We start from the raw sequence: 57,671 nt of genomic DNA on the forward strand, positions 1-57,671 counted from the left end.
AATTAATATGCAAATAAAGTGAGTGAATATTCTCTGGAGGGTGTTTTGATTAAGTCAGCGCTATTGGTTCTGGAAGACGGAACCCAGTTTATCGGTCGGGCCATAGGGGCAACGGGTTCGGCGGTTGGGGAAGTCGTTTTCAATACTTCAATGACCGGTTATCAAGAAATCCTCACTGATCCTTCCTATTCTCGCCAAATCGTTACTCTTACTTATCCTCATATCGGCAATGTCGGCACCAATGCTGCTGACGAAGAATCTTCTCAGGTACATGCGCAAGGCCTGGTCATTCGCGACCTGCCGCTGATTGCCAGCAACTTCCGCAATACCGAAGACCTCTCTTCTTACCTGAAGCGCCATAACATCGTGGCGATTGCCGATATCGATACCCGTAAGTTAACGCGTCTGCTGCGCGAGAAGGGTGCACAGAACGGCTGCATTATCGCGGGTGATAACCTCGATGCGACGCTGGCGCTGGAAAAAGCGAAAGCCTTCCCGGGCCTGAACGGCATGGACCTGGCGAAAGAAGTGACTACCGCTGAAGCCTACAGCTGGACTCAGGGGAGCTGGACGCTTTCAGGCGACCTGCCGGAAGCGAAAAAAGAGAGCGAGCTGCCGTTCCACGTGGTGGCCTACGATTTCGGCGCCAAGCGCAACATCCTGCGCATGCTGGTTGACCGCGGCTGCCGCCTGACGGTGGTGCCGGCACAAACGTCTGCCGAAGACGTGCTGAAGATGAATCCGGACGGTATTTTCCTGTCCAACGGCCCTGGCGACCCGGCGCCGTGCGATTACGCTATCGCCGCCATTAAGTCCTTCCTGGAAACCGACATCCCGGTATTCGGCATCTGTCTCGGCCATCAGCTGCTGGCCCTGGCGAGCGGTGCGAACACCGTTAAGATGAAGTTCGGCCACCACGGTGGTAACCACCCGGTGAAAGACATCGATAACAACACGGTGATGATCACCGCGCAGAACCACGGCTTTGCCGTCGATGAAGCCTCAATGCCGGCTAACCTGCGCGTGACCCACAAGTCGCTGTTCGATGGCACCCTGCAGGGCATCCACCGTACCGATAAGCCAGCGTTCAGCTTCCAGGGCCACCCGGAAGCCAGCCCGGGCCCACACGACGCCGCGCCGCTGTTCGATCACTTCATCGAACTTATCGAGCAATACCGTAAGACCGCTAAATAATCAGGAGCCGAGAAGACAATGCCAAAACGTACAGACATAAAAAGCATCCTGATCCTTGGCGCTGGCCCGATCGTCATCGGCCAGGCCTGCGAATTCGACTACTCCGGCGCGCAGGCGTGTAAAGCCCTGCGTGAAGAGGGTTACCGCGTCATCCTGGTTAACTCTAACCCGGCTACCATCATGACCGACCCGGAAATGGCAGATGCGACCTACATCGAGCCGATTCACTGGGAAGTGGTGCGTAAAATCATCGAGAAAGAGCGTCCGGACGCGGTGCTGCCAACCATGGGCGGCCAGACGGCGCTGAACTGCGCGCTCGAGCTGGAGCGTCAGGGCGTGCTGGCCGAATTCGGCGTCACCATGATTGGTGCGACCGCCGACGCGATTGATAAAGCCGAAGACCGTCGCCGCTTCGACGTGGCGATGAAGAAAATCGGCCTCGACACCGCGCGCTCCGGTATCGCACACAACATGGAAGAAGCGCTGGCCGTTGCGGCTGACGTGGGCTATCCGTGCATCATCCGTCCATCGTTCACCATGGGCGGCACCGGCGGCGGTATCGCTTACAACCGTGAAGAGTTCGAAGAGATTTGCGAACGCGGTCTGGATCTCTCTCCAACCAAAGAGCTGCTGATTGATGAATCGCTGATTGGCTGGAAAGAGTACGAGATGGAAGTGGTGCGTGATAAAAACGACAACTGCATCATCGTCTGCTCCATCGAAAACTTCGATGCGATGGGTATCCACACCGGCGACTCCATCACCGTTGCGCCAGCCCAGACGCTGACCGACAAAGAGTACCAAATCATGCGTAACGCCTCGATGGCGGTACTGCGTGAAATCGGCGTGGAAACAGGTGGTTCAAACGTGCAGTTCTCCGTGAACCCGAAAACCGGCCGCCTGATTGTTATCGAAATGAACCCGCGCGTGTCCCGCTCCTCCGCGCTGGCCTCTAAAGCGACCGGCTTCCCGATTGCGAAAGTGGCGGCGAAACTGGCGGTGGGTTATACCCTCGACGAGCTGATGAACGACATCACCGGTGGCCGCACCCCTGCGTCCTTCGAGCCGTCCATCGACTACGTTGTGACTAAAATTCCACGCTTTAACTTCGAGAAATTTGCAGGCGCGAATGACCGTCTGACCACCCAGATGAAATCTGTCGGGGAAGTGATGGCGATTGGCCGTACGCAGCAGGAATCCCTGCAAAAAGCATTGCGCGGTCTGGAAGTGGGCGCGACCGGTTTCGACCCGAAAGTGAGCCTGGACGACCCGGAAGCGCTGACCAAAATCCGCCGCGAGCTGAAAGACGCGGGTGCAGAGCGTATCTGGTACATCGCCGATGCCTTCCGTGCCGGTCTGTCCGTCGACGGCGTGTTCAACCTGACTAACATCGACCGCTGGTTCCTGGTGCAGATTGAAGAGCTGGTGCGTCTGGAAGAGCAGGTGGCTGAGCTGGGCATCACCGGCCTGGACGCCGACTTCCTGCGCGTGCTGAAGCGTAAAGGCTTCGCCGATGCGCGTCTGGCTAAGCTGGCGGGCGTGCGCGAAGCGGAAATCCGCAAGCTGCGTGACCAGTATGACCTGCACCCGGTCTACAAGCGCGTGGACACCTGTGCGGCTGAATTCTCGACCGACACCGCGTACATGTACTCCACCTATGAAGAGGAGTGCGAAGCGAACCCGTCCGTCGACCGCGACAAGATTATGGTGCTGGGCGGTGGTCCAAACCGTATCGGCCAGGGCATCGAGTTCGACTACTGCTGCGTACACGCCTCGCTGGCGCTGCGCGAAGACGGTTACGAGACCATCATGGTCAACTGTAACCCGGAAACCGTCTCCACCGACTACGACACCTCCGACCGCCTCTACTTCGAGCCGGTTACCCTGGAAGACGTGCTGGAAATCGTGCGCATCGAGAAGCCAAAAGGCGTTATCGTGCAGTACGGTGGTCAGACTCCGCTGAAGCTGGCGCGCGCGCTGGAAGCGGCAGGCGTACCGGTTATCGGGACCAGCCCGGATGCGATTGACCGCGCGGAAGACCGCGAGCGTTTCCAGCAGGCGGTTGACCGTCTGAAGCTGAAACAGCCAGCGAACGCCACGGTGACGGCCATCGAACAGGCTGTAGAGAAGGCGAAAGAGATTGGCTACCCGCTGGTGGTGCGTCCTTCCTACGTGCTGGGCGGCCGCGCGATGGAAATCGTCTACGACGAAGCCGACCTGCGTCGCTACTTCCAGACGGCGGTGAGCGTCTCCAACGATGCGCCAGTGCTGCTCGACCGCTTCCTCGACGATGCGGTAGAAGTGGACGTTGACGCCATCTGCGACGGCGAAATGGTGCTGATTGGCGGCATCATGGAGCATATCGAGCAGGCGGGCGTGCACTCCGGTGACTCTGCCTGTTCTCTGCCAGCGTACACCCTGAGCCAGGAAATTCAGGATGTGATGCGCCAGCAGGTGCAGAAGCTGGCCTTCGAGTTGCAGGTTCGCGGCCTGATGAACGTCCAGTTCGCGGTGAAAGATAACGAAGTCTACCTGATTGAAGTCAACCCGCGTGCGGCACGTACCGTACCGTTCGTCTCCAAAGCCACCGGTATTCCGCTGGCGAAAGTAGCTGCGCGCGTGATGGCAGGCCAGACGCTGGCACAGCAGGGCGTGACCAAAGAGATCATTCCACCGTACTACTCGGTGAAAGAAGTGGTGCTGCCGTTCAACAAATTCCCGGGCGTTGACCCACTGTTAGGGCCAGAAATGCGCTCAACCGGGGAAGTGATGGGCGTAGGCCGCACCTTCGCAGAAGCGTTCGCGAAGGCGCAGCTGGGCAGTAGCTCAACCATGAGAAAATCGGGCCGTGCGCTGCTTTCCGTTCGCGAAGGCGATAAAGAGCGCGTGGTTGACCTGGCCGCCAAGCTGCTGAAGCAGGGCTTTGAGCTGGACGCGACCCACGGTACGGCGATTGTGCTGGGTGAAGCGGGCATCAACCCGCGTCTGGTGAACAAGGTGCATGAAGGTCGTCCGCACATTCAGGATCGTATCAAGAATGGCGAATACACCTACATCATCAACACCACCGCAGGCCGCCAGGCGATTGAAGACTCTAAGCTGATTCGCCGCAGCGCGCTGCAGTACAAAGTGCACTACGACACCACCCTGAACGGCGGTTTCGCAACGGCCATGGCGCTGAACGCGGATGCTACCGAGAAGGTGATTTCAGTGCAGGAAATGCACGCGCAGATTAGCAAGTAAGTAAAAATGCCCGGTGCCGTTCGGCTGCCGGGCATTCTCCCCATCTTCAGAACCTTCTGGTTTTTCATCCGCTTTCAGTCAGTTAGCCTAAAATCATTAGGTCGATAACGAAATTCAACTGAGAGCAGGGGAAAACACCATGCCAAATAAATTACTGATCGCTTCCGTTCTGGCTGCCACGACAATGTTTACCGTTGCGGGCTGTTCGTCCAATCAGGCCGTAAAAACCACCGATGGCAAAACCATTGTTACCGACGGAAAACCGCAGGTAGATGACGATACCGGTCTGGTGTCGTACAAAAACGCCGAAACCGGTCAAACCGAGCAGATCAACCGTGACCAGGTGAAATCGATGGGCGAGCTGGATAACTAATTCAGAATTCTGACGTAAGCCCGTCAATAATATTCACTATTAGCCTGTTGAATTACTGACTACACTCTTTTGTTAAAAGAAAGCAGTAACAACAGGCTAATCAATGATTCTGATAATTTATGCCCATCCTTATCCGCAGCACTCGCATGCGAATAAGCGGATGCTTGAGCAGGTAAGGACGCTTGATAACGTAGAGATACGTTCCCTCTATCAACTCTATCCCGATTTTAATATCGATATCGCCGCCGAACAGGAGGCGCTTTCCCGTGCCGATCTGATTATCTGGCAGCATCCCATGCAGTGGTACAGCACGCCCCCGCTCCTGAAACTGTGGATTGATAAAGTCTTCTCCCACGGCTGGGCGTATGGCCACAATGGCAATGCGCTAAAAGGGAAAAGCCTGATGTGGGCGGTCACCACCGGCGGCGGGGAAAGCCACTTTGATATCGGTTCCTTCCCGGGCTTTGACGTCCTGGCACAGCCGCTGCAGGCGACCGCGCTCTATTGCGGCCTGAACTGGCTCCCGCCGTTCGCGATGCACTGCACGTTTGTTTGCGACGATGAAACGCTGCAGGCGCAGGCTCGCCATTATAAACAACGCTTACTTGAGTGGCAGGAGGCGCACCATGGATAGCCATACGCTGATACAGGCGCTGATTTACCTCGGCGCGGCGGCGCTGATTGTACCCGTGGCGGTACGCCTGGGGTTGGGCTCTGTCCTCGGCTATCTGATTGCGGGCTGCGTCATTGGGCCGTGGGGTTTTCGACTGGTGACGGATGCAGAGGCGATTCTCCATTTCGCTGAAATCGGCGTTGTGCTGATGCTCTTTGTGATTGGCCTGGAGCTCGACCCGCAGCGGTTGTGGAAGCTTCGCGCATCGGTATTTGGCGGTGGGGCACTGCAGATGGTGGCCTGCGGCCTGCTGTTGGGCGGGTTCTGCATCCTGCTGGGCATGGACTGGAAAGTGGCAGAGCTCATCGGCATGACCCTGGCGCTCTCCTCAACGGCCATTGCCATGCAGGCGATGAACGAACGAAATCTGACGGTATCCCAGATGGGACGTAGCGCGTTCTCGGTGCTGCTGTTCCAGGATATTGCCGCTATCCCGCTGGTGGCGATGATCCCGCTGCTGGCGGCCAGCGGTTCCTCTACCACGCTGGGCGCTTTCGCGCTGTCGGCGCTGAAGGTGGCGGGCGCGCTGGCGCTGGTGGTGCTGCTTGGTCGCTACGTCACCCGTCCGCTGCTGCGGTTTGTTGCCCGCTCGGGCCTTCGCGAAGTGTTCAGCGCCGTGGCGCTGTTCCTGGTGTTTGGCTTCGGTCTGCTGCTGGAAGAGGCCGGGCTGTCGATGGCGATGGGGGCGTTCCTCGCAGGCGTTCTGCTGGCGAGTTCTGAATACCGTCACGCGCTGGAAAGCGATATCGAGCCGTTCAAAGGGTTGCTGCTGGGGCTGTTTTTCATTGGTGTGGGGATGTCCGTCGACTTCGGCACGCTGGTGACGCACCCGCTGCGGATCGTCATCCTGCTCGTCGGCTTCCTGATCATTAAAATGGTGATGCTGTGGCTGATTGCGCGTCCATTAAACGTGCCGACCAGGCAGCGCCGCTGGTTTGCCGTGCTGCTGGGGCAGGGGAGTGAATTTGCGTTCGTGGTCTTTGGCGCCGCGCAGATGGCAAACGTGCTCGATCCCGAGTGGGCGAAAGCGCTGACGCTGGCGGTCGCACTGTCGATGGCGGCGACGCCTGTGCTGCTGGTGGTGCTGACGCGTCTGGAAAAATCGGACAGCGAGCAGGAGCGCGAAGCCGATGAGATTGACGAGGAGCAGCCGCGCGTCATCATCGCCGGATTTGGTCGCTACGGGCAGATCGTCGGGCGTTTATTACTCTCCAGCGGCGTGAAGATGGTCATTCTCGATCACGATCCCGACCATGTCGATACCCTGCGTAAATTTGATATGAAGGTGTTTTACGGGGATGCCACCCGCGTCGATCTGCTGGAATCCGCCGGGGCGGCAAAAGCCGAGGTATTGATTAACGCCATTGACGATCCGGAGACCAGCATGCAGATGGTGGAACTGGTTAAAGAGCATTTCCCGGAACTGACCATTATCTCCCGCGCGCGCGATGTGGATCACTACATCAGGCTGCGACAGGCGGGCGTAGACGCACCGGAGCGTGAAACGTTCGAAGGTGCGCTGAAGTCTGGCCGTATGGCGCTGGAAAACCTGGGGCTTGGCGCGTACGAAGCGCGCGAACGGGCGGACCTGTTCCGTCGCTTTAATACCGAGATGGTTGAAGAGATGGCGGCGATGGCGGGCAGTACGGCCACCGAGCGCGCGGCGGTGTTTAAACGCACCAGCGCGATGCTGACGGAAATCATTAACGAGGACCGTAACCACCTGTCGCTGATCCAGCGCCATGGCTGGCAGGGCACGGAAGAGGGCAAGCATACCGGCGATCCGGCTGACGAGCCCGAGAGTAAACCTTCCGCGTGAAGTGGAGTTGCCAGCAATATTAAAAAATTTCTTTATCTTTACCCTGCCGCCAGTCGACGAAAGATTAAGCTTTCCGTATAGTGGCGGCAATTTTTTGCATCCGGGAAATTTTCAATGATCAGTCTGATTGCAGCGCTGGCGGTGGACCGCGTTATCGGTATGGAAAATGCCATGCCGTGGAACCTGCCTGCCGATCTCGCATGGTTTAAACGTACTACGTTAAACAAGCCGGTAGTGATGGGCCGCCTGACCTGGGAGTCGATTGGTCGTCCATTGCCGGGCCGTAAGAATATCGTTATCAGCAGCCAGCCAGGCACTGACGATCGCGTCGAATGGGTAAAATCAGTAGACGAGGCGATTGCTGCATGCGGCAATGCCGAAGAGATTATGGTGATTGGCGGTGGGCGTGTGTACGAGCAGTTCCTGCCAAAAGCGCAGAAGCTGTATCTGACCCACATTGATGCAGAAGTGGAAGGGGATACCCATTTCCCGGACTACGATCCGGACGAGTGGGAATCGGTATTCAGCGAATTCCACGACGCGGATGCACAGAACTCCCACAGCTACTGCTTCGAGATTCTGGAACGTCGTTAAGTAATTTTCCTACCCCTCACCCTAACCCTCTCCCCAAAGGGGAGAGGGGACTGTTCGGTGCGGCCTTTTGGGGAGGGGGGCACTAGTCAGGAGGCAACGGCCTCACTTTCTCCTAAGTCCAGCTGTCGGTTGGACGGCTGCACAAAGTAAGCTTTATCTTCCCAGCGTAAGCAGGTTAACTCCCCACCCCAGCAGCATCCGGTATCCAGACCGTAAATCCCTTCCGGCGTTCCTTTTCCTTCCAGTGCTGCCCAGTGACCAAATACCACGCTGTACTCGCTGGTCACCGGTCCCGGAATGGCAAACCACGGTTTCAGCGGGGCGGGCGCGCTTTCCGGCGTCTCTTTGGAATACATATCCAGCTGCCCGTTCGGGAAGCAGAAACGCATGCGGGTGAACGCGTTGGTGATAAAGCGCAGGCGGGCCAGACCGCTGAGATCCTCGCTCCAGTGGTTCGGCATATCGCCATACATGGCATCGAGGAAGAAAGGATACGAGTCGCTCGCCAGCACCGCCTCAACGTCACGCGCGCAGGTTTTCGCCGTCTCAAGATCCCATTGTGGCGTGATCCCGGCATGCGCCATGACCAGCTTTTTCTCTTCGTCGATCTGCAGCAGGGGCTGACGGCGCAGCCAGTTAATCAGATCGTCCGCGTCCGGCGCATCCAGCAGTGGTGTGAGGCGATCTTTAGGCTTGTTGCGGCTGATCCCGGCGAAAACCGCCAGCAGATGCAGATCGTGATTACCCAGCACCATGCGCACGCTGTCGCCCAGCGATTTGACGAAACGTAATACTTCAAGGGAGCCGGGGCCACGCGCAACTAAATCGCCCGTCAGCCAGAGCGTGTCCTGTCCTGGCGTAAAGTCGACCTGTTTTAACAATGCGATCAGTTCATCGTAGCAACCGTGAACGTCGCCAATCAGATATGTAGACATTAGATTAATGAATGAGTGTAGTAACGGCGAGACGGAACACAGGAATGGCAACGCGGAATCCGTTGCCATCGACGTCGACCATTTCATAATGGCCTTGCATGGTACCCATCGGCGTTTCAATTACCGCGCCGCTGGTGTACTGGTACTCTTCGCCAGGGGCGATGTGGGGCTGTTCACCGACCACACCTTCGCCCTGAACTTCAATTTCGCGGCCATTGCCGTTAGTGATAAGCCAGTAGCGCCCGCGCAGCTGCACGGGCATCCGCCCCAGATTGCGAATGGTCACGGTATAAGCGAAAACAAAACGATCTTCGTCCGGAGAGGACTGTGATTCAACATAGACGCTTTGTACATGGACACATACGCGGGGCGAATCAATCATGGCTTAACTCTCCTTCGGCGGCGCATTATCGCTGATGTAATTAGCCAGCTTGCAGTACTGCTCTACGGAAATATTCTCCGCACGCATTGCCGGGTCGATCCCCAGCTCGGCTAACACCTCTACGGTAAACGAATTGCTCAGGCTGTTACGGATCGTTTTACGGCGCTGGTTAAAGGCTTCTGTGGTAATGCGGCTCAGTACGCGCAGATCTTTAACCGGATACGGTTTCGTCTTGTGCGGCACAAGGCGCACAACCGCTGAATCCACTTTCGGTGGTGGTGTGAACGCTGACGGCGGTACTTCGAGTACCGGGATCACGTTGCAGTAATATTGTGCCATCACGCTTAAACGACCATACGCTTTACTGTTCGGGCCTGCAACCAGACGGTTAACAACCTCTTTTTGCAACATGAAGTGCATGTCGGCAATGGCATCAGTATAGCTAAAGAGGTGGAACATGAGCGGCGTAGAGATGTTGTACGGCAGGTTGCCGAAAACGCGCAGCGGCTGGCCCATTTTTTCCGACAGTTCGCCAAAGTTCATGGTCATGGCATCTTGCTGATAGATGGTCAGCTTCGGCCCGAGGAACGGGTGCGTTTGCAGGCGTGCGGCCAGGTCGCGGTCCAGTTCGATGACGGTCAGTTCGTCGAGGCGTTCGCCTACCGGTTCGGTCAGTGCAGCAAGGCCTGGGCCGATTTCGACCATCGCCTGGCCTTTTTGCGGATTAATAGCCGAGACAATGCTTTCGATCACGAACTGATCGTTAAGGAAGTTTTGCCCGAAACGTTTACGGGCTAAGTGGCCCTGATGGACTCGATTAGTCATTGAGTATTAACAATCATTTTGATGGCGAGATTAAGCGCCGTAATAAAACTGCCGACATCCGCCTTCCCCTGGCCTGCCAGATCAAGCGCAGTACCGTGGTCAACGGACGTTCGAATAAAGGGTAAACCGAGGGTGATATTCACCCCGCGGCCAAAGCCCTGGTATTTTAGCACGGGCAGGCCCTGATCGTGGTACATCGCGAGCACGGCGTCGGCATTATCCAGGTATTTTGGCTGGAAAAGGGTATCTGCAGGCAGCGGCCCGCTGAGGTTCATCCCCTTCGCCCGCATTTCGTTGAGCACCGGAATAATGGTGTCGATCTCTTCGGTGCCCATGTGCCCGCCTTCACCGGCGTGTGGATTCAGGCCGCAAACCAACACATGCGGCTGCGGGATCCCAAATTTTGTCTGCAGATCGTGATGCAAAATCCCGATGATCTCGCGCAGGAGATCGGGGGTGATCGCATCCGGAATCGCTTTGATCGGCAGATGGGTAGTCACCAGGGCAACGCGCATCGCTTCGGTCGCCAGCATCATCACCACTTTCGGACTGTGCGAGCGCTCTTCGAAGAACTCCGTATGCCCGGTAAATGGTATGCCCGCTTCGTTGATCACGCCTTTGTGAACGGGGCCGGTAATCAGAGCGGCAAATTCGCCCTTCAGGCAACCGTCGCAGGCGCGCGCAAGGGTTTCAACGACATAGTGGCCGTTTTCCGTGCTGAGCTGACCCGGAATGACCGGCGTTCGAAGGGGAACAGAGAGAAGGGTAAGCGTACCGGCTTGCTGTGGTGCAGGCTGTTGGCCTTCAACGTAAGGGATGAGCGTTAAAGGCAGACCGAGCAGTGTTGCCCGGTCTTGTAACAGTGTTGCATCGGCGCAGACAACCAGTTCTACCGGCCAGCTGAGCTGGGCGAGCTGGACAACGAGGTCAGGCCCAATCCCGGCGGGTTCGCCGGGCGTGATAACAACACGATGCTGTTTCATTAGTTGCTCAGCACTTTCACGTAAGCACTGGCGCGTTGTTCCTGCATCCAGGTGGCTGCTTCTTCAGAGAACTTACGGTTAAACAGCATACGGTAGGCTCTGTCTTTCTGTGCCGCATCCGTTTTATCAACGTTACGGGTGTCCATCAGCTCGATCAGATGCCAGCCAAACGAAGAGTGGACCGGCGTGCTCATCTGGCCTTTGTTCAGCTTCATCAACGCGTCACGGAAGGCAGGATCGTAAATATCCGCAGCCGCCCAGCCCAGATCGCCGCCCTGGTTAGCAGAGCCTGGATCCTGAGAGAACTCTTTTGCGGCCTTCGCAAACGAGGTTTTACCGCTCTTAATGTCTGCTGCGATCTGTTCCAGCTTCGCACGCGCCTGATCGTCAGTCATGACCGGTGACGGTTTCAGCAGAATGTGGCGAGCGTGAACTTCGGTGACGGAGATATTTTGGCTCTGGCCGCGCAGATCGTTCACCTTCAGAATGTGGAAGCCCACGCCTGAACGGATAGGACCGACGATATCCCCTTTCTTCGCCGTGCTCAGCGCCTGGGCAAAGATGGATGGCAGCTCCTGAATACGTCCCCAGCCCATCTGGCCGCCTTTCAGCGCCTGTTGGTCAGCGGAGTAGGTGATGGCCAGCTTGCCAAAGTCGCCGCCGTTACGCGCCTGTTCAACAATAGAACGCGCCTGGCTTTCTGCTTCCGCAGCCTGATCGGACGTTGGGTTCTCTGGCAGTGGAATCAAAATGTGGCTCAGATTCAGCTCTGTGCTCGCATCGTTCTGGTTACCCACCTGTTTTGCCAGCGCCTCCACTTCCTGAGGCAGGATAGTGACGCGGCGACGCACTTCGTTGTTACGTACTTCCGAAATCAGCATCTCTTTACGGATCTGATTACGGTAGGTGGCGTAGCTGATGCCGTCATAGGCCAGACGGCTGCGCATCTGATCTAAAGACATATTGTTTTGCTTCGCGATGTTAGCGATCGCCTGATCGAGCTGCTCGTCAGTGACCTTCACACCCATTTTCTGCCCCATCTGCAGAACGATCTGATCCATGATCAGACGCTCCAGGATCTGGTGGCGCAGCGTGGCGTCATCCGGAAGCTGTTGACCGGCTTCGCCCGAATTGAGCTTCACCGATTTCATCAGACCGTCAACGTCACTTTCAAGCACGACGCCGTTGTTAACCACAGCAGCGACTTTATCAACAACCTGGGGGGCCGCGAAGCTGGTATTCGCAACCATAGCGACACCGAGCAGCAGCGTTTTCCAGTTCTTCATACTTTTTCCATTTCAATTAACCGCAAAGCGGATTACGTTGCAAATCAAGCACATTACAAGGAAGTACGGTATGGCAGAATATTCGAGCGCAGCATTTTCTGCGTACCCAGACCGTAGTTGGAACTCAGGCCGCGTAGCTCGAAGTTAAAGCCAATCACGTTATCGTATTTGCTCTGATTGTTGTTAGTATCCCAGCCGTTAAGCTTACGTTCGTAACCGACACGCAGCGCGTAGCAGCAGGAGTTATATTGCAGACCCACCATCTGGTCAGCTGCTTTATGAGTGTTGGTGTCAAAGTAGTAAGCGCCAACGACTGACCAGCGATCGGCGATTGGCCAGCTTGCTGCACCACCGACCTGCGAAATACCGTCTTTATACTGTTCCCCATTGCCGTAGTTTGGCAATGTGGCCTGAATATATTCCGGGCTGGCATAACGATAGGTCAACTGCACCATACGATCTTCATCCCGGCGATACTCAATGGCCGCTGTACTGTTGGCGATATTGTCGAGACGGGTGTCATATTGCACGCCACCGCGCAGACCCCAACGGTCGGTCATACGCCAGTAGGTGTCACCAGCCCAAATCAGCGAACCTGTCTTGTTATCTTTCTCCCACTTAATATTGTCATCGCCCGTGCGAGACTCGGTGAAATAGTAGATTTGACCAACAGAAACGTTAAAACGTTCAACGGCAGCATCATCATAAACGCGCGATGTGACCCCGGTCGTTACCTGGTTTGCCGAGGCGATGCGGTCAAGGCCACCGTAGGTACGGTCGCGGAACAGGCCGCTATAGTCAGACTGCAGTAATGAGGAGTCGTAGTTATTAATATTGCTCTGATCGCGATAAGGCACGTACAAATACTGCATACGTGGCTCCAGCGTCTGGGTATAGCCATCCGCCAGTAGACCCATATTGCGTTCGAAGATCAGCTTGCCGTCCATTTTGAACTGCGGAAGCGTACGGTTTACGGATTCTTCCAGGTGACCGGTATTGTTTGGATTCGCGTTGTAATCATCGATATTTTTCTGCTGATAGTGTGTCGCCATCAGCTTAGCTTCCGTGTTCAGACTTGCCCAGTCATTTGACCATGGCAGGTTGATTACGGGCTCCAGGTGAACGCGGGTGGCTTCCGGCATATTGGAATTTGTATTTACAAAATGCACCGCCTGACCATAAATACGGGTGTCGAATGGGCCCACGTCATTCTGGTACCAGTTAACGTCCAGTTGTGGCTCAGCGCCATAGGTACTCGCCGTTTGGCTATCAAATACCTGGAACTGCTTGCTTGTTACGGTCGCATCAAAGTTCTGCACCGCATAGCCTGCGCTGAAGATCTGCGTGGCATAACCGTCAGTACTCGAACCGTATTTTGACGAGAAATCGTTGAAGTAGTTCGGATCACTCACCTTGGTGTAGTTGACGTTGAAACGCCAGACCTGATCCATCACACCGGAATGTTGCCAGAAATACATCCAGCGGTGTTTATTACCTTCGGTCGGATGCTCATCCTGGAAGACTTTATCCGACGGCAGGTAATCCAGCTCCATCAGACCCGCACCGGCGTGAGTCAGATAGCGGAACTCGTTCTCCCACATGATGTTGCCGCGCTTGTGGATATAGTGCGGCGTGATCGTCGCATCCATGTTTGGCGCGATGTTCCAGTAATACGGCAGGTAGAACTCAAAGTAGTTCGTGGTGCTGTATTTGGCATTTGGGATCAGGAAACCGGAGCGACGTTTGTCACCCACGGGAAGCTGCAGATAAGGGCTGTAGAATATAGGCACTGGACCCAGTTTGAAGCGGGCGTTCCAGATCTCTGCGACCTGTTCTTCGCGGTCATGGATAACCTCGCTTCCGACCACGCTCCAGGTATTTGACCCCGGCAGACATGACGTAAATGTACCATTTTCCAGGATCGTATAGCGGTTTTCGCCGCGCTGTTTCATCAGGTCTGCGTCACCGCGCCCCTGGCGACCCACCATCTGGTAATCACCTTCCCAGACGTTAGTATCTTTAGTATTCAGGTTTGACCAGGCTTTCGGACCTTTCAGGATGACCTGATTGTCGTCATAGTGCACATTACCCAGCGCATCCACCGTTCGTACCGGCTCGGCCGCACCTTCCGGCTGCTTCTGGTGCAATTGCACTTCATCTGCCTGCAGGCGGCTATTACCCTGGTTAATATCCACATTGCCCGTAAACGTGGCATTGTCAGGGTAAGTCCCTTTCGAACTGTCGGCAGTAATGGTTACCGGCAAGCTATTTGTATCGCCACTCACCAGTGGGCGATTATAACTTGGGACGCCAAGCATACACTGCGAGGCGAGATCGGCCGCCAGCCCCTGTTGACTATACAGGGCGGAGCCAATCATTGTGGCCAGAAGGGTGGGGATACGTTTTTTCATACGTTGTATTTTATTGTTCCGTCATCAGTGGCTACGGCTTACAAACGCTCAGAGACTATCTTACTCATCTGCGCAGTACCAGCGTTAATCCTGCCCGTTTGCGTGCCAGAGTGTTAGGCTCGCTATCGAATGACGAGTATGATAAAGCAAATTATAGGCGATGTCCTTCAATTGACCGTGACTTGAACACAGTGATGATGACGTTGCGTCGGCCAGGAATATGACTATCCGGGGAGTATATGCAGTATTGGGGTAAAATAATCGGCGTTGCGTTCGCCATCATCATGGGTGCCGGGTTCTGGGGGATTGTGCTTGGACTTATTATCGGCCATATGTTTGATAAGGCGCGCAGCCGCAAAATGGCCTGGTTTGCCAATCAGCGCGAGCGTCAGTCACTCTTTTTCTCCACCACCTTTGAGGTGATGGGGCACTTAACCAAATCCAAAGGGCGTGTCACAGAAGCCGATATTCAGATTGCCAGCGTTTTTATGGATCGTATGAACCTGCATGGCGATTCCCGTCTGGAAGCGCAAAATGCGTTTCGCATCGGTAAATCGGATAACTATCCGCTTCGCGAAAAAATGCGTCAGTTCCGCAGCATCTGCTTCGGACGTTTTGATTTAATTCGGATGTTTCTGGAAATTCAAATCCAGGCGGCCTTCGCCGACGGTTCACTTCACCCTAATGAACGTGATGTGCTGTACGTCATTGCGGAAGAGCTGGGCATCTCCCGTATGCAGTTCGACCAGTTCCTGCGCATGATGCAGGGCGGGGCGCAGTTTGGCGGCGGCTATCACCAGCAGTCGTCCGGCGGTGCCTGGCAGCAGGCGCAGCGTGGACCGACGCTGGAAGATGCCTGCAACGTGCTTGGCGTAAAGCCCTCTGACGATCAGACCACGATTAAACGTGCCTATCGTAAGCTCATGAGCGAGCATCATCCGGACAAGCTGGTCGCGAAAGGCCTGCCGCCAGAAATGATGGAGATGGCGAAGCAAAAAGCGCAGGAAATCCAGAAGGCGTACGAGCTCATTAAAGAGAAGAAAGGTTTCAAATAAGAAAAAGCCCGACGGTGTCGGGCTTTTTTTTAGAAGTCCACCGGGGCTTTAAACGTCATCGCGTTACCGAAGGCCGGATGGGTGATGGTGAGCGTCTGCGCGTGCAGCTGCAGACGTGGCGCTAAGGCCAGCGCTTCAGGCGGCGCGTAGAAGCGGTCGCCCAGAATCGGATGACCCAGAGCAAGCATATGCACGCGCAGCTGGTGTGAACGTCCGGTAATCGGTTTAAGCAGGACGCGCGCGGTATTATCCGGCGCATACTCCAGCACTTCATACTCGGTCTGCGCGGCCTTGCCGGTTTCGTAGCACACCTTCTGCTTTGGCCGGTTCGGCCAGTCGCAGATCAGCGGTAAATCCACCAGCCCTTCCGCCTGCGCGGGGTGGCCCCAGACGCGGGCGACATACTGCTTTTTCGGCTCGCGCTCGCGGAACTGGCGTTTTAACTCGCGTTCCGCCGCTTTATTCAGCGCCACCACAATCACGCCGCTGGTGGCCATATCCAGGCGATGGACGGACTCCGCCTGCGGATAATCGCGCTGAATGCGCGTCATCACGCTGTCTTTGTGCTCATCCAGACGCCCCGGCACGGACAACAGGCCGCTGGGCTTGTTGACCACCATAATGTGTTCATCCTGATACAGAATGACCAGCCAGGGATCCTGCGGTGGATTGTAAGGCTCCATCACCATCTTGCGCTCCGTTTACTGATGCGTCACAACGATAAGACGCAGGGCATCCAGACGCCAGCTCGCCTGATTCAGGCTTTCCAGCACCTGCTGACGGTTACTTTCAATCGCCGCCAGCTCGTCGTCACGAATGTTCGGGTTGACGGCTTTTAACGCTTCCAGACGGGACAGCTCCGCGGACAGTTTCTCGTCGGCTTCACTGCGCGCAGCGTCAATCAGCGCTCTGGCCGCTTTCTCAATCTGGGTTTCGCCCAGTTGCAGAATAGCGTGCACGTCCTGCTGGACCGCGTTAACCAGCTTGCTGCCGGTATGGCGGTTCACCGCGCTCAGCTGTCGGTTGAAGCTTTCGAACTCGACCTGTCCGGCCAGGTTCGTGCCGTTTTTGTCCAGCAGCAGGCGGACCGGCGTTGGCGGCAGGAAGCGGGTGAGCTGTAGCTGTTTAGGCGCCTGCGCTTCCACAACGTAGATCAGCTCTACCAGCAGGGTGCCCACCGGCAGCGCCTTGTTTTTCAACAGGGAGATGGTGCTGCTGCCGGTATCGCCGGAGAGGATCAGGTCCAGACCGTTACGGATCAGCGGGTGTTCCCAGGTGATAAACTGGGCATCTTCGCGGGACAGCGCCACGTCACGCTCGAAGGTGATGGTACAGCCATCTTCCGGCAGGCCCGGGAAATCCGGAACCAGCATGTGATCGGACGGGGTCAGGACAATCAGGTTCTCGCCACGGTCGTCCTGGTTGATGCCGACAATGTCGAACAGGTTCATGGAGAAGCTAATCAGGCTGGTATCGTCATCCTGCTCTTCGATGCTCTCTGTCAGCGCCTGCGCTTTTTCACCGCCGTTGGAATGGATCTCCAGCAGGCGATCGCGACCCTGTTCCAGCTGCGCTTTCAGCGCGTCGTGCTTCTCGCGGCAGGACTTAATCAGATCGTCAAAGCCGTCGGTGTTTTCCGGCGCGGCCAGGTAGTCGATCAGATCGCCATGCACCTGATCGTAAATGGTGCGGCCCGTCGGGCAGGTATGTTCAAACGCGTCCAGACCTTCGTGGAACCAGCGTACCAGCACGGACTGCGCGGTTTTTTCCAGATACGGCACGTGGATCTGAATATCATGCGCCTGACCAATACGGTCCAGACGGCCGATACGCTGCTCCAGCAGATCGGGGTTAAACGGCAGATCGAACATCACCAGGTTGCTGGCGAACTGGAAGTTACGGCCTTCAGAGCCGATTTCCGAGCACAGCAGAACCTGCGCGCCGCTGTCCTCTTCCCCGAACCACGCCGCGGCGCGGTCGCGCTCGACGATGGACATGCCTTCGTGGAACACGGCGGCACGAATACCTTCGCGCTCGCGCAGGACCTGCTCCAGCTGCAGCGCGGTGGCCGCTTTGGCGCAGATCACCAGCACTTTCTGGGAGCGGTGCGCGGTCAGGTAACCCATCAGCCACTCCACGCGCGGATCGAAGTTCCACCAGGTGCCGGTATCGCCTTCAAATTCCTGGTAGATTTGTTCCGGATAAAGCATGTCGCGGGCGCGCTCTTCCTGGGTTTTGCGCGCGCCCATAATGCCGGAGACTTTAATCGCCGTCTGATACTGCGTCGGCAGCGGAAGCTTGATGGTGTGCAGCTCGCGTTTCGGGAAGCCTTTGACGCCGTTACGGGTATTTCGGAACAGCACGCGGCTGGTGCCGTGGCGGTCCATCAGCATGTCGATCAGCTCTTTACGCGCGGATTCCGCATTGTCGCTCTCGCTGTTCGCGGCCTGCAGAAGCGGCTCGATATCCTGCTCGCCAATCAGATCGCTCAGGGTGTTGAGTTCGTCATTAGAGAGACGCTTGCCCGCCAGCAGCATGGCGACGGCATCCGCCACCGGACGGTAGTTATTCTGTTCTTCCACGAACTGCGCAAAGTCGTGGAAACGGTTTGGATCGAGCAGGCGCAGACGGGCAAAGTGGCTTTCCAGCCCCAGTTGCTCCGGCGTTGCGGTCAGCAGCAGGACACCTGGCACGCGTTCGGCAAGCTGCTCGATAGCCATATATTCGCGGCTCGGCGCATCTTCGCTCCAGACCAGGTGGTGAGCTTCGTCGACCACCATCAGGTCCCATTCAGCATCGCACAGATGCTCAAGGCGCTGCTTGCTGCGGCGCACGAAGTCCAGGGAGCAAATCACCAGCTGTTCGGTTTCAAACGGGTTGTCCGCATCGTGCTGCGCTTCGGCATAGCGCTCATCGTCAAACAGGGAGAAGCGCAGGTTAAAACGACGCAGCATTTCGACCAGCCACTGGTGCTGCAGGGTTTCAGGAACCACAATCAGCACGCGCTCGGCAGCGCCGGAAAGCAGCTGTTGATGCAGGATCATGCCCGCTTCGATGGTTTTACCCAGACCCACTTCATCTGCCAGCAGCACGCGCGGCGCGTGGCGACGGCCCACGTCATGGGCGATGTTCAGCTGGTGGGGGATCAGGCTGGTGCGCTGGCCGCGCAGGCCGCTCCACGGCATGCGGTACTGTTCACTCTGGAACTTACGCGCGCGATAGCGCAGCGAGAAGCGATCCATACGGTCGATTTGCCCGGCAAACAGGCGGTCCTGCGGCTTGCTGAACACCAGCTTGCTGTCGAGCAGCACTTCACGCAGGATGACATTGGCCTCGTCGGTGTCCAGACGAGTCCCGATGTAGGCGAGCAGTCCATTCTCTTCTTTTACGTCTTCAATCTTGAGCTGCCAGCCGTCATGGCTGGTCACGGTGTCACCCGGATTAAACATCACGCGGGTAACAGGGGAGTCATTGCGAGCGTACAGACGGTTTTCACCGGTGGCTGGGAAGAGGAGGGTAACCATACGCGTATCGATTGCTACGACGGTTCCTAATCCAAGTTCGCTTTCTGTATCGCTGATCCAGCGTTGACCAAGTGTAAAAGGCATAGTTGTTCGGCTCTAATCTTTAATTGCAGGCAATAGTTCGACCCCCGTCAAAAAAGACGGTCATCGAAAAATGGGTCCGGGAATGGAAAGGGCGCTATGGTACTGGATGGCAGCCATTTCGTCACGCGTCAAAATAGGCCAAGTTGCCCTGTCACTAGTGTAGCAAAATCATCGTCGATGAAGGGCAAAATTCCGTCGGCAACCGGCTGAAGCTGACGCGTCAGATAGTGTTCGTAATCCAGCGGAGAACGCTGATAATCCACGGGTTCCGGGCCGCTAATGGTCCAGACGTATTTGATGGTCCCTCGGTTTTGATACTGCGGCGCGCGGCCGCGGCGTACGTTTTCTTCATCCGCGAGACGCGCGGCGCGTACGTGCGGAGGAACGTTACGCTGGTACTCCGCCAGCGGGCGGCGCAGGCGCTTGCGGTACACCAGCTGCGCGTCAAGTTCGCCCGCCATCAGGCTGGCTATCGTCTCGCGCACATAGTCCTGATAGGGCTCATTGCGGAACACCCGAAGATAGAGCGTCTGTTGGAACTGCTGCGCCAGCGGCGTCCAGTCGGTACGCACTGTCTCGAGCCCTTTAAATACCATCCGCTGCGCGTCGCCTTCCTGAATCAGCCCGGCGTAGCGCTTCTTGCTGCCCTGATCGGTACCGCGAATGGTGGGCATTAAAAAGCGGGCGAAATGGGTTTCAAATTCCAGCTCCAGCGCGCTGGTTAACCGCGCTTTCTGCAGATGTTCCTGCCACCAGTCGTTCACGAAGGCGACCAGCGCTTTACCTATTTGCGCGGCGTCTTCTTCTGAATGCGCGCCCTTAAGCCACACAAAGGTGGAGTCGGTGTCGCCGTAGATGACGTCATAGCCCCGGGATTCAATCAGCGCTTTGGTCTGGCGCATGATCTCGTGCCCGCGCATGGTGATCGAGGAGGCCAGGCGCGGGTCAAAGAAGCGGCAGGCGCTGGTGCCCAGCACGCCGTAAAAGGCGTTCATGATGATTTTCAGCGCCTGTGATAGCGGCTTGTTACCGTGGCGCTTGGCCTCGTCGCGGCCGTGCCAGATGTTTCCCACAATGTCAGGCAGACAGTGTTTTTCCCGCGAGAAGCGTGCGCCGAGGAAGCCTTCGGTGCTGTGCTCTTCATCCGGCTGGGCCATGCCCTCAACCAGCCCGACGGGATCGATCAGGAAGGTGCGGATGATCGACGGGTACAGGCTTTTGTAGTCCAGGACCAGAACGGAGTCATACAATCCTGGCCGGGAATCCATGACGTAGCCGCCGGGGCTGGCCTGCGGCGGCACCTCCCCGAGGTTAGGGGCGACATAACCTGCCCGGTGCATTCGGGGAAAGTAGAGATGGCTAAAGGCGGCAACCGAACCACCATGCCTGTCGACCGCCAGGCCGTTAACCGTCGCGCGCTCCAGCAGGAAGGGCATAATCTCGGTTTTGTGGAATATCTGCGTGACCAGCTCGCAGTCTTTCAGGTTATAGGTGGCGAGCGCGGGCTTGTCTTCGTTAAAGCGCCGGTCGATCTCGTCCATCCTGTCCCAGGGGTTATCGATGGATTTACCTTCGCCAAGCAGCTCCTGCGCCACTGCTTCAAGGGAGAAGGAAGAGAAGCTCCAGAAGGCGGATTTGAGCGCCTCGATGCCGTCAATAATCAGGCGGCCGTTAGCCTGTGCGAAGAAAACGCCGTTCTTAAAACCGTGTTCGCGCCATTCCAGCTCGCTGTTGCCGCGCCCGAGCGTCAGCGGGATGCGGTAGCGCTCGGCGTGTTTTTGCAGCACGCGCAGGTCAAACTGCACCACGTTCCAGCCGATCAGAACATCGGGATCGTAGTCGGCAAACCACTGGTTAAGCTTCTCCAGCAGCTGCGGGCGGCTGTTGACGTACTCAAGCCGGAAATCCAGCGCGGACGCATCGCCATTCGGCGGCCCGAGCATATAGACAACCCGATCGCCGCAGCCTTCTAGGCCAATGCAGTACAGTTCGCCGTGACGGGTGGTTTCGATATCCAGGGAGACCCACTTCAGCGGTGGGCGGTAGTGCGGGTTCGGCTTCAGGCGCGCATTAACGAGGCTGCCGCTATGCGCGGTGCCGTCGACCCAGACGGGGGCGGTAATGAACCGCTCCATCAGAAAGCGTTCCGGTGGGCGGATATCGGCTTCGTAGAGCGTCACGCCCGCCTCGCGGAGCAGTTTTTCATAGCGCATCAGCTGGCGATGGGCGCGACAGTAGAGGCCGTAAACCGGCTGGCGGTGGAAATCCTTCAGTTCAAGCGGGGTAATGCGCCAGCCGTTTTCGCCGCGCAGCAGCTGTTTCACTTTTTCGACGTGGGCTTCAGGAATAAAGGCCACGGATTCCTGCGGGGGCAGCGTAACGTGCAGCGGACCGTTGTCCGTCGCCAGCCAGAACGCGACCTCGGTGCCCTGAGGGGTATCCCGCCAGTGTCGGGTCAGTAAAAAACCTTCTTGCGCCTGCGCCACGCCGTTATCCCAGAAAACAAAACCAGGCCTGATTATAGCCTGGTTAAGGTGGGTTTGCTGGGGTTTTATACAGTATCTGTTTTGCCGGATGACGCTGCGCTTATCCGGCCGACAAACTACTGCCCGTAATACGCTTTCGCACCGTGCTTGCGCAGGTAATGCTTATCCAGCAGGGTTTGCTGCATATCCGGCAGCTGCGGTGCCAGCTGGCGACAGAAGATCCCCATATAGGCGATCTCTTCGAGCACGATGGCGTTATGCACCGCGTCCTCCGCGTTTTTCCCCCAGGCAAACGGGCCGTGGGAGTGCACCAGCACGCCGGGCATCTGCGCCGCGTCGATCCCCTGTTTTTCGAAGGTTTCGACAATCACGTTGCCGGTTTCCCACTCATACTCACCGTTGATTTCTGCATCGGTCATCAGACGCGTGCAGGGAATGGTGCCGTAAAAGTAGTCCGCGTGTGTGGTACCGGTCGCCGGGATGGACTGGCCCGCCTGCGCCCAGATGGTGGCATGGCGCGAATGGGTATGCACGATGCCGCCGATGGTCGGGAATGACCGATAGAGCAGGCGGTGAGTGGGCGTATCGGAGGACGGTTTTTTGTTGCCTTCCACCACTTCGCCGGTCTCGAGGCTGACAACCACCATATCGTCTGCGGTCATCACCGTGTAATCCACGCCGGAAGGCTTAATCACGAACACGCCTTTTTCCCGATCAACGGCGCTGACGTTGCCCCAGGTCAGGGTCACCAGATTATGTTTCGGCAGCGCCAGGTTGGCTTCGAGCACCTGACGTTTGAGATCGTCTAACATAGTTGTCTCCTGCCGGATGGCGCTTCGCTTATCCGGCCTACGAAACCGTAGGCCCGGTAAACGCAGTGCCACCGGGCATTCAGGGCTTAGCGTTTTGAACCGTAATAGACTTCATTCCAGCGCAGCGCGTCTTTGAAGGCGGGCAGGCGGGTATCGTTATCAATCACGGTAAGCTCGATGTCGTGCAGCTCGGCGAACTGACGCATATCGTTCAGATCCAGCGCGTGGCTGAACACCGTATGGTGCGCGCCGCCGGCCAGGATCCAGGCCTCTGAGGCGGTTGGCAGGTCAGGCTGCGCTTTCCACAGGGCGTTGGCGACCGGCAGTTTCGGCAGAGAATGTGGGGTTTCAACCGCATCGACGCAGTTCACCAGCAGGCGGAAACGATCGCCGAGGTCGATCAGGCTGGCGTTGATGGCCGGGCCCGTGCGGGTGTTGAAGATCAGACGCGCCGGATCGGCTTTACCGCCGATGCCGAGGTACTGCACGTCGAGGATCGGTTTTTCCTCTACCGCGATGGAAGGACACACTTCCAGCATGTGCGAGCCGAGCACCAGGTCATTGCCGTTTTCGAAGTGGTAGGTGTAGTCCTCCATAAAGGAGGTGCCGCCCTGCAGACCGGTCGACATCACCTTCATGATGCGAAGCAGAGCGGCAGTTTTCCAGTCGCCTTCGCCCGCAAAGCCGTAGCCCTGCTGCATCAGACGCTGTACCGCCAGACCCGGCAGCTGTTTCAGGCCGTGGAGATCTTCAAAGGTGGTGGTAAAAGCGTGGAAGCCGCCCTGTTCCAGGAAGCGCTTCATGCCCAGCTCGATGCGCGCCGCGTCCAGCACGTTCTGGCGCTTGTCGCCGTTAATTTGTGCCGCAGGCGTCAGGCGGTAGCTGCTTTCGTACTCGTCCACCAGCGCGCTCACGTCGCCGTCGCTGATTTCATTCACCACCTGCACCAGGTCACCCACGGCCCAGGTATTCACGGAGAAGCCGAACTTGATCTGTGCGGCCACTTTGTCGCCGTCGGTGACCGCCACTTCACGCATGTTGTCCCCGAAACGTACCACTTTCAGGTGGCGGGTGTCCTGTTTAGAGACCGCCTGACGCATCCAGGAGCCGATACGCTGTTGCGCCTTGCCGTCCTGCCAGTGGCCGGTGACTACTGCGTGCTGCTGACGCATACGCGCGCCGATGAAGCCGAACTCGCGGCCGCCGTGCGCGGTCTGGTTCAGGTTCATAAAGTCCATGTCGATGCTGTCCCACGGCAGGGAGGCGTTGAACTGGGTATGGAACTGCAGCAGCGGTTTGTTGAGGATAGACAGGCCGTTGATCCACATTTTGGCGGGTGAGAAGGTGTGCAGCCACACCACCAGGCCGGCGCATTTATCGTCGTAGTTGGCGTCGCGGCAGATGTGGGTAATTTCATCCGGCGTGGTGCCCAGCGGTTTCAGCACCAGCTTGCACGGCAGTTTGGCTTCCGCGTTCAGCGCGTTAACGACGTGCTCCGCGTGTTTCGTTACCTGCTGCAGTGCTTCCGGTCCGTACAGATGCTGGCTGCCAATCACAAACCACACTTCATAATTATTAAAAATGGTCATCATCGTGTCCTTAATGGGTCAGGGTTGCCGTAGTGTCCGCGGTGCTTTTGGCCGGGGCGGCGACAGGGAGATAGTGAAGTTCGGCGCTTTTTGCCCACTGCTGGTAGCGCTGATAAAGCTGTTCAAAGCGTTGTGCCTGCTGGGCTCGCGGCTGAAGGGTGTTTTCGACGGCGCTCGCCATATGCTGCTGCGCGGTCGGAATGTCGGCGTGGACACCAGCGGCTACGGCGGCGAAAATCGCCGCGCCCAGCGCGCAGCACTGATCGGAGGCCACAATCTGCAGCGGACGGTTCAGCACGTCGCAGCAGGCCTGCATGATCACCGGGTTTTTACGGGCGATGCCGCCCAGCGCCATCACGTTGTTCACGTCGATGCCCTGCTCGGTGAAGCACTCCATAATGGCGCGGGCACCAAAGGCAGTGGCGGCAATCAGTCCGCCGAACAGCGCAGGCGCGTCGGTCGCCAGATTGAGATCCGCGATCACCCCTTTCAGGCGCTGGTTGGCAAACGGCGTGCGGCGACCGTTAAACCAGTCCAGCACCACCGGCAGGTGTTCGAGAGACGGATTTTTTGCCCAGGCTTCGGTGAGCTGCGGCAGAAGCTGCTTTTTGCTCTCTGCTATCTGGGTTTTCAGTTCAGGATGCGCCGCCGCCAGCCGATCCAGCGGCCAGCCCAGCACGCGGCCAAACCAGGCGTAGATATCGCCAAACGCGGACTGACCGGCTTCGAGGCCAATAAAGTCCGGCACCACGCTGCCGTCCACCTGGCCGCAGATGCCTTTTACCGCGCGGTCGCCGACGGTGGCTTTATCCGCCGTCAGGATGTCGCAGGTGGAGGTCCCGATGACTTTGACCAGCGTGTTTGGCTGCGCGCCCGCGCCCACGGCGCCCATATGGCAATCAAACGCGCCGCCGGAGATCGCCACGTTCTGCGGCAGACCGAGACGCGTCGCCCACTCCTCACAGAGGGTGCCAACGGGAATATCGGCGGTAAAGGTGTCGGTAAACAGCGGGTATGTCAGGCTCTTGTTGATGATCGGGTCGAGCTCATCAAAGAACGCGACCGGAGGCAGGCCGCCCCAGCTTTCATGCCACAGGGATTTATGCCCGGCACTGCAGCGACCGCGGCGGATATCCTGTGGACGCGTGGTGCCGGAGAGCAGGGCAGGCACCCAGTCGCATAGCTCAACCCATGACGCCGCAGCCTGAGCAACGGTTGCGTCGGCACGGGTGACGTGGAGGATCTTGGCCCAGAACCATTCGCTGGAATAAATTCCGCCGATGTAGCGCGAGTAGTCCGTTTTGCCCGGCTGATGGCACAGGCGGGTGATGGCTTCGGCCTCTTCCACGGCGGTATGGTCTTTCCACAGCACGAACATGGCGTTCGGGTTGTCGGCAAACTCAGGACGCAGCGCCAGCACGCGGCCTTCGGCATCCACAGGGGCTGGCGTGGAGCCGGTGCTGTCGACGCCAATGCCGACAATCTCAGCCCGCTGGGCGTCGGTTAGTTCAGCCAGGACGGTTTTGATCGCCGCTTCCATCGACTCAATGTAGTCACGCGGGTGGTGGCGGAACTGGTTGTTTGGCGCATCGCAGTAGCGCCCCTCTTGCCAGCGCGGGTACCACTCAACGCTGGTTGCTATCTCCTGGCCGGACGTACAGTCCACTGCCAGCGCGCGAACCGAGTCGCTGCCAAAATCGAGGCCAATCGCAATTGCCATGGTGTTGCTCCATCGAAAAAAGAGGTATGGAAGAACATTAGAGACTGGGGACAAAAGTCGTCAGGCAGGATCCGCTAATCTTATGGACTAAATTGCTGTTGCAACGGAAAGTGTGACGCCGTGCAAATATTCAATGTGGACATTTCTGCCGCACTTATAGACACTTTTGTTACTGCTTGTCTGCCTGCTCAGGCGGAGAAATCAGGGGGAAAGGCTGAAACATGGCGGACGTAAAAGCGGCGTGATGCTTTTTGGATCTTTTCGCGGGCCATTTTTAAGCTGCTTTTAATGATATGGACAATTGGTTTCCTTCAAGACCCTTGGGAGAACTGAATCTATGGCCGAAACGCAAAACGATCCCCTGCTGCCGGGATACTCGTTTAACGCGCACCTTGTGGCGGGACTGACCCCTATCGAGGCTGAGGGATATCTCGACTTTTACGTCGACCGACCGCTTGGGATGAAAGGATATATCCTCAACCTGACCGTGCGAGGGGAAGGGATCATCAAGAACGGTGACCAGCAGTTTGTCTGCCGCCCCGGCGATATCCTGCTGTTCCCGCCGGGGGAGATCCACCACTATGGCCGTCATCCGGATGCCAAAGAGTGGTATCACCAGTGGGTCTACTTCCGTCCGCGCGCCTACTGGCAGGAGTGGCTTTCCTGGCCGGCTATTTTTGCGCACACCGGTTTTTATCGCCCGGATGAGGTTCATCTGGCGCAGTTTCGCGAGCTTTTTGCGCAGATTATCGAGGCGGGACAGGCCGGTGGTCGTTACGCTGAACTGCTGGCGATTAACCTGCTCGAACAGCTGCTGCTGCGACGGATGGAGGCAATTAACGAGTCGCTTAACCCGCCGCTGGATAACCGCGTGCGCGACGCCTGCCAGTACATCAGCGACCACCTTGCTGACAGCCAGTTTGATATCGCCAGCGTTGCCCAGCACGTCTGCCTTTCGCCGTCGCGTCTGTCGCATCTGTTTCGCCAGCAGCTGGGCGTTAGCGTGTTGAGCTGGCGCGAGGACCAGCGGATCAGCCAGGCGAAGCTGCTGCTCAGCACCACCCGGATGCCCATCGCCACCGTGGGGCGCAACGTGGGCTTTGAGGATCAGCTCTATTTCTCCCGGGTATTTAAAAAATGTACCGGTGCCAGCCCGAGTGAATTCCGCGCGGGATGTGAATAAACGGTAAAAAAAGATAAACAAACAGGTGAATGCGGGAAGCAACCTGTAAACTATTCAGACAATTGTTGCCTTGACGCGGTGCGGGGCGCTAAGCAGAATCGCTGATTCGTTTTCTGACCGGAATAGTTATGCAGGCATTGCTGGAACATTTTATTACCCAGTCCGTTATGTACTCACTCATCGCCGTGGCGCTGGTGGCGTTTCTGGAGTCGCTGGCGCTGGTTGGGCTGATCCTGCCCGGCACCGTGATGATGGCGGGGCTTGGCGCGCTGATCGGCAGCGGCGAGGTCAATTTCTGGCAGGCGTGGCTGGCCGGGATTATCGGCTGCCTGCTGGGTGACTGGATCTCCTTCTGGCTGGGCTGGCGCTTTAAGAAGCCGCTGCACCGCTGGTCGTTTATGAAAAAGAACAAAGCCTTGCTGGATAAGACCGAGCATGCGCTGCACCAGCACAGTATGTTTACCATCCTCGTCGGCCGCTTCGTTGGGCCAACGCGTCCGCTGGTGCCGATGGTGGCGGGGATGCTGGATCTGCCCGTCGCGAAATTCGTGGTGCCGAACATTATCGGCTGCGTCTTCTGGCCGCCGTTCTACTTCCTGCCGGGGATCCTCGCAGGTGCTGCCATTGATATTCCTGACGGTATGCAAAGCGGTGAGTTTAAGTGGCTGCTGCTGGGCACGGCTGTGCTACTGTGGCTGGCGGCATGGCTCTGCTGGCGGCTGTGGCGCAGCGGGAAAGCGAATATCGATCGCCTGACGCGCTACCTCCCGCGTACTCGCCTGCTCTGGCTTGCCCCACTGACGCTGGGCGTGGCGGCGGTGGCGCTGGTGGCGCTGATTCGTCACCCGCTGATGCCGGTGTACGGTGAGATTTTATTGAAAGTGGTCAGTCGTTAAGGACTATTTCCCTCTCCATGTGGGAGAGGGCATCAGACCGCGCGAATGCCCAACAGTGAAGACGCCCCCGCTTGACCACTGAGCAGCTCTTCCGTCTTCCCATCCCACGCAATTCGCCCTTCAGCAACGACCACCGATCGCGGCGCAATCCGTGCGGCATCCTCAATACTGTGCGAAACCATCAGCATCGTCAGCTGCTGGCGCTGACAGACCTCCTGCACCAGGGCCAGCATCTCCTGACGCAGCGCGGGATCGAGCGCCGAGAACGGCTCATCCAGCAGCAGTATCGGCTGTTCGCGCACCAGACAACGTGCCAGCGCCACGCGCTGACGCTGGCCGCCGGAGAGCTCGCCCGGCAGCCTGTCGATAAACCCGGTGATCCCCATCTGTGCGGCAATGATCTCCAGCTTATCGCGCTGGTCATCGTTCAGCCTGAGTCCCGGGTGCATTCCCAGCGCGATGTTTTGCCGCACCGTCAGGTGGGTAAAAAGGTTGTTTTCCTGAAACAGCATTGAGACAGGACGTTTTGCGGGCGGCGTGTGGGTATGATCCCGGTTATCTATGACGATCGAGCCACTTGCCGGCTGCAGAAAACCTGCAACGAGATTAAGCAGCGTGCTTTTTCCTGCGCCGCTTGGGCCAAGCACGGCGATCATCTCTCCCTGGCGCACGGAGAGCGTGAAGCGCATCGGCAGATGCTGGTAAAGCCAGGTTACATCAGTCAGTTTTAACATCACGCCCCGGAAGTTTCTCGATAACGGTAAATAAGGCAAAGCACAGCAGCAGCAGTAACAGCGCGGTGACCGCGCCGTCCTGACTGCGGTAAGAGCCGATTTGCTGATAGAGCCAGTAGGGCAGCGTGCGGAAATCGTCATTGCCGAACAGCGCCACGACCCCAAAGTCTCCAATAGAGAGCACGCAGGCAAACGCCAGCGCCTGTGCCAGCGGACGTTTTAGCGCGCGCAGTTCGACCACCTTCAGCCGCTGCCAGCCCTGCATGCCCAGCGACTGGCACAGCAAACCGTAGCGGCTGTTGACGTCGCGCATCGGGTTTTCCAGCACCTTGAGCGCATAAGGGATGGCCATTAAGGCGTTGGTAAAGATCACGATGCCGTCGGCGCTTTCCGGCAGGCCGATGGTGCTGTTGAACAGCAAAAAGAAGCCTGTCGCCAGCACGATCCCCGGCATCGCCAGAATCAGCATGCCCGTCAGCTCCAGCATTTGTCCGGCTTTTTGCGCCTGGCGGGCGTAAAGCTCACGGCTGCTCCACAGCAGCATCATGGTCAGGATGACGCACAGTAATCCGGCAGCCAGCGCGATACGCAGCGAGGTCCAGGTGGCTTGCCAGAGGACGGGCTGTTGCAGGACAGACAGGAGATTGAGGTTCAGTCCGTCAACGATAACGGCCAGCAGCGGCGGCAACAGAAGCAGGAGTGCCAGCCCGATCAGGACAAAATCGCTGACGCGGCTGTGCAGGCTGTCCTGCGGATCGCGCCAGCCGGTTATTTGATGACTGCCAGCGGGAATGGCTTTACTCAGCCGCTGGCTCAACAGTACCAGGGCAAGGCAGCACGACATCTGGACTATCGCCAGCAGCGCAGCGCGACCGGGATCGTAGTCGTAACTCAGCGCCTGGTAAATCGCCAGCTCAATGGTGGTGGCCTGCGGCCCACCGCCGAGCGACAGCACGGTGGCAAAGCTGGCAAAGCAGAGCATGAAGATTAATGCCGCCACGGGCGGGATCTGGCGGCGCAGCCACGGCCATTCGACAAAGCGGAAGAACGACACGCCGCGCATGCCGAGCTGGGCGGCAACCTGGCGCTGCTCGCCGGGAATGTTCTCCAGAGCCTGCAAAAAGAGACGCGTTGCCATCGGCATATTGAAAAAGACGTGTGCCAGCAGGATGCCCTGCAGCCCGTAAGGCGAGAATGACCATTCCAGACCAAGCTGGCCGAACAGCGATGCCAGCCAGCCCTGGCGACCGTAAACGCTCAAAATGCCGAATACCGCCACCAGCACGGGCAGGATCAGCGTCATGGCGCACAGGCGCAGCAGGGCCTGCCTGCCGGGGAAACGCCGCCGATACAGGGCGCGCGCCAGAAAAATGGCCGGGATCACCGACAGCAGGGCAGAAAGCGACGCCTGCCAGAAGGAGAACCGAATAACGTGCCAGAGGTAGCTGTCGTGCCAGAGGGCGAGCAGATCGCTCTCTGGCGCGTTGAACCACAGAGCAAGAAAAGCCCCCAGGCTGACCACCACCATCACTATGGCGGCGAGCAGCCCGGGAAGTAGCCAGCCGGGAATTAGCGGCTGACGGCGCGTTGCCATTCACTTACCCATGCGGCACGCTGCGCGGCGACCTGCTGCGGCGTAAACTCCAGCGAGGTTGTTGGTTTGGTCAGCTGCTCAAAACCTGCTGGCAGCGCAACGCCAGTGACCGGATACATCCAGTTGCCTGGGGGAATGGCATTCTGGAACGCCGGTGAAACCATGAACTTCAGGAACTTCTCGGCCAGCTCCGGCTGTTTGCTGGCGGCGGTACGCGCGGCCACTTCCACCTGCAGATAGTGCCCTTCAGCGAAATTCGCCGCAGCGTAGTTGTCTTTCTTCTCGGCGATAATGTGGTAGGCCGGAGAGGTGGTGTAGCTCAGCACCAGGTCGCTTTCGCCTTTCAGGAACAGACCATAGGCTTCGCTCCAGCCCTTGGTCACGGTGACGGTTTTGGCGGCCAGCTTCTGCCACGCTTCCGGCGCCTTATCCCCGTAAACCTTTTGCATCCACAGCAGCAGACCGAGGCCCGGCGTGCTGGTCCGCGGATCTTCATAAATCACGCGCCATCTCTGGTCACTTTCCACCAGCTCTTTCAGACTCTTCGGCGGGTTTTTCAGCTTATTTTTGTCATAAACAAAAGCAAAGTAGCCGTAATCGAACGGCACAAAGGTGTCGTTCTTCCAGCCGCCAGGCACATTAACGGCATCTGCCGCGACGCCGCTTTTGGCAAACAGTTTGGTCTGCGAGGCGGCGTCCAGCAGGTTGTTATCCAGCCCGAGCACCACGTCAGCCTTGCTGTTTTTCCCTTCCATACGCAGGCGGTTGAGCAGCGACACGCCATCTTCCAGCGCGACGAACTTCAGCTCGCAGTTGCAGTCGGCTTCAAAGGCTTTTTTGACTACCGGGCCAGGGCCCCAGTCGGCAGAGAAGGAGTCATAGGTGTAGACCGTCAGGACGGGCTTCGCAAAAGCAGGCAGCGCAAAAAGCGCCAGCAGGGGGAGAACTTTTTTTAACACTTTGCACCTCAAAGTTGAGTGGCAAAGGATTTTGAGCGACAGCCTCAAATCCCTTCGCCGGCGTTATCCGGATCAGGTTCGACGGGTATTATCTCAGCGCACATCAGTGATGCAGCACCCCGTTGAGAACGGCGCTATTGTAATGATTTGGTGAATATTACGAAAGCGTTATGGCTCCGGCGGCGCAAACCAGGCGGATTTAAAATCAAACCAGCCCAGGGTATTCATCCGCAGGCCGCGCATGCTGCGCTGGCCCTGGATCATCAGCCAGTGGTGGATCAGCGGCACAATCGCCTGTTCGGCAAGTAACGCCTGGCACCACGCGGCTAAATTCATCTCGCCCGCGCGCCACAGGGCGGCGTCCTGCTGCCAGTCCCGGTCGATGCAGTGCTGGATCAGCGGGACTTCATACAGGTGCGAGAAGAGCGAGAAATCGAGCGGCAGGGTGAAGTTGGCGCTGTTAAGCCAGATATCACTGGTGATATCCCCCTGGTGCCATTCGTCATAGTCAACTTCCTTGACCTCCAGCGTTACTCCTTCGGCCGCCAGCAGTCGGGTCATGATTCTGGCGATAAAACGATGCTCCACGTGCTCGCGGTAGTAGGTCAGGGTGATAGACTCCAGCCCTGCAGGCTTGTCGCAGTGCGACGGGCGGGCGTGGTGCCAGCGAGGAAGCAGGCCGTAGGCCGGGAACCAGTATGTCTGGTACTGCGCTTCCGCATGGTAGATCAGATTGGCAGGGGACAACACGTGGCTGATCCACTTGCGGACGGCCTGGTTTGCCCCGCGGTGGGTGCGGCGGTCAAAGAGGAGATAGTAGCATCCCTCCTCCAGGCGACTCTCCACGGCTTTTTCTCCCGTGGTGGGGCCTTCAAGCGTCAGCCCGCAGCTCAGGTCTTCATTGAGATCCGGCAATACCCACACGTTGACTTCGTCGATCAGCGCCCGATAGCCAAAGTAGTCATCGAACGCGCGGATTTTCAGCTGGTTGCTGTTATTGCGGGACACGGAGTAGGGCCCGGTGCCAATCGGCAGGCTGGCAAAATTGTTCATCGATTCCCACTCGCCGGGCAAAATCATCGACGGCACGTAGCCCAGCAGCCAGGGAAGCCACTTATCCTGCTGCGACAGCTCGATATCCAGCGTCCAGGCCGTGGGGGAGTGGATACGCGAAATATGCGAGTAGAGCGGCAGCCTTCGGACGCGTTCCAGAGAGGCGATGACGTCGTGCATCTCCAGCTCGCGACCATGGTGAAAGTGAATGCCGGGGCGTAAAAAGAAGCGCCAGTGAAGCGGAGAAAGTTGCTGCCAGTGGTGCGCGATATCCGCTTCCAGTTCCCCGTTTTCCTCATTTATCCGCGTCAGACCGCTGAAGATTTGCCGGGCCATATGGGTTTCTGAGCGGCGTAACGCCGTGCCGGGCAGCAGATTTTTCATTGGACGATAGTAGAGCACCCGCAGGATGTGCCGACCCTGACGAAAACTGCGTCCGAGATGGGAAACCAGCATCTGGCGCACGGCGGCTTTGTCGCCCACCAGCTGAACCAGCTGATCGATGCGGTCCTGCTCGAGCAGGTCTTCCGCGCGCTGCTGCTGCAACGCCAGCCCGGTATAGAGAAAGGTCAACCGCGAACGTTTGCCGCGTCCCGCCTCAGCTTCCCAGCTTAACCAACCCTGCTGCTGCATGGTGTTGAGCAGCGTACGCATATGACGGCGGGAACAGCTAAGCAGGTCAGCCAGCTCGTTGAGCGTGGTCTCCTGCGATTGCCCCTCGCAGCACTGCCAGAGGCGGATAAACTGTTGTTGCAGACGACCGGAAGGCATAAAAGGGGAACTCCTGACAAAAAACCAGCAATTTATTTATCCCTATATTAGGCCAATAATTCTCCTCGATGAAGTGAGGAGGTAAATTATGAAGAGGTCTACCGCACGTCAGTTTTATCAGCAGTACTTTTCAGCGACAAAAGGATCGTCCTGGCTGGCCCGCCAGTATGCAGAGCAACGGCTGAAAACGTTAGAAGAATTGATGCAGTGGGACGTTACAACACCGACCTCTTCCCGCTAACTCGCCTCGATCATGTGTGACTGAGTATTGGTGCTTATCACCCGCCAGCAAAATGTTTTTGCTGGCTTTTTTCGTTTATTCTTTCACCCGATTTTGATTCGCTTTCACAAGGACTTGCGCATGCTGTGGTTGATGACGATGGGGCGACGCCTGAACGGCGTGTATGCCGCTTTTATGCTGGTGGCCTTTATGATGGGCGTGGCGGGGGCGCTGCAGGCGCCGACGCTGAGCCTGTTTCTCAGCCGCGAGGTGGGGGCACAGCCGTTTTGGGTCGGCCTGTTTTATACCGTTAACGCCATTGCCGGGATCCTGGTCAGCCTCGCGCTGGCGAAACGATCGGACAGCCAGGGCGATCGCCGCAGGCTGATCCTCTTTTGCTGCGCCATGGCGGTGGGCAACGCGCTGCTCTTCGCCTTTAACCGTCATTATCTGACGCTCATTACCTGCGGCGTGCTGCTGGCGTCACTGGCGAACACCGCCATGCCGCAGCTGTTCGCGCTGGCCCGTGAATATGCGGATAACTCGGCGCGGGAAGTGGTGATGTTCAGCTCGGTGATGCGTGCCCAGCTCTCGCTGGCGTGGGTCATTGGTCCGCCGCTGGCCTTCATGCTGGCGTTGAACTACGGCTTTACCACCATGTTCTCCATCGCCGCCGGGATTTTTGTCATCAGCCTGGCATTGATTGCCTTCGCGCTGCCGTCCGTGGCGCGCGTTGAACAGGCAACGGATAAACCTGTCACCGAGGTGAGCGGCTGGCAGGATAAAAACGTTCGCATGCTGTTTATTGCCTCCACGCTGATGTGGACCTGCAACACGATGTACATTATCGATATGCCGCTGTGGATCAGCAGCGATCTGGGTTTACCGGACAAACTCGCGGGGATCTTAATGGGAACCGCTGCCGGGCTGGAGATTCCGGCGATGATTCTGGCGGGTTACTACGTTAAGCGCTTTGGAAAGCGTCGGATGATGATCGTTGCCGTGGCGGCCGGGGTGCTGTTCTACGCGGGGCTGATCCTTTTCCATTCGCGTGAAGCGTTGCTGGCGCTGCAGCTGTTTAACGCCGTGTTTATCGGGATTGTTGCCGGGATCGGCATGCTCTGGTTTCAGGATCTCATGCCTGGTCGTGCCGGTTCGGCGACCACGCTTTTTACCAACAGTATTTCAACCGGGGTGATTCTGGCAGGCGTGATTCAGGGGGCGCTGGCGCAAAGCTATGGGCATGCGTCTGTCTACTGGATGATTGCGGCGCTTTCTGTCGTAACGCTTCTGCTGACCTGCCGCGTAAAAGACGTGTGATCGGATGAATGAAACGGAGCCCGGGAACGCCGGGCTCTGCGAACCGTTTTATTCTGAACACTGATACTTACGCTGCGCGCGTAGCGTCAGGTACATATGAACGAGGCCCATGAAACCGTGTGCCCAGAAATATGTCTCAACAAAGACCGTCAGAAATTTATGCAAATTTAAGGCGGATTCTGTGACGGACGAAACGGGTCCGAGCGTGGCGTTCAGCACGAACCAGGCCGCGCCGCAGAGTGCAACGCCCAGCAGCGCCAGCACGCCCAAACCTTGTACCGTTGCCGCCATACCGCCGGCATGCGCCTCAGGAAGCTGGCGCTGCGTGAGGGTGCGAATATCGTCAACGATTCCGCGAAAACCCAGCGCCAGCCAGGCGAAGTAATATTTAAATCCGCGCTGGGTTAACATCCATGCCATCATGGCAATGCCACAAAAAATTAAACCAAACCCGGAAATAATATGCATCCAGGTGACAATTCCGTTCAGCCCGGAGTCGTGGAGGGCTTCACTTTCGGTGAAATTAGAATTGATGATCTGAACCAGCACCAGAACGGCCACAAGAATGTGCAGTACGCGAAGAAAGGGTGTTTCTTTATGGGGAAGCGTATTGCATAGCGTTGGGTTCATCGCTTTTTACCTCAATAATGAGAGAGCTGATGCGATGCAGTGTGACGCAGATTAATTAACGAAACCTTAACGGTGGGTTGCGTCACACTGTATTTATGCGTTCCGATTAGCGAGCAGGATCAATATGCGTCATCACGTTCAGCACATTGAATTTTTGCATCACGTTGTTTCTGGCATTGACGGCAATCTGATGCCCTTCTTTTACGCTTAATTCGCCGTTAACTTCCAGATGGACATCAACAAGGGCTAAATCGCCCATCTTGCGGGTTTTTAAATCATGGAGTCCGATGACACCCTCGGTGGAGAGAAGACAGGTTTTGATATCATGCTCCAGCTCGGGTTCAAGCGAACGGTCCATCAGGTCGTGCAGGGCATCGGCAGAGAATTTGTAACCCATATGGGCGATAAATATCCCAACAATCAGGGCCGCAATCAGGTCCATCGCGTGAAAACCCACTAAATTCCCGGCAATACCGATGGCGACAACCACTGACGAGGCTGCGTCAGAGCGGGCATGCCAGGCATTGGCTATCAGCAGCGAGGACTGAATACGTTTTCCCGCGGCATACATGTATCTGAACAGGCTTTCCTTCACCACCAGCGCCAGTATCGCCACCCACAGAGCGGCCCCTTTCACCAGCTGATGCGTCTCGGGGTGAAGCAGTTTATTCCCTGCGGACCAGAGCATCCCGACTCCCACAAGCAGCAGAATAGCGCCAATAATGAGCTTTGCTCCGTTTTCGAAACGCAGATGACCGTAATGATGATCGATATCAGAGGCTTTCTGACTCTTTTTATTTGCAATCAGAACGACAAAGTCAGAGGATAAATCGGAAAGAGAATGAATCCCATCAGCAATTAATCCCTGTGATCCGGAGAATATTCCTGCAACTATCTGAAAGCCGGTGAGTAAACTATTTGTTATCACGCTCACTATTGTGCATTTTTGTATTTCATGAGAACGGAGATGAGACTCATTGCTATTTTTCTTTTCCATGATAAGTTCCGCTACCAGCTGATTGAGCGATTATTCTGCTCAGGGAACATTAAATTGACATTAAATATAACGTTATTATTGGCTGGGTTTGCGAAGTATTTACAGATGGAAGATGGGCATTGGGATAAAACACGGCCTGCAGAGTACACTGCAGGCCGGAGGATTATTTCATAAATGCGGGTTGTTTTTGTTCGTAAGTGGCAATCGCCGCTTCGTGCTGGAGAGTTAAACCAATGCTATCCAGACCGTTCAGCATGCAGTGGCGGCGGAAGGCATCAATGCTGAAGCTGTAGGTCTTATCCCCGGCTTTCACCACTTCGGCTTCCAGATCCACTTCAAACGAAATGCCCGGATTCGCCTTAACCAGCGCGAACAATTCATCGACCTGTTCATCGCTCAGCGTCACCGGCAGAAGCTGGTTGTTGAAGCTGTTGCCGTAGAAGATATCCGCGAAGCTTGGGGCAATGACCACCTTAAAGCCATAGTCGGTGAGCGCCCACGGCGCGTGTTCACGGGATGAGCCGCAGCCAAAGTTTTCCCGCGCCAGCAAAATGGAGGCACCTTTGTATTCCGGGAAGTTCAACACGAATTCCGGATTAGGCACTTCGCCCTTATCGTCGAGGAAACGCCAGTCGTTAAACAGGTGTGCGCCGAAACCGGTACGCGTCACCTTCTGCAAAAACTGCTTAGGAATAATGGCGTCAGTATCGACGTTCGCGGCGTCCAGGGGGACAACCCGGCCTGTATGTTGGGTAAATTTCTCTGCCATGATTGTCTCCTTATTTCAGGCTGCGAATGTCGGCGAAATGGCCGGTGACTGCCGCAGCGGCGGCCATTGCCGGGCTGACCAGATGGGTGCGCCCACCGCGGCCCTGACGGCCTTCAAAATTACGGTTGCTGGTGGAGGCACAGCGCTCACCCGGATTCAGGCGATCGTTGTTCATGGCCAGACACATCGAACAGCCTGGCAGGCGCCACTCGAAGCCCGCTTCGATAAAGATCTTATCCAGACCTTCGGCTTCCGCCTGGGCCTTCACCGGACCGGAGCCAGGAACCACCAGCGCCTGCACGCCTGGTGCCACTTTACGGCCTTTGGCAATTTCGGCGGCGGCACGCAAATCTTCGATACGGGAGTTGGTGCAGGAGCCGATAAACACTTTATCAATGGCGACATCGGTCAACGGCACGCCGGGCTTCAGCCCCATATAGGCCAGCGCTTTTTCCGCACTGGCGCGCTCGACCGGATCGGCGAAGGAGGCCGGGTCAGGGATGCTGTCGTTGACGGAAATCACCTGACCCGGGTTGGTGCCCCAGGTCACCTGAGGCGCAATCTCTTCTGCCTGCAGCGTGACAACGGTATCAAACGTTGCCCCATCGTCGGTTGTCAGGGTTTTCCAGTAGGCTACCGCGTCGTCAAAATCCTTACCTTTCGGCGCGTGCAGACGGCCCTTCACATAGTTGAAGGTGGTTTCGTCCGGCGCGACCAGCCCGGCTTTTGCGCCCATCTCAATGGCCATGTTGCACAGGGTCATGCGACCTTCCATACTCAGTGCCTGAATAGCGTCGCCGCAGAACTCAACGACGTGGCCGGTACCGCCTGCGCTGCCGGTTTTACCGATGATGGCCAGCACGATGTCTTTCGCGGTAATGCCAGGTGCCGCTTTACCCTTCACCTCAATCTTCATGGTTTTGGCACGGCCCTGCTTCAGGGTCTGCGTTGCCAGCACATGTTCCACTTCGGACGTGCCAATCCCGAATGCCAGAGCGCCAAACGCGCCGTGGGTCGCGGTATGGGAGTCACCGCAGACGATGGTCATGCCCGGCAGGGTGATCCCTTGCTCAGGCCCCATCACGTGGACGATGCCCTGATACGGATGGTTCAGGTCGTACAGCTCAACGCCAAATTCATTGCAGTTCTTAATCAGCTCCTGCATCTGGATACGGGCCATCTCACCCGAGGCGTTAATGTCTTTGGTCTGGGTGGAAACGTTGTGATCCATCGTCGCGAAGGTTTTACCCGGCTGACGTACCGGACGCTTGTGCGCGCGCAGGCCGTCAAATGCCTGAGGTGAGGTCACTTCGTGTACCAGATGACGGTCAATGTACAGCAGCGGGGTTTCGTTTGGCGCCTCGTAAACAACGTGCGCATCGAACAACTTTTCATATAACGTCTTAGCCATGATTACACCCCTTCAGCGACATAGCGGGCAATGATGTCGCCCATTTCATCGGTACTGACTGCCGCCGTGCCGCGTGCCAAATCACCGGTACGGACGCCTTTCTCTAACGCCCGGTTAATGGCGTTTTCAATTGCGGTTGCCGCATCGCCTGCATCCAGGCTGTAGCGCAGCAGCAGGGCCAGGGAGAGGATCTGCGCAATCGGGTTGGCAATGTTTTTGCCTGCGATATCCGGCGCGGAACCGCCCGCAGGCTCGTACAGGCCAAAGCCTTCTTCATTCAGGCTTGCGGATGGCAGCATGCCCATCGAGCCGGTGATCATCGCGCACTCGTCAGAGAGAATATCGCCGAACAGGTTGGAGCACAGCAGCACGTCAAACTGGGACGGATCCTTAATCAGCTGCATGGTCGCGTTGTCGATGTACATGTGCGACAGCGCAACGTCCGGGTACTGCTTAGCGACTTCACTCACAATCTCGCGCCACAAAATGGAGGACTGCAGCACGTTCGCTTTATCAATGGAGGTCACCTTATGGCGGCGTTTGCGCGCCGACTCGAACGCGATGTGGGCGATACGTTCGATTTCGAAACGGTGATACACCTCGGTGTCGAACGCTTTCTCGTGTTGTCCGCTGCCTTCGCGCCCTTTTGGCTGACCAAAGTAGATCCCGCCGGTCAGTTCACGCACGCAGAGAATGTCGAAACCGTTGGCGGCGATATCCGCGCGCAGCGGGCAGAACTCTTCCAGACCCTGATACAGCTTCGCCGGACGCAGGTTGCTGAACAGCTTGAAATGTTTACGCAGCGGCAGCAGCGCGCCGCGTTCTGGTTGCTCTGCTGGCGGCAGGTGTTCCCATTTCGGGCCACCGACGGAACCAAACAGCACGGCATCGGCATTTTCGCAGCCTTCCACGGTCGCTTTCGGCAGCGGCGTACCGTGGTTATCAATCGCAATACCGCCCACGTCGTAGTGGCTGGTGGTGATTTTCATCGCAAAACGCGTACGAACGGCTTCCAGTACTTTCAGCGCCTGTGCCATCACTTCCGGACCAATACCGTCGCCCGGTAACACAGCAATATGGTAATTCTTCGACATTACACGGTTTCCTTGTTGTTCTCTTTATTCTGAGCTTTGCGTTGCAACTCTTTTTCGACTTCGGCGGCGCGCCAGATGTTGTTCAGAACATGCACCATCGCTTTCGCGGAGGATTCAACGATATCGGTCGCCAGGCCCACGCCATGGAAGCGGCGGCCATTGTGGGTAACAACAATGTCGACCTGACCCAGTGCATCTTTGCCGTGGCCTTTGGCCGTCAGGTCATACTTCACCAGCTCCACGTCGTACTCGGTGACGCGGTTAATCGCCTGGTAGATGGCATCCACAGGGCCGTTACCGTTCGCGGCCTCTGCTTTAATTTCATCACCGCAGGCCAGCTTGACCGAGGCGGTGGCGATGTTGCTGGAGCCGGACTGCACGTTGAAGTAATCCAGACGGAAGTGCTCTGGCTCTTCCTGCTGCTTGTTAATAAAGGCCAGCGCTTCCAGGTCGTAGTCGAACACCTGACCTTTTTTGTCGGCCAGCTTCAGGAACGCGTCGTACAGCTGATCCATGTTGTAATCGCTGTCCTTATAGCCCATCTCTTCCATACGGTGTTTAACCGCCGCGCGACCGGAACGGGAGGTCAGGTTCAGCTGCACCTGGTTCAGGCCGATGGATTCCGGGGTCATGATTTCGTAGTTTTCGCGGTTCTTCAGGACGCCATCCTGGTGAATACCGGAGGAGTGCGCGAAGGCGCCAGTGCCGACAATCGCTTTGTTAGCCGGAATGGGCATGTTGCAAATCTGGCTGACGGTCTGGCTGGTGCGCCAGATTTCGTTGTGATTGATGCGGGTATGCACGTCCATGATGTCTTTGCGCACTTTGATCGCCATGATCACTTCTTCCAGCGAACAGTTGCCCGCGCGTTCGCCGATACCGTTCATCGCACCTTCTACCTGACGCGCACCGGCGTGGACGGCGGCGATGGCATTACCCACGGCCAGACCCAAATCATCGTGGGTGTGGACGGAGATAATTGCCTTATCAATATTGGGTACGCGGTCGTACAGTCCGGTAATGATGTTGGAGAACTCAAACGGCATGGTGTAGCCGACGGTGTCAGGGATGTTGATGGTTTTCGCACCCGCGTTGATGGCGGCTTCCACGACGCGCGCCAGGTCTTCGATTGGCGTACGGCCCGCATCTTCACAGGAGAATTCAACGTCATCGGTGTAGTTGCGTGCGCGTTTCACCATATACACCGCGCGCTCAATCACTTCATCCAGCGTGCTGCGCAGCTTGGTGGCGATGTGCATAGGTGAGGTTGCAATAAAGGTGTGGATACGGAACGCTTCGGCCACTTTCAATGACTCGGCAGCAACGTCGATGTCTTTCTCTACGCAGCGCGCCAGGGCGCAAACGCGGCTGTTTTTAATGGTGCGGGCGATAGTCTGGACGGATTCGAAATCACCCGGAGACGAGACCGGGAAACCGACCTCCATCACGTCGACACCCATACGTTCGAGAGCCAGCGCGATCTGCAGTTTCTCTTTTACACTCAGGCTTGCCTGCAATGCCTGTTCACCGTCACGTAAAGTAGTATCGAAAATAATGACTTGCTGGCTCATGGGTTAGGTCCTTGTCAGTCTTAGGGCGCCTTGCTACGAGCATAAAAAAACCCGCGCAGTGGCGCGGGTTTTTAGTCTTACTGGTGACGATTCAACGCTGAATTTCGCCCGCCAGTCTACCGCGCACAGTGAATGCGTTTAGTAGTAGTAGACCGGTGAAACGAATGGTGCGAATCATGAATCGTGCTCCGTTAAATTCAATATGCTTTTAGTGGTACTGGATACGGCCGTTCATGTCAACCCCTGACGATGAAAACGGGCCCGACAGACGGAATCAGCAGGGTATTCACTTTAGCTAATTGTGCTGGTTTTAGCTTTCGCGACCCGACTAATTGTCTAATTTTGGACTTAAGAAAAGAGTTGCAGAAACAAATAAATATAATTGTTTAAAAATGAGTGAAATGTCCTGAAGAGAATGCGTTGTGATTAAAAGGTTTTAATATCATTAAGTTATAAATGCAGTGAATCTGTTCCATAATGCTGAAAAGCGAACAGATATAACAGGTTGTTAACTAACTGTAGGGCGATAGCAATAACAGTTTAATAATACTTAAGTCATCATTAACCTGATGGCAATTGTATATTTGTTTGGTTTATGGTTTCATTCAAACCCTAAAGTCAAACATATCATTTGCGCTCATTAATTTTCGTTATTATAGAGTCTTTATATATTCCGAATTTTAAATAATTCTCTTTTGCTGATCGTGTTTGCATGGTAAATCATATTTTCGAGATGATTACCGTACGTGAGCAAAGGGAGTGTAGCGTGACAGTGGAGTCAGAAGTGTCAGAAAATAATATTAAACAACCTCAAGCTACTGATGGGATTAAACCGCAGTTACGCACGGTGGATCTTAATCTTCTGACGGTGTTTGATGCTGTCATGCAGGAACAGAATATTACCCGCGCGGCCCAGGCCTTGGGGATGTCACAACCTGCTGTGAGTAATGCCGTTGCCAGGCTTAAGGTCATGTTTAACGACGAATTGTTTGTTCGTTACGGAAGAGGGATCCAGCCTACGGCGCGCGCATTCCAGCTGTTCGGCTCCATCCGCCAGGCGTTGCAGTTGGTACAAAACGAGCTGCCGGGCTCGGGCTTTGAACCCTTAAGCAGCGAGCGCGTATTCCATCTTTGCGTCTGTAGCCCATTAGATAATTATTTAACGTCGATTATTTATAATAAAGTTGAAGAGATCGCACCAAATATCAATCTTGTTTTTAAATCATCCCTGAATCAAAACACGGAACATCAGTTACGCTATCAGGAGATTGAATTCGTTCTGGGGTATGAAGAGTTCCGTCGTCCAGAATTTTCCTGTGTGCCGCTGTTTAAAGATGAAATGGTTCTCGTCGCCAGTAAAAAACATCCGCGCCTGAATTCTCCGCTGCTAGAAAGCGATGTTTATAACGAGCAGCACGCCGTTGTTGCACTCGACAGATATGCTTCCTTTAGCCTGCCGTGGTATGACACTGCGGATAAACAGGCGAGCGTGGCGTATCAGGGCATGGCCATGGTTAGCGTATTAAACGTGGTCTCCCAGACGCAACTGGTGGCGATTGCGCCGCGCTGGCTGGCAGAAGAGTTTTCTGACCCGTTAAACCTGCAAATTTTACCTCTGCCGCTCAAGCTAAATAGCCGCACCTGTTATCTTTCCTGGCATGAAGCGGCGGGTCGGGATAAAGGGCATCAGTGGATGGAAGAGTTGCTGGTTGGCATCTGTCGCCGGTAAACGCATCAGGATAAATCGCATCGTTTTATGTGATTTATCCTGAGTTCTTTTAGATAATTGCTATTTTATTCTGTGGTGCTTTTTTTTGGGCTGCTCTCCGGCACGCAAAAATAGATGATTTCCTGCATTGTCGCGCTTTTCAGCGATGATTTATCACCCCATCCTCTATTCCCAGAGGAATTAACCATATCTCCTGTTAACGGCTGCTTTTTCTGCTTTACGCGCCGTTTATCTACCCGGGTTTGCTAATTGCCTGCCTCATAACGAGCGGTTAAGGTAAAGAACACTCTGCAAAATATAAGATTGGTTTATCCCAATCGTAAGACGGTGCGGAAATGAATTCGGCAGTCCGTCTATAACAAAATGCCTGGAGGCAAAGCATGGAGATGTTGTCTGGCGCGGAAATGGTCGTTCGGTCGCTGATCGATCAGGGCGTAAAGCAAGTGTTCGGCTACCCTGGCGGTGCGGTCCTCGATATTTATGATGCGTTGCATACGGTAGGGGGCATTGACCATGTTCTGGTACGTCACGAGCAGGCGGCGGTGCACATGGCTGACGGCCTGGCGCGTGCGACGGGTGAAGTAGGCGTGGTGTTAGTCACGTCCGGCCCCGGCGCGACAAACGCCATTACCGGCATTGCGACGGCCTATATGGACTCTATCCCGCTGGTGATCCTCTCCGGGCAGGTGGCAACCTCACTGATTGGCTACGATGCTTTTCAGGAGTGCGACATGGTCGGGATTTCGCGTCCCGTTGTGAAGCACAGCTTCCTGGTCAAGCAAACAGAAGACATCCCTGGCGTACTGAAAAAAGCCTTCTGGCTGGCGGCGAGCGGACGTCCAGGACCGGTGGTGGTCGATCTGCCTAAAGATATCCTGAACCCGGCAAACAAGCTGCCTTATGTCTGGCCGGAATCGGTCAGCATGCGCTCTTATAACCCAACAACGCAGGGGCATAAAGGTCAGATCAAGCGAGCGTTGCAAACGCTGCTGGCAGCCAAAAAACCGGTGGTCTATGTCGGTGGCGGGGCGATCAACGCTGCCTGCGAAGTCCAGCTTCGTGAACTGATTGAAAAACTTAACCTGCCAGTTGCATCGTCATTGATGGGGCTGGGGGCATTCCCTGCCACTCATCGTCAGGCGCTGGGGATGCTGGGTATGCACGGTACCTATGAAGCCAACATGACGATGCATCATTCCGATGTCATCTTTGCCGTCGGCGTGCGCTTTGACGATCGCACCACCAACAACCTGGCGAAGTATTGCCCGAACGCAACCGTGCTGCACATTGATATCGATCCTACGTCAATTTCAAAAACAGTGGCGGCTGATGTGCCGATCGTCGGTGATGCCCGTCAGGTTCTGGAGCAAATGCTGGACCTGCTGACCCAGGAGAGTGCAACCCAGCCGCTGGATGAGATCCGCGACTGGTGGCAGCAGATTGAACAGTGGCGCGCGCGTCAGTGCCTGAAATATGACACGCAAAGCGAAAACATTAAGCCGCAGGCGGTCATCGAAGCGGTGTGGCGACTGACGAAAGGTGAAGCGTACGTAACCTCAGACGTAGGGCAGCACCAGATGTTTGCCGCCCTGTATTACCCGTTTGATAAACCGCGACACTGGATCAACTCCGGTGGTTTAGGAACCATGGGCTTTGGTCTGCCTGCCGCGCTGGGCGTGAAGCTGGCGTTGCCGAATGAAACCGTCGTCTGCGTGACCGGAGATGGCAGTATTCAGATGAACATTCAGGAACTGTCTACCGCGCTGCAATATGAACTGCCGGTACTGGTGCTGAACCTGAATAACGGGTATCTCGGTATGGTGAAGCAGTGGCAGGATATGATCTACTCTGGCCGTCATTCTCAGTCATACATGAAATCGCTGCCGGACTTTGTTCGTCTTGCTGAAGCTTACGGCCATGTAGGCATGCGGGTAACCGATCCGGCTGAGCTGGAAGCGAAGCTCGCGCAAGCGCTTGAGCACGTTAAAAACAACCGCCTCGTCTTTATGGATGTGATTGTTGATGGGACCGAGCACGTTTATCCGATGCATATTCGTGGTGGTGGTATGGATGAAATGTGGTTAAGCAAAACGGAGAGAACCTGATATGCGCCGGATATTATCTGTTTTACTGGAAAACGAGTCTGGCGCACTGTCGCGCGTCATTGGTCTTTTTGCACAGCGCGGCTATAACATTGAAAGCCTGACCGTTGCTCCGACGGAAGACCCTACGCTATCGCGCATGACGATCCAAACCGTCGGCGATGCTAAAGTGCTTGAGCAGATTGAGAAACAGCTGCATAAGCTGGTTGATGTGCTGCGCGTGAGCGAGCTGGGGCAGGGGGCCTACGTTGAACGAGAGGTCATGCTGGTGAAAATCCAGGCCAGCGGCTACGGGCGTGAAGAAGTTAAACGCAATGCGGATATTTTCCGCGGACAGATTATTGACGTGACCCCTTCTCTTTATACGGTTCAGCTGGTTGGGACAAGCGACAAGCTGGATGCTTTCCTGGCATCAGTGCGGGACGTCGCAAAAATTGTCGAGGTCGCGAGATCGGGTGTAGTCGGTCTGTCACGCGGCGAGAAAATCATGCGTTAGTTGTCAAAAAGGTTCGCCTCTTTCTGCCCGGTCACCAAAGCCGGGCTTTTTTTTGCGTAATCAGCCGACAACGCAGATAAAAGCGGTTGCCGCGAAGGCTTTTCTGCGTTTAGATGTTAAAAGATTTAACCATAACCTTGACAGGGCCATGGACTCTTTTCTTTTTTTAAGGGGCAATTGTGAAACTGGATGAAATCGCCCGGCTAGCCGGCGTGTCACGGACAACGGCCAGCTATGTGATTAACGGTAAAGCAAAGCAGTACCGTGTCAGCGACAAGACCGTTGAAAAAGTTATGGCGGTGGTTCGTGAGCATAACTACCATCCGAATGCTGTCGCAGCCGGTCTGCGTGCCGGGCGTACCCGCTCTATTGGTCTGGTGATCCCTGACCTGGAAAACACCAGCTATACCCGTATCGCCAATTATCTTGAACGTCAGGCGCGTCAGCGCGGCTATCAGTTGCTGATTGCCTGCTCAGAAGACCAGCCTGATAACGAGATGCGCTGTATTGAGCATCTGCTCCAGCGTCAGGTGGATGCCATTATCGTGTCGACCTCCTTGCCGCCAGAGCATCCGTTCTACCAGCGCTGGGCGAATGACCCGTTCCCAATTGTGGCGCTGGATCGCGCGCTCGATCGCGAGCATTTCACCAGCGTCGTGGGTGCGGATCAGGATGATGCAGAAATGCTGGCCGCAGAGTTGAGAACGTTCCCCGCTGAAACGGTGCTGTATCTTGGCGCGTTGCCCGAGCTTTCCGTGAGCTTCCTGCGCGAGCAGGGATTCAGAACTGCCTGGAAAGACGATCCGCGCGAGGTTCACTACCTCTATGCCAACAGCTACGAGCGTGAAGCCGCCGCGCAGCTGTTCGAGAAATGGCTGGAAACGCATCCGATGCCTCAGGCGCTGTTCACCACGTCGTTTGCGCTGTTGCAGGGCGTCATGGACGTGACCTTACGCCGGGAAGGTAAACTGCCCTCCGATCTGGCGATTGCCACGTTCGGGGATAACGAACTGCTTGACTTCCTCCAGTGCCCGGTGCTGGCGGTAGCACAGCGTCACCGCGATGTGGCTGAACGCGTGCTGGAGATTGTGCTGGCAAGCCTGGATGAGCCGCGCAAGCCGAAACCGGGCCTGACGCGTATCAAACGTAATCTCTACCATCGCGGAATTTTAAGCCGCCAAAAATGAAAATGACCGGGGCGGCGAAATCTGCCCCCCTTTTGTTGCGATAATTCGTGCAGATAATTCCCGGAGAGAAATTAGGATAATTCTTGAGGGATCCTAATCACCTATTTTTCTTAATTCATTCTGGCTTTTAAATTGTCTTTTTAAGAACGTCCGGTCGATTTTAAACGGTATTCTTTGTATTATTTTGTTACAAACCCTTTTCGGTCAATGAATAATCAGACGTTTTTCCTCCTCCTTTGCCAGCTTACGTGGCAACCGCTGCGCTTACCGGGTGCCTGAGTGAATCTGGCGCTGTTATCCCCTGAGAATCTGTCATAAAATGCTGCCCGCGTCGCAAACTGACACTTTATATTTATCTGCGATGATATTGAGTGAGCTTTAACGCTAGTGTGCATATTCGGTTTTTTTCTTACAAATATTCATAACGTTAATTTTGCCTCGCCAGTTGTGCAGTTATTAACCAGGACTGTTTATCTCTGTAAATAGAGGGCTTCCGAGTCCTTATATGGAGAGTCCTGGCTTGACAAGCTTTTCCCTCGCTCCGTAAACTCCTTTAGGTGGGAATTTGTGGGTTAAAGTGGTGAGGAGGGGTGAGACTGGCATGTTCCGTGGAGCTACGTTAGTCAATCTCGACAGCAAAGGGCGTTTATCGGTACCAACCCGATACCGCGACCAGTTGATTGAGAACGCTGCGGGTCAAATGGTTTGCACCATTGACATTAACTCCCCCTGCCTGCTGCTTTACCCCTTGCCTGAATGGGAAATTATTGAGCAAAAGCTGTCGCGACTGTCGAGCATGAACCCGCAGGAACGCCGCGTACAGCGGCTGTTATTGGGACATGCCAGTGAATGTCAGATGGATAACGCTGGGCGATTACTGATTGCCCCTGTGTTGCGGCAACATGCCGGTCTGACCAAAGAAGTGATGCTGGTCGGGCAGTTCAACAAGTTTGAACTGTGGGATGAAACGACCTGGTATCAACAGGTCAAGGAAGATATCGACGCTGAGCAGTCTGATTCCGCGACATTATCGGAACGGCTGCAGGACTTGTCTCTATAAATATGATGGAAAATTATAAACATAAAACGGTGTTACTGGACGAGGCCGTAAACGGCCTGAATATTCGTCCGGATGGCATCTACATTGATGGCACGTTTGGTCGCGGTGGTCACTCACGTTTGATTCTCTCCCAGCTTGGAGAGGAAGGACGTCTGCTGGCAATCGATCGCGATCCGCAGGCTATTGCCGTTGCACAGACCATCAATGACCCACGCTTTTCCATCGTGCATGGACCTTTCTCTGCGCTCGCGGATTATGTCGCTGAACGCGGCCTGACGGGCAAGATCGACGGGATTCTTCTCGATCTTGGCGTCTCTTCACCCCAACTTGATGATGCTGAACGTGGTTTCTCCTTTATGCGTGATGGTCCGCTGGACATGCGGATGGACCCGACGCGCGGTCAATCTGCCGCTGAGTGGCTACAGACCGCTGACGAAGCCGATATTGCATGGGTCATCAAAACGTTCGGCGAAGAGCGCTTTGGCAAACGTATTGCGCGCGCCATCGTTGAGCGCAATCGCATTGAGCCAATGACCCGCACCAAAGAGTTGGCCGAAGTGATCGCGGCGGCGACACCGGTGAAGGATAAGCACAAACATCCCGCGACCCGTACCTTCCAGGCGGTTCGCATCTGGGTAAACAGTGAACTGGAGGAAATAGAGCTGGCGCTAAAAAGCTCGCTCGACGTGCTGGCCCCGGGTGGGCGGTTATCCATCATCAGCTTCCATTCGCTGGAAGACCGTATTGTGAAACGCTTCATGCGTGAACAAAGCCGCGGTCCGCAGGTGCCAGCGGGGCTGCCGATGACGGAAGAACAACTCAGGAAGCTGGGTGGCCGTCAGTTGCGAGCATTAGGCAAGTTGATGCCGGGCGAAGAAGAAGTGGCAGAGAATCCACGCGCCCGTAGTTCAGTGCTGCGTGTTGCAGAGAGGACGAACGCATGATCGGCAGAGTGACAGAGACCCTAAGCAAAGTTAAGGATTCGTTAGGAAGCAACGAGCGCCATGCCTTGCCTGGCGTGATCGGCGACGATCTTTTGCGGTTTGGGAAACTGCCACTCTGTCTGTTCATTTGCATCATTGTCACGGCAGTTACGGTGGTGACCACCGCCCACCATACACGTTTATTGACTGCGCAACGCGAGCAGATGGTACTGGAACGCGATGCGCTGGATATTGAATGGCGAAATCTGATCCTTGAAGAAAACGCGCTCGGCGATCACAGCCGGGTTGAACGGATCGCAACGGAAAAGCTGCAGCTGCAGCATGTTGATCCTTCGCAGGAAAATATCGTAGTACAAAAATAAGGGAAAACGCGACGCATGAAAGCAGCGGCAAAAACGCTAAAACCAAAACGTCAGGAAGAACAGGCCAACTTTGTCAGTTGGCGTTTTGCGTTGCTTTGCGGCTGCATTTTACTGGCGCTGGGTTTTCTGCTGGGCCGCGTGGCCTGGCTACAAATCGTCGCCCCTGACATGCTGGTTCGCCAGGGCGATATGCGCTCTCTGCGCGTCCAGGAAGTGTCGACATCCCGTGGGATGATCACCGACCGCTCGGGTCGTCCGCTGGCGGTGAGCGTGCCGGTGAAGGCTATCTGGGCCGATCCGAAAGAACTGCATGATGCTGGCGGCATCACGCTTGATAACCGATGGAAGGCCCTTGCGGATGCGCTGAAGATGCCGCTGGACCAGTTATCTTCACGCGTGAATACCAACCCGAGAGGGCGCTTTATCTATCTGGCGCGTCAGGTGAATCCTGACATGGCAGATTACATCAAAAAATTGAAGCTGCCGGGGATCCATCTGCGCGAAGAATCCCGCCGGTACTATCCATCCGGCGAAGTGACTGCTCACCTCATTGGCTTTACTAACGTTGATAGCCAGGGGATTGAGGGCGTTGAAAAAAGCTTTGATAAATGGCTGACCGGCCAGCCCGGTGAGCGCATTGTGCGTAAAGACCGCTATGGTCGCGTGATCGAGGATATTTCCTCAACGGACAGCCAGGCAGCACACAACCTTGCGCTGAGTATCGATGAGCGGTTACAGGCGCTGGTTTACCGCGAGCTGAACAACGCCGTGGCCTTTAACAAAGCGGAATCGGGCAGTGCCGTGTTAGTTGATGTCAACACGGGTGAAGTGCTGGCGATGGCCAATAGCCCGTCCTACAACCCTAACAATCTTACCGGTACGCAAAAGGATATTATGCGTAACCGTACCATCACCGACGTGTTCGAACCGGGTTCGACCGTTAAGCCGATGGTCGTCATGACTGCACTTCAGCGCGGTATCGTTAATGAAAATACCGTACTGAATACCATTCCTTACCGAATTAACGGTCACGAAATCAAAGACGTGGCGCGCTACAGCGAATTGACCCTGACCGGGGTGTTACAGAAGTCGAGTAACGTCGGTGTTTCAAAGCTGGCGTTAGCGATGCCGTCCTCAGCGTTAGTAGAGACTTACTCACGTTTTGGGCTTGGAAAGGCGACCAATTTGGGGTTGGTCGGAGAACGCAGTGGCTTATATCCTCAAAAACAACGGTGGTCTGACATAGAGAGGGCCACCTTCTCTTTCGGCTACGGGCTAATGGTGACACCGTTACAGTTAGCGCGAGTCTACGCAACGATCGGCAGCTATGGCGTTTATCGTCCGCTGTCGATTACCAAAGTTGATCCACCGGTTCCCGGTGAGCGTATCTTCCCGGAATCGACCGTCCGTACTGTTGTTCATATGATGGAAAGCGTGGCGCTGCCCGGCGGCGGCGGCGTGAAGGCGGCAATCAAAGGTTATCGCATCGCTATCAAGACCGGTACGGCGAAAAAAGTGGGGCCGGATGGCCGCTATATCAACAAATACATTGCCTATACCGCAGGCGTTGCGCCTGCAAGCAATCCGCGTTTTGCGCTGGTGGTCGTGATTAACGATCCACAGGCGGGTAAATACTACGGCGGCGCCGTCTCCGCGCCTGTGTTCGGGGCTATCATGGGCGGCGTGTTACGTACCATGAACATTGAACCAGATGCGCTGGCGACGGGCGAAAAAAGTGAATTTGTAATTAATCAAGGCGAGGGTACAGGTGGCAGATCGTAATTTGCGCGACCTTCTCGCTCCGTGGGTGCCAAATGCACCGGAGCGAGCACTGCGAGAGATGATACTGGACAGCCGCGTGGCTGCTTCTGGCGATCTTTTTGTGGCGGTGGTCGGTCATCAGGCGGACGGGCGTCGTTATATCCCGCAGGCGATTGCGCAAGGTGTGGCTGCCATTATTGCTGAGGCTAAAGATGAGGCAACCGACGGTGAGATCCGTGAAATGCACGGGGTGCCGGTTATCTATCTCAGCCAGTTAAACGAGCGTCTTTCCGCACTGGCGGGGCGTTTTTATCACGAACCTTCCGACCAGCTGCGCCTGGTTGGCGTGACGGGTACCAACGGTAAAACCACCACCACGCAGCTGATGGCGCAGTGGGCCCAGCTGCTGGGTGAAACCGGTGCGGTGATGGGGACCGTGGGTAATGGCCTGCTGGGCAAAGTGAGCCCGACGGAAAACACCACCGGTTCCGCGGTAGACGTACAGCATGTGCTTGCCGGTCTGGCAGGGCAGGGGGCAACCTTTGCTGCGATGGAAGTCTCTTCGCACGGTCTGGTACAGCACCGCGTCGCGGCGCTGAAATTTGCCGCTTCCGTGTTTACCAATCTGAGCCGCGATCATCTTGATTATCATGGTGATATGGAGCATTACGAAGCCGCGAAATGGCTGCTGTTCTCTACTCACCATTACGGACAAGCCATCATCAACGCCGACGACGAAGTGGGCCGCCGCTGGCTGGCGAAGCTGCCGGATGCGGTTGCAGTGTCGATGGAAGACCATATCAATCCGAACTGCCACGGCCGCTGGCTGAAGGCGGTTGAAGTGAATTACCACGACAGCGGGGCGACAATCCGCTTTGCCTCTTCCTGGGGTGAAGGCGAAATTGAAAGCCGCCTGATGGGCGCGTTTAACGTCAGCAACCTGCTGCTCGCGCTGGCGACGCTGCTCGCGCTGGGTTATCCAATGGCTGAGCTGCTGAAAACCTCAGCGCGTCTGCAGCCGGTTTGCGGCCGTATGGAAGTGTTCAGCGCGCCGGGCAAGCCGACCGTTGTGGTTGATTATGCCCACACGCCGGACGCGCTGGAAAAAGCGCTGGAAGCGGCGCGCCTGCACTGCACAGGGAAGCTCTGGTGCGTGTTTGGCTGCGGCGGCGATCGCGACAAAGGCAAACGCCCGCTGATGGGGGCTATTGCCGAGCAGTTTGCAGATATTCCGGTAGTCACCGATGACAACCCGCGTACGGAAGAGCCGCGCGCCATCATCAATGACATTCTGGCGGGCATGCTGGACGCGGGCCGCGCTCGCGTGGTGGAAGGCCGTGCGGAAGCCGTGACTAACACCATCATGCAGGCGCGGGAGAATGATGTAGTCCTGCTGGCGGGTAAAGGCCATGAAGATTATCAGATCGTTGGCAATCGCCGTCTGGACTACTCGGACCGCGTAACGGCAGCACGTCTGCTGGGAGTCGTGGCATGATTAGCATCACGTTAAGCCAGGCCGCTGCCATTCTGCAGGGCGACCTGCACGGACAAGACCTGACGATTGATGCCGTCACGACGGACACCCGCAAAATCACCGCAGGCTGTCTGTTTGTGGCGCTGAAAGGCGAGCGTTTTGACGCGCATGATTTTGCTGAACAGGCCAAAGAGAACGGCGCCGGTGCGCTGCTGGTCAGCCGCAAGCTGGATATCGATCTGCCGCAAATTGTGGTGAAAGATACGCGTCTCGCGTTCGGTGAACTGGCCGCCTGGGTCCGTCAGCAGGTCCCTGCGCGCGTTGTCGCCCTGACCGGATCATCAGGCAAGACGTCGGTGAAAGAGATGACGGCGGCGATCCTCAGCCAGTGCGGGAATACGCTTTATACCGCGGGCAACCTCAATAATGACATCGGCGTGCCGATGACATTACTCCGCCTGACCAAAGAACATGAATTTGCGGTGATCGAGTTAGGGGCAAACCACCAGGGCGAAATCGCCTGGACCGTGAGCCTGACTCGCCCGGAAGCCGCACTGGTGAATAACCTCGCGGCTGCGCATCTGGAAGGCTTTGGCTCGCTGGAAGGCGTAGCAAAAGCCAAAGGTGAGATTTACACCGGCCTGCCGGATGACGGTATCGCCATCCTGAACGCCGATAACAACGACTGGCTGAACTGGCAGAGCATTATTGGTTCGCGTAAAACCTGGCGCTTCTCGCCGAATGCGGTCAACAGTGATTTTACCGCGACCAATATCCACGTGACGTCGCACGGCACAGAATTCACCCTCACCACCCCAACGGGTGGTGTCGATGTGCTGCTGCCGCTGCCGGGTCGCCATAACATCGCCAATGCGCTTGCGGCGGCAGCGTTGTCGACGGCGGTGGGCGCGTCGCATGAAGCGATTAAAACCGGGCTGGCGAACCTGAAAGCCGTGCCGGGACGTCTGTTCCCGATTCAGCTTTCGGAAAATAAGCTGCTGCTGGATGACTCCTACAACGCGAACGTTGGCTCGATGACGGCGGCGGTGCAGGTGTTATCTGAAATGCCGGGCTATCGCATCATGGTGGTTGGCGATATGGCAGAGCTGGGCGACGAAAGCGAAGCCTGTCATATCCAGGTCGGTGAAGCGGCGAAAGCGGCGGGGCTGAACCGTGTGCTGAGCGCAGGAAAACTGAGCCAGGCGATTAGCTATGCCAGCGGCGTTGGCGAGCATTTTGCTGACAAAGCCGCGTTGATAGAGCGCCTTAAAGCGTTGATTGCAGAAAAACAAATTGTGACTGTGTTAGTGAAAGGTTCACGTAGTGCCGCCATGGAAGAGGTTGTGCACGCATTACAGGAGAACGGGACATGTTAGTTTGGCTGGCCGAACATTTGGTCAAATATTATTCAGGCTTTAACGTCTTTTCATATCTGACGTTTCGCGCCATCGTCAGCCTGCTGACTGCGCTGTTCATCTCGTTGTGGATGGGCCCGCGCATGATTGCCCGTCTGCAAAAACTCTCTTTCGGTCAGGTTGTACGTAACGACGGTCCGGAATCGCACTTCAGCAAACGCGGCACGCCGACCATGGGCGGGATCATGATCCTGACCGCCATCGTCGTTTCCGTGCTGCTGTGGGCCTATCCCTCCAACCCGTACGTCTGGTGCGTTCTGACGGTACTGGTGGGTTACGGGATCATCGGTTTTGTTGATGATTACCGCAAAGTTGTTCGTAAAGACACCAAAGGCCTGATTGCCCGCTGGAAATATTTCTGGATGTCGGTGATTGCGCTGGGCGTGGCCTTCGCGCTGTATCTGGCCGGGAAAGATACGCCAGCCACCGAGCTGGTCGTGCCGTTCTTTAAGGACGTGATGCCACAGCTGGGGCTGTTCTACATCCTGCTGGCCTACTTTGTGATTGTCGGTACCGGCAACGCCGTAAACCTGACCGACGGTCTGGATGGCCTGGCCATTATGCCAACCGTCTTTGTGGCCGCTGGTTTTGCGCTGGTGGCATGGGCGACCGGTAACATGAACTTTGCGAACTACCTGCACATCCCTTATCTGCGCCACGCGGGTGAGCTGGTGATCGTCTGTACGGCGATTGTCGGCGCGGGGCTGGGCTTCCTGTGGTTCAACACTTATCCGGCGCAGGTCTTTATGGGTGACGTCGGTTCTCTGGCTTTGGGCGGTGCGCTCGGCATTATCGCCGTACTGCTGCGTCAGGAGTTCCTGCTGGTGATCATGGGCGGTGTGTTTGTCGTTGAAACCCTGTCGGTGATTTTGCAGGTCGGTTCCTTCAAGCTGCGCGGTCAGCGCATCTTCCGTATGGCGCCGATTCACCACCACTATGAACTGAAAGGCTGGCCGGAGCCGCGCGTGATTGTGCGCTTCTGGATTATTTCGCTGATGCTGGTGCTGATTGGCCTGGCAACGCTGAAGGTACGTTAATCATGGCAGATTACCAGGGCAAAAAAGTCGTTATCATCGGGCTGGGCCTTACGGGGCTCTCCTGCGTGGACTTTTTCCTCGCGCGTGGCGTGACGCCGCGCGTGATGGATACGCGTGTCTCTCCGCCGGGTCTGGACAAACTGCCTGAACAGGTTGAACGCCACCTTGGTGGTCTGAATGATGACTGGCTGCTGGCAGCCGATCTGATTGTCGCCAGCCCGGGTATGGCTCTGGCGCATCCTTCACTGAGCGCTGCCGCGGATGCGGGCGTTGAGATTGTCGGCGATATTGAGCTGTTCTGCCGCGAAGCGCAGGCGCCCGTTATCGCCATTACCGGTTCTAACGGTAAAAGCACCGTCACTACCCTGGTGGGTGAAATGGCGAAAGCGGCGGGCATGAACGTCGGCGTTGGCGGTAACATTGGTTTACCCGCTCTGATGCTGTTGGATAAAGGCTGTGAGCTGTATGTTCTCGAGCTTTCCAGCTTCCAGCTGGAAACAACCTCCAGCCTGCACGCTGCGGCTGCGACAATCCTCAACGTGACTGAAGATCACATGGACAGATATCCATTTGGTCTGCAGCAGTATCGTGCCGCCAAGCTGCGCGTTTATGAGAATGCCAAAGTCTGCGTAGTGAATGCCGATGACGCGCTGACCATGCCGGTGCGTGGCGCAGACGATCGCTGCATCAGCTTCGGTATCACGATGGGGGATTACCACCTGAACCGCCAGCTGGGCGAAACCTGGCTGCGCGTGAAGGGTGAAAAAGTGCTGAACGTGAAAGAGATGAAGCTCACTGGTCAGCACAACTATACCAATGCCCTGGCGGCGCTGGCGCTGGCAGATGCAGTAGGGCTGCCACGCTCCTCCAGCCTGAAAGCATTAACCACGTTTTCTGGGCTGGCACACCGTTTCCAGCTGGCGCTGGAGCACAACGGCGTACGCTGGATCAACGACTCTAAAGCCACCAACGTGGGCAGCACGGAGGCCGCGCTGAACGGCCTGCACGTTGACGGCACGCTGCATTTGCTGCTGGGTGGCGACGGTAAATCAGCGGATTTCTCCTCCCTGAAACCGTATCTTTCCGGTGATAACGTCCGTCTGTACTGCTTCGGCCGTGACGGCAGCGAGCTGGCTGCAGTGCGCCCTGAGGTCGCCGAGCAAACCGAAACCATGGAACAGGCGATGCGGCTGATTGCTCCTCGCGTGAAGCCAGGCGATATGGTGCTGCTCTCTCCGGCCTGCGCCAGCCTCGATCAATTCAAGAATTTCGAACAGCGTGGTGATGTCTTTACCCGCCTGGCGAAGGAGTTAGGCTGATGCGTTTATCTCTCCCTCGCCTGAAAATGCCGCGCCTGCCAGGATTTGGGATCCTGGCATGGCTGTTTGCGGCGCTCAAAGGCTGGGTGATGGGCTCTCGTCAAAAAGATAACGACAGCCTGGTCATGTACGATCGCACGCTGTTCTGGCTCACGATGGGGCTGGCAGCGGTCGGCTTTATTATGGTGACGTCCGCCTCAATGCCCGTCGGGCAGCGTCTGGCGAACGATCCTTTCCTGTTTGCCAAGCGTGATGGTCTGTACATCATCCTGGCGTTTTGCCTGGCGCTGGTGACCTTGCGTCTGCCAATGGAGTTCTGGCAGCGGCACAGTACGGCGATGCTGATCGCCTCGATTATTATGCTGCTGATCGTACTGGTGGTGGGGAGCTCTGTTAACGGGGCATCGCGCTGGATCGCCTTTGGCCCGCTGCGTATTCAGCCTGCGGAATTTACCAAGCTCTCCCTGTTCTGCTACTTGGCTAACTACCTGGTGCGTAAGGTAGATGAAGTGCGTAACAACCTGCGCGGCTTCTTAAAACCGATGGGCGTGATTCTGGTGCTGGCGGTATTACTGCTGGCGCAGCCTGACCTCGGTACCGTTGTCGTGCTGTTCGTTACCACCCTGGCGATGCTGTTCCTGGCGGGCGCGAAGCTGTGGCAGTTCATCGCTATCATCGGAATGGGGATTTCGGCGGTTGTGCTGCTGATCCTCGCCGAGCCTTACCGTATTCGCCGTGTAACCTCGTTCTGGAACCCGTGGGAAGATCCGTTCGGCAGCGGTTATCAGCTGACTCAGTCGCTGATGGCCTTTGGTCGCGGCGAAGTCTGGGGACAGGGTCTGGGTAACTCGGTACAGAAACTGGAGTATTTACCGGAAGCGCACACTGACTTCATCTTCTCCATTATTGCGGAAGAACTGGGTTATATCGGTGTGGTATTAGCGCTATTAATGGTATTCTTCGTCGCTTTCCGCGCCATGTCCATCGGCCGGAAAGCGCTGGAGATCGATCACCGCTTCTCAGGATTCTTAGCCTGTTCAATTGGTATCTGGTTTAGCTTCCAGGCATTGGTTAACGTCGGGGCCGCAGCGGGTATGCTGCCGACCAAAGGTCTGACGTTGCCGTTGATCAGTTATGGTGGTTCCAGTCTGTTGATTATGTCGACGGCCATCATGTTTTTGTTGCGTATAGATTATGAGACGCGTCTGGAAAAAGCCCAGGCGTTTACACGAGGTTCACGATGAATCAACCGAAGCGGTTAATGGTGATGGCAGGCGGTACCGGCGGACACGTGTTCCCGGGACTGGCGGTTGCGCACCATTTAATGGATCAGGGCTGGCAGGTACGCTGGCTGGGAACCGCAGACCGCATGGAAGCCGATCTGGTACCGAAGCACGGTATCGAGATCGACTTTATTCGTATTTCCGGCCTTCGGGGCAAAGGCCTTAAGGCAATGCTGCTGGCACCGGTGCGTATTTTTAACGCATGGCGTCAGGCGCGCACCATCATGAAGCGCTTTAAGCCGGATGTGGTGCTGGGCATGGGCGGCTATGTCTCGGGGCCTGGCGGGCTGGCGGCGTGGTCGTTAGGTATTC

Annotated in this window: 48 protein-coding genes and 1 riboswitch (1 of these 49 running past the window's edge); of the genes, 25 read left to right on the forward strand and 23 right to left on the reverse strand. The window is 56.3% G+C overall.

The annotated features are described in order from the left end of the window. Window positions 1-45 precede the first annotated feature (45 nt). From carA to folA, 6 genes are all read left to right on the forward strand, one after another. Window positions 46-1,194 carry a glutamine-hydrolyzing carbamoyl-phosphate synthase small subunit gene (gene carA, locus AC0TOY_RS20495; protein ID WP_024907427.1) on the forward strand — a complete coding sequence of 383 codons (1,149 nt, stop codon included), beginning with the start codon at window positions 46-48 and terminating at the stop codon, window positions 1,192-1,194. A gap of 18 nt (window positions 1,195-1,212) precedes the next feature. After that, window positions 1,213-4,437, forward strand: coding sequence for a carbamoyl-phosphate synthase large subunit (gene carB / locus AC0TOY_RS20500; RefSeq protein WP_473722462.1), 3,225 nt, complete (start codon window positions 1,213-1,215; stop codon window positions 4,435-4,437). Window positions 4,438-4,576: 139 nt separating this feature from the next. Further along, complete coding sequence (locus tag AC0TOY_RS20505; protein ID WP_048989669.1) at window positions 4,577-4,810, forward strand: YgdI/YgdR family lipoprotein; 234 nt, start codon at window positions 4,577-4,579, stop codon at window positions 4,808-4,810. 103 nt (window positions 4,811-4,913) lie between these two features. Beyond that, window positions 4,914-5,444, forward strand: a complete 531-nt coding sequence (kefF, locus tag AC0TOY_RS20510; RefSeq protein WP_024907429.1) for a glutathione-regulated potassium-efflux system oxidoreductase KefF — start codon at window positions 4,914-4,916, stop codon at window positions 5,442-5,444. After that, a complete protein-coding gene (gene kefC / locus AC0TOY_RS20515; protein WP_061715984.1) occupies window positions 5,437-7,302 on the forward strand; it encodes a glutathione-regulated potassium-efflux system protein KefC in 1,866 nt (621 codons plus the stop codon). Before kefF ends, kefC begins: the two co-directional genes overlap by 8 nt. 114 nt (window positions 7,303-7,416) lie before the next feature. Continuing rightward, window positions 7,417-7,896, forward strand: coding sequence for a type 3 dihydrofolate reductase (gene folA / locus AC0TOY_RS20520; RefSeq protein WP_008502023.1), 480 nt, complete (start codon window positions 7,417-7,419; stop codon window positions 7,894-7,896). An 86-nt stretch (window positions 7,897-7,982) separates the two neighbouring features. Here the strand turns inward: folA and apaH are convergent, their stop codons facing one another. Genes apaH through lptD form a run of 6 tightly spaced genes read right to left on the reverse strand, consistent with a single transcriptional unit; the run spans window position 7,983 to window position 14,718 of the window. Continuing rightward, entirely contained in the window at window positions 7,983-8,831 is an 849-nt protein-coding gene (gene apaH, locus AC0TOY_RS20525; protein WP_023310360.1) for a bis(5'-nucleosyl)-tetraphosphatase (symmetrical) ApaH, read from the reverse strand. Window positions 8,832-8,835: 4 nt separating this feature from the next. Continuing rightward, on the reverse strand, window positions 8,836-9,213 hold the full coding sequence (apaG, locus tag AC0TOY_RS20530; RefSeq protein ID WP_024907431.1) for a Co2+/Mg2+ efflux protein ApaG: 378 nt from the start codon (window positions 9,211-9,213) through the stop codon (window positions 8,836-8,838). A 3-nt stretch (window positions 9,214-9,216) separates the two neighbouring features. Beyond that, window positions 9,217-10,038, reverse strand: a complete 822-nt coding sequence (gene rsmA, locus AC0TOY_RS20535; protein ID WP_023310362.1) for a 16S rRNA (adenine(1518)-N(6)/adenine(1519)-N(6))-dimethyltransferase RsmA — start codon at window positions 10,036-10,038, stop codon at window positions 9,217-9,219. After that, on the reverse strand, window positions 10,035-11,021 hold the full coding sequence (gene pdxA / locus AC0TOY_RS20540; RefSeq protein WP_024907432.1) for a 4-hydroxythreonine-4-phosphate dehydrogenase PdxA: 987 nt from the start codon (window positions 11,019-11,021) through the stop codon (window positions 10,035-10,037). The genes rsmA and pdxA overlap by 4 nt, the downstream gene beginning before the upstream one ends. Then, a complete protein-coding gene (surA, locus tag AC0TOY_RS20545; protein WP_024907433.1) occupies window positions 11,021-12,307 on the reverse strand; it encodes a peptidylprolyl isomerase SurA in 1,287 nt (428 codons plus the stop codon). Before surA ends, pdxA begins: the two co-directional genes overlap by 1 nt. A gap of 53 nt (window positions 12,308-12,360) precedes the next feature. Continuing rightward, on the reverse strand, window positions 12,361-14,718 hold the full coding sequence (lptD, locus tag AC0TOY_RS20550; protein ID WP_024907434.1) for an LPS assembly protein LptD: 2,358 nt from the start codon (window positions 14,716-14,718) through the stop codon (window positions 12,361-12,363). Between the two features lie 239 nt (window positions 14,719-14,957). On the opposite strand from lptD, the gene djlA reads away from it, so the two are divergent. Beyond that, window positions 14,958-15,773: a co-chaperone DjlA gene (gene djlA / locus AC0TOY_RS20555; protein WP_008502016.1), complete on the forward strand. Its 816-nt coding sequence runs from the start codon at window positions 14,958-14,960 to the stop codon at window positions 15,771-15,773. 29 nt (window positions 15,774-15,802) lie between these two features. Here the strand turns inward: djlA and rluA are convergent, their stop codons facing one another. The 6 genes from rluA to araB form a co-directional block, all read right to left on the reverse strand. Then, entirely contained in the window at window positions 15,803-16,462 is a 660-nt protein-coding gene (rluA, locus tag AC0TOY_RS20560) for a bifunctional tRNA pseudouridine(32) synthase/23S rRNA pseudouridine(746) synthase RluA (protein ID WP_008502014.1), read from the reverse strand. A 12-nt stretch (window positions 16,463-16,474) separates the two neighbouring features. Continuing rightward, window positions 16,475-19,381, reverse strand: coding sequence for an RNA polymerase-associated protein RapA (gene rapA / locus AC0TOY_RS20565; protein WP_473722465.1), 2,907 nt, complete (start codon window positions 19,379-19,381; stop codon window positions 16,475-16,477). 128 nt (window positions 19,382-19,509) lie between these two features. Next, on the reverse strand, window positions 19,510-21,867 hold the full coding sequence (gene polB / locus AC0TOY_RS20570; RefSeq protein ID WP_473722467.1) for a DNA polymerase II: 2,358 nt from the start codon (window positions 21,865-21,867) through the stop codon (window positions 19,510-19,512). Between the two features lie 116 nt (window positions 21,868-21,983). Further along, window positions 21,984-22,679 (reverse strand): L-ribulose-5-phosphate 4-epimerase, encoded by a 696-nt coding sequence (gene araD, locus AC0TOY_RS20575; protein WP_024907438.1) that lies wholly within the window; start codon window positions 22,677-22,679, stop codon window positions 21,984-21,986. An 86-nt stretch (window positions 22,680-22,765) separates the two neighbouring features. Continuing rightward, window positions 22,766-24,268: an L-arabinose isomerase gene (gene araA / locus AC0TOY_RS20580; RefSeq protein WP_032649842.1), complete on the reverse strand. Its 1,503-nt coding sequence runs from the start codon at window positions 24,266-24,268 to the stop codon at window positions 22,766-22,768. Between the two features lie 10 nt (window positions 24,269-24,278). Next, window positions 24,279-25,988: a ribulokinase gene (araB, locus tag AC0TOY_RS20585; RefSeq protein ID WP_473722469.1), complete on the reverse strand. Its 1,710-nt coding sequence runs from the start codon at window positions 25,986-25,988 to the stop codon at window positions 24,279-24,281. 337 nt (window positions 25,989-26,325) lie between these two features. Between araB and araC the strand changes: the two genes are divergently transcribed. After that, window positions 26,326-27,171 (forward strand): arabinose operon transcriptional regulator AraC, encoded by an 846-nt coding sequence (araC, locus tag AC0TOY_RS20590; RefSeq protein ID WP_023310373.1) that lies wholly within the window; start codon window positions 26,326-26,328, stop codon window positions 27,169-27,171. 128 nt (window positions 27,172-27,299) lie between these two features. Continuing rightward, window positions 27,300-28,067, forward strand: coding sequence for a DedA family protein (locus tag AC0TOY_RS20595; protein WP_024907441.1), 768 nt, complete (start codon window positions 27,300-27,302; stop codon window positions 28,065-28,067). Window positions 28,068-28,099: 32 nt separating this feature from the next. Here the strand turns inward: AC0TOY_RS20595 and thiQ are convergent, their stop codons facing one another. From thiQ to sgrR, 4 genes are all read right to left on the reverse strand, one after another. Then, window positions 28,100-28,801 carry a thiamine ABC transporter ATP-binding protein ThiQ gene (gene thiQ, locus AC0TOY_RS20600; RefSeq protein WP_473722471.1) on the reverse strand — a complete coding sequence of 234 codons (702 nt, stop codon included), beginning with the start codon at window positions 28,799-28,801 and terminating at the stop codon, window positions 28,100-28,102. Continuing rightward, window positions 28,785-30,395, reverse strand: a complete 1,611-nt coding sequence (gene thiP, locus AC0TOY_RS20605; RefSeq protein ID WP_473722472.1) for a thiamine/thiamine pyrophosphate ABC transporter permease ThiP — start codon at window positions 30,393-30,395, stop codon at window positions 28,785-28,787. The genes thiQ and thiP overlap by 17 nt, the downstream gene beginning before the upstream one ends. Next, on the reverse strand, window positions 30,371-31,354 hold the full coding sequence (gene thiB / locus AC0TOY_RS20610) for a thiamine ABC transporter substrate binding subunit (protein WP_473722473.1): 984 nt from the start codon (window positions 31,352-31,354) through the stop codon (window positions 30,371-30,373). The genes thiP and thiB overlap by 25 nt, the downstream gene beginning before the upstream one ends. Before the next feature lie 31 nt (window positions 31,355-31,385). Beyond that, a riboswitch (TPP riboswitch) is annotated at window positions 31,386-31,486 on the reverse strand. Between the two features lie 36 nt (window positions 31,487-31,522). Further along, window positions 31,523-33,178 (reverse strand): HTH-type transcriptional regulator SgrR, encoded by a 1,656-nt coding sequence (sgrR, locus tag AC0TOY_RS20615; protein WP_473722474.1) that lies wholly within the window; start codon window positions 33,176-33,178, stop codon window positions 31,523-31,525. 88 nt (window positions 33,179-33,266) lie between these two features. On the opposite strand from sgrR, the gene sgrT reads away from it, so the two are divergent. Beyond that, window positions 33,267-33,419 (forward strand): glucose uptake inhibitor SgrT, encoded by a 153-nt coding sequence (gene sgrT / locus AC0TOY_RS20620; RefSeq protein WP_473722476.1) that lies wholly within the window; start codon window positions 33,267-33,269, stop codon window positions 33,417-33,419. Between the two features lie 120 nt (window positions 33,420-33,539). Further along, window positions 33,540-34,718, forward strand: a complete 1,179-nt coding sequence (locus AC0TOY_RS20625) for a sugar efflux transporter (protein ID WP_032649827.1) — start codon at window positions 33,540-33,542, stop codon at window positions 34,716-34,718. Window positions 34,719-34,766: 48 nt separating this feature from the next. On the opposite strand, the gene AC0TOY_RS20630 is transcribed toward AC0TOY_RS20625, so the two are convergent. The 7 genes from AC0TOY_RS20630 to leuL all read right to left on the reverse strand — a co-directional run bounded on the left by AC0TOY_RS20630 (window position 34,767) and on the right by leuL (window position 41,368). Further along, window positions 34,767-35,348: a cytochrome b/b6 domain-containing protein gene (locus AC0TOY_RS20630; protein ID WP_473722477.1), complete on the reverse strand. Its 582-nt coding sequence runs from the start codon at window positions 35,346-35,348 to the stop codon at window positions 34,767-34,769. 106 nt (window positions 35,349-35,454) lie between these two features. Continuing rightward, window positions 35,455-36,345 carry a cation diffusion facilitator family transporter gene (locus AC0TOY_RS20635; protein ID WP_473722478.1) on the reverse strand — a complete coding sequence of 297 codons (891 nt, stop codon included), beginning with the start codon at window positions 36,343-36,345 and terminating at the stop codon, window positions 35,455-35,457. 163 nt (window positions 36,346-36,508) lie between these two features. After that, window positions 36,509-37,114, reverse strand: a complete 606-nt coding sequence (gene leuD / locus AC0TOY_RS20640) for a 3-isopropylmalate dehydratase small subunit (protein ID WP_048989656.1) — start codon at window positions 37,112-37,114, stop codon at window positions 36,509-36,511. A 10-nt stretch (window positions 37,115-37,124) separates the two neighbouring features. After that, window positions 37,125-38,525 (reverse strand): 3-isopropylmalate dehydratase large subunit, encoded by a 1,401-nt coding sequence (gene leuC, locus AC0TOY_RS20645; RefSeq protein ID WP_048989655.1) that lies wholly within the window; start codon window positions 38,523-38,525, stop codon window positions 37,125-37,127. Window positions 38,526-38,527: 2 nt separating this feature from the next. Then, window positions 38,528-39,619 (reverse strand): 3-isopropylmalate dehydrogenase, encoded by a 1,092-nt coding sequence (gene leuB, locus AC0TOY_RS20650; RefSeq protein ID WP_048989654.1) that lies wholly within the window; start codon window positions 39,617-39,619, stop codon window positions 38,528-38,530. After that, the gene (leuA, locus tag AC0TOY_RS20655) at window positions 39,619-41,190 is read right to left on the reverse strand and encodes a 2-isopropylmalate synthase (protein ID WP_024907451.1); all 1,572 of its coding nucleotides are present in this window, start codon (window positions 41,188-41,190) and stop codon (window positions 39,619-39,621) included. Before leuA ends, leuB begins: the two co-directional genes overlap by 1 nt. A gap of 91 nt (window positions 41,191-41,281) precedes the next feature. Then, window positions 41,282-41,368, reverse strand: a complete 87-nt coding sequence (leuL, locus tag AC0TOY_RS20660; protein ID WP_071787438.1) for a leu operon leader peptide — start codon at window positions 41,366-41,368, stop codon at window positions 41,282-41,284. A gap of 606 nt (window positions 41,369-41,974) precedes the next feature. On the opposite strand from leuL, the gene leuO reads away from it, so the two are divergent. The 14 genes from leuO to murG all read left to right on the forward strand — a co-directional run. Further along, window positions 41,975-42,919 (forward strand): transcriptional regulator LeuO, encoded by a 945-nt coding sequence (leuO, locus tag AC0TOY_RS20665; RefSeq protein ID WP_050597746.1) that lies wholly within the window; start codon window positions 41,975-41,977, stop codon window positions 42,917-42,919. Window positions 42,920-43,299: 380 nt separating this feature from the next. Next, window positions 43,300-45,024: an acetolactate synthase 3 large subunit gene (ilvI, locus tag AC0TOY_RS20670; RefSeq protein ID WP_473722479.1), complete on the forward strand. Its 1,725-nt coding sequence runs from the start codon at window positions 43,300-43,302 to the stop codon at window positions 45,022-45,024. Between the two features lies 1 nt (window position 45,025). Then, complete coding sequence (ilvN, locus tag AC0TOY_RS20675) at window positions 45,026-45,517, forward strand: acetolactate synthase small subunit (protein WP_008501994.1); 492 nt, start codon at window positions 45,026-45,028, stop codon at window positions 45,515-45,517. Between the two features lie 179 nt (window positions 45,518-45,696). Further along, on the forward strand, window positions 45,697-46,704 hold the full coding sequence (gene cra / locus AC0TOY_RS20680) for a catabolite repressor/activator (RefSeq protein WP_008501993.1): 1,008 nt from the start codon (window positions 45,697-45,699) through the stop codon (window positions 46,702-46,704). Between the two features lie 601 nt (window positions 46,705-47,305). After that, window positions 47,306-47,764 carry a division/cell wall cluster transcriptional repressor MraZ gene (gene mraZ / locus AC0TOY_RS20685; RefSeq protein ID WP_021240528.1) on the forward strand — a complete coding sequence of 153 codons (459 nt, stop codon included), beginning with the start codon at window positions 47,306-47,308 and terminating at the stop codon, window positions 47,762-47,764. Window positions 47,765-47,766: 2 nt separating this feature from the next. Next, complete coding sequence (gene rsmH / locus AC0TOY_RS20690) at window positions 47,767-48,708, forward strand: 16S rRNA (cytosine(1402)-N(4))-methyltransferase RsmH (protein ID WP_021240527.1); 942 nt, start codon at window positions 47,767-47,769, stop codon at window positions 48,706-48,708. Then, a complete protein-coding gene (ftsL, locus tag AC0TOY_RS20695; RefSeq protein ID WP_008501989.1) occupies window positions 48,705-49,070 on the forward strand; it encodes a cell division protein FtsL in 366 nt (121 codons plus the stop codon). Before rsmH ends, ftsL begins: the two co-directional genes overlap by 4 nt. 15 nt (window positions 49,071-49,085) lie before the next feature. Further along, entirely contained in the window at window positions 49,086-50,852 is a 1,767-nt protein-coding gene (locus AC0TOY_RS20700) for a peptidoglycan glycosyltransferase FtsI (RefSeq protein ID WP_024907454.1), read from the forward strand. Continuing rightward, window positions 50,839-52,326, forward strand: a complete 1,488-nt coding sequence (gene murE, locus AC0TOY_RS20705) for a UDP-N-acetylmuramoyl-L-alanyl-D-glutamate--2,6-diaminopimelate ligase (protein ID WP_032649816.1) — start codon at window positions 50,839-50,841, stop codon at window positions 52,324-52,326. Before AC0TOY_RS20700 ends, murE begins: the two co-directional genes overlap by 14 nt. Further along, window positions 52,323-53,681, forward strand: coding sequence for a UDP-N-acetylmuramoyl-tripeptide--D-alanyl-D-alanine ligase (murF, locus tag AC0TOY_RS20710; RefSeq protein WP_473722481.1), 1,359 nt, complete (start codon window positions 52,323-52,325; stop codon window positions 53,679-53,681). The genes murE and murF overlap by 4 nt, the downstream gene beginning before the upstream one ends. Continuing rightward, the gene (gene mraY / locus AC0TOY_RS20715) at window positions 53,675-54,757 is read left to right on the forward strand and encodes a phospho-N-acetylmuramoyl-pentapeptide-transferase (RefSeq protein WP_008501985.1); all 1,083 of its coding nucleotides are present in this window, start codon (window positions 53,675-53,677) and stop codon (window positions 54,755-54,757) included. Before murF ends, mraY begins: the two co-directional genes overlap by 7 nt. 2 nt (window positions 54,758-54,759) lie before the next feature. Continuing rightward, complete coding sequence (gene murD, locus AC0TOY_RS20720; protein ID WP_148769772.1) at window positions 54,760-56,076, forward strand: UDP-N-acetylmuramoyl-L-alanine--D-glutamate ligase; 1,317 nt, start codon at window positions 54,760-54,762, stop codon at window positions 56,074-56,076. After that, window positions 56,076-57,320 (forward strand): cell division protein FtsW, encoded by a 1,245-nt coding sequence (ftsW, locus tag AC0TOY_RS20725; RefSeq protein ID WP_024907458.1) that lies wholly within the window; start codon window positions 56,076-56,078, stop codon window positions 57,318-57,320. Before murD ends, ftsW begins: the two co-directional genes overlap by 1 nt. Next, a protein-coding gene (murG, locus tag AC0TOY_RS20730) for an undecaprenyldiphospho-muramoylpentapeptide beta-N-acetylglucosaminyltransferase (RefSeq protein WP_061715969.1) crosses the window boundary here: on the forward strand, window positions 57,317-57,671 show its 5' end (the start). Its footprint extends 710 nt past the window's final position; the window shows 355 of its 1,065 coding nt (coding positions 1-355); it begins with the start codon at window positions 57,317-57,319; its stop codon lies off the right edge, out of view. The genes ftsW and murG overlap by 4 nt, the downstream gene beginning before the upstream one ends.

The sequence above is a fragment of the Enterobacter sp. PL_is379 genome, from assembly GCF_055817355.1.

What these genes read in the sequence shown, in the direction of transcription:
- carB (WP_473722462.1), top strand. Translation starts at nt 1,213, where the DNA reads ATGCCAAAACGTACAGACATAAAAAGCATCCTGATCCTTGGCGCTGGC.
- AC0TOY_RS20505 (WP_048989669.1), top strand. Translation starts at nt 4,577, where the DNA reads ATGCCAAATAAATTACTGATCGCTTCCGTTCTGGCTGCCACGACAATG.
- kefF (WP_024907429.1), top strand. Translation starts at nt 4,914, where the DNA reads ATGATTCTGATAATTTATGCCCATCCTTATCCGCAGCACTCGCATGCG.
- kefC (WP_061715984.1), top strand. Translation starts at nt 5,437, where the DNA reads ATGGATAGCCATACGCTGATACAGGCGCTGATTTACCTCGGCGCGGCG.
- folA (WP_008502023.1), top strand. Translation starts at nt 7,417, where the DNA reads ATGATCAGTCTGATTGCAGCGCTGGCGGTGGACCGCGTTATCGGTATG.
- apaH (WP_023310360.1), bottom strand. Translation starts at nt 8,831, where the DNA reads ATGTCTACATATCTGATTGGCGACGTTCACGGTTGCTACGATGAACTG.
- apaG (WP_024907431.1), bottom strand. Translation starts at nt 9,213, where the DNA reads ATGATTGATTCGCCCCGCGTATGTGTCCATGTACAAAGCGTCTATGTT.
- rsmA (WP_023310362.1), bottom strand. Translation starts at nt 10,038, where the DNA reads ATGACTAATCGAGTCCATCAGGGCCACTTAGCCCGTAAACGTTTCGGG.
- pdxA (WP_024907432.1), bottom strand. Translation starts at nt 11,021, where the DNA reads ATGAAACAGCATCGTGTTGTTATCACGCCCGGCGAACCCGCCGGGATT.
- surA (WP_024907433.1), bottom strand. Translation starts at nt 12,307, where the DNA reads ATGAAGAACTGGAAAACGCTGCTGCTCGGTGTCGCTATGGTTGCGAAT.
- lptD (WP_024907434.1), bottom strand. Translation starts at nt 14,718, where the DNA reads ATGAAAAAACGTATCCCCACCCTTCTGGCCACAATGATTGGCTCCGCC.
- djlA (WP_008502016.1), top strand. Translation starts at nt 14,958, where the DNA reads ATGCAGTATTGGGGTAAAATAATCGGCGTTGCGTTCGCCATCATCATG.
- rluA (WP_008502014.1), bottom strand. Translation starts at nt 16,462, where the DNA reads ATGGTGATGGAGCCTTACAATCCACCGCAGGATCCCTGGCTGGTCATT.
- rapA (WP_473722465.1), bottom strand. Translation starts at nt 19,381, where the DNA reads ATGCCTTTTACACTTGGTCAACGCTGGATCAGCGATACAGAAAGCGAA.
- araD (WP_024907438.1), bottom strand. Translation starts at nt 22,679, where the DNA reads ATGTTAGACGATCTCAAACGTCAGGTGCTCGAAGCCAACCTGGCGCTG.
- araA (WP_032649842.1), bottom strand. Translation starts at nt 24,268, where the DNA reads ATGACCATTTTTAATAATTATGAAGTGTGGTTTGTGATTGGCAGCCAG.
- araB (WP_473722469.1), bottom strand. Translation starts at nt 25,988, where the DNA reads ATGGCAATTGCGATTGGCCTCGATTTTGGCAGCGACTCGGTTCGCGCG.
- araC (WP_023310373.1), top strand. Translation starts at nt 26,326, where the DNA reads ATGGCCGAAACGCAAAACGATCCCCTGCTGCCGGGATACTCGTTTAAC.
- AC0TOY_RS20595 (WP_024907441.1), top strand. Translation starts at nt 27,300, where the DNA reads ATGCAGGCATTGCTGGAACATTTTATTACCCAGTCCGTTATGTACTCA.
- thiQ (WP_473722471.1), bottom strand. Translation starts at nt 28,801, where the DNA reads ATGTTAAAACTGACTGATGTAACCTGGCTTTACCAGCATCTGCCGATG.
- thiP (WP_473722472.1), bottom strand. Translation starts at nt 30,395, where the DNA reads ATGGCAACGCGCCGTCAGCCGCTAATTCCCGGCTGGCTACTTCCCGGG.
- sgrR (WP_473722474.1), bottom strand. Translation starts at nt 33,178, where the DNA reads ATGCCTTCCGGTCGTCTGCAACAACAGTTTATCCGCCTCTGGCAGTGC.
- sgrT (WP_473722476.1), top strand. Translation starts at nt 33,267, where the DNA reads ATGAAGAGGTCTACCGCACGTCAGTTTTATCAGCAGTACTTTTCAGCG.
- AC0TOY_RS20625 (WP_032649827.1), top strand. Translation starts at nt 33,540, where the DNA reads ATGCTGTGGTTGATGACGATGGGGCGACGCCTGAACGGCGTGTATGCC.
- AC0TOY_RS20630 (WP_473722477.1), bottom strand. Translation starts at nt 35,348, where the DNA reads ATGAACCCAACGCTATGCAATACGCTTCCCCATAAAGAAACACCCTTT.
- AC0TOY_RS20635 (WP_473722478.1), bottom strand. Translation starts at nt 36,345, where the DNA reads ATGGAAAAGAAAAATAGCAATGAGTCTCATCTCCGTTCTCATGAAATA.
- leuD (WP_048989656.1), bottom strand. Translation starts at nt 37,114, where the DNA reads ATGGCAGAGAAATTTACCCAACATACAGGCCGGGTTGTCCCCCTGGAC.
- leuC (WP_048989655.1), bottom strand. Translation starts at nt 38,525, where the DNA reads ATGGCTAAGACGTTATATGAAAAGTTGTTCGATGCGCACGTTGTTTAC.
- leuB (WP_048989654.1), bottom strand. Translation starts at nt 39,619, where the DNA reads ATGTCGAAGAATTACCATATTGCTGTGTTACCGGGCGACGGTATTGGT.
- leuA (WP_024907451.1), bottom strand. Translation starts at nt 41,190, where the DNA reads ATGAGCCAGCAAGTCATTATTTTCGATACTACTTTACGTGACGGTGAA.
- leuL (WP_071787438.1), bottom strand. Translation starts at nt 41,368, where the DNA reads ATGATTCGCACCATTCGTTTCACCGGTCTACTACTACTAAACGCATTC.
- ilvI (WP_473722479.1), top strand. Translation starts at nt 43,300, where the DNA reads ATGGAGATGTTGTCTGGCGCGGAAATGGTCGTTCGGTCGCTGATCGAT.
- ilvN (WP_008501994.1), top strand. Translation starts at nt 45,026, where the DNA reads ATGCGCCGGATATTATCTGTTTTACTGGAAAACGAGTCTGGCGCACTG.
- mraZ (WP_021240528.1), top strand. Translation starts at nt 47,306, where the DNA reads ATGTTCCGTGGAGCTACGTTAGTCAATCTCGACAGCAAAGGGCGTTTA.
- rsmH (WP_021240527.1), top strand. Translation starts at nt 47,767, where the DNA reads ATGATGGAAAATTATAAACATAAAACGGTGTTACTGGACGAGGCCGTA.
- ftsL (WP_008501989.1), top strand. Translation starts at nt 48,705, where the DNA reads ATGATCGGCAGAGTGACAGAGACCCTAAGCAAAGTTAAGGATTCGTTA.
- AC0TOY_RS20700 (WP_024907454.1), top strand. Translation starts at nt 49,086, where the DNA reads ATGAAAGCAGCGGCAAAAACGCTAAAACCAAAACGTCAGGAAGAACAG.
- murF (WP_473722481.1), top strand. Translation starts at nt 52,323, where the DNA reads ATGATTAGCATCACGTTAAGCCAGGCCGCTGCCATTCTGCAGGGCGAC.
- mraY (WP_008501985.1), top strand. Translation starts at nt 53,675, where the DNA reads ATGTTAGTTTGGCTGGCCGAACATTTGGTCAAATATTATTCAGGCTTT.
- murD (WP_148769772.1), top strand. Translation starts at nt 54,760, where the DNA reads ATGGCAGATTACCAGGGCAAAAAAGTCGTTATCATCGGGCTGGGCCTT.
- ftsW (WP_024907458.1), top strand. Translation starts at nt 56,076, where the DNA reads ATGCGTTTATCTCTCCCTCGCCTGAAAATGCCGCGCCTGCCAGGATTT.